Source organism: Butyrivibrio sp. (assembly GCF_015056685.1).
Taxonomy (GTDB): domain Bacteria; phylum Bacillota; class Clostridia; order Lachnospirales; family Lachnospiraceae; genus Butyrivibrio.
In genome coordinates this window covers 1-57,671 of record NZ_SVFW01000002.1, presented here as the reverse complement: position 1 = coordinate 57,671, position 57,671 = coordinate 1, and the positions used below count along the sequence as shown (strand labels likewise).

Here is a 57,671-nt window from a genome sequence, read left to right as displayed (position 1 = left end):
CGCAGCCATAAGCGTCAGGCCTTACCTTGATCTCTTCCCCGTATTCTGACAGCACTCTTCGGGCGGTCTTGGCATATATGTTAAAAGAAATCTCTTCTGCCTTCTCGGCCACTTTAAAACTGCTTACTTTTCTAATTGGCTGCTCTGATTTATTACCATAAAAATACTCATTTTCCCTATAGCTTACAAAATACCCGCTTTTTTCCCTGGTTATAATATAGCCCTCTTCAACCAGCAGCTCATAAGCATGCTCAACTGTGATCACGCTTACTCCATAGTTCTCCGCAGTTACACGTTTTGACGGAAGTTTTGTATTATAAGCATAAACACCTGATACTATTTTTTTCCTGACATCTTCATAGATTTCTATATATCTGGTCATATAATTTTCTCCATTTTTGGTAATTTTAATAGTACCACCTTAATGTTATATTACACAGTATGAAAAAACAACACGGAGGAGTAATATTATGAACAATCGTGAAAAGAATCAGACTTTACTCAAGATAACCTATTCAGGCCTCATGGCAGCCCTTTGCTATGTTGGTTATGCTATTTTCCCTGCAATCAACGCTGCCGGAACCAAGATTCATGTAGGAAATGCATTTGTAGTCCTCGGGGCACTTTTACTTGGTGGCCCTTATGGCGGAATCGCCGGTGCAATCGGACTATCACTTGCTGATATCCTCGGTGGATATGCCCAGTCAGCTCCCAGAACATTTATCTGCAAGCTTGTTATTGGTCTTATCGCAGGTCTCGTTGCTCATAAGATTGCTAACATTTCACATAATCATCCAAAGACATACATTGTAAAATGGTCAATTATTTCAGCTGTTGCTGCACTTGGATTTAACTGCATTTTTGAGCCTTCACTAAAATATGTATGGTTCACACTTTTAACTCCTGATGCAGAAAAAGCTGCTTCTGCCATCAAGGCCCTTGTAGCAGTAACAACTTACACAACTATCATAAATGCCGTAATAAACTCAGCAATCGCAGTAGTTGCCTACATTGCACTTCGCCCGGCACTCTACAAGCTTGGCCTCTTCGGAGAAGTTGAATCCACATCACTTCATGAAAAAAACGCTTAATAAAAGTTCAAATAAAAACTCTTCGGTTCTATCTTTAATTATGCAAGAAGGCTCAGGGTGTCACTCCCCTGAGCCTTCTTCATTTTAATCAGCCTTTGCTGCTTCATTATTATCTTCTGCTTTTTCTACCCTTTCAGCCTCATCAGGCTCCTTAACTTCTTCAACCTTATCACTGAGATCTTCAAGCACAATCTTCATCATATCTTCACTTGAAGGATTCTCCAGTGTTGCAACTCTTCTGGCCTGATTGGTTATTATCTCTTCGAAAAGATTTCTGACCTCTCTAGCATTAGCAAAATTGTCGATATTCTCGATCTTCTTTGCAGTAATAAGCGCCCTTATCTGATGCTTTGCATCCTCTTCCACAGTGTAATCGTATTTTTCACAATTCATGTAGAAGATTTTCTCAAGCTCATCTATGTTATAATCCGGGAATTCAATGTATTTATTGAATCTGGACTTAAGTCCAGGATTGCTGTCGATGAACTTCTTCATAGGCCCTGTATATCCGGCAACAATGACAACAAAATCATCTCTGTTATCTTCCATTGCCTTAAGTATTGTATCTATTGCCTCCTGGCCAAATGCATCATCTTTCTGAGCAAGGGAATACGCTTCATCAATAAAAAGAACTCCTCCCATTGCCTTTTTTATCTGCTCCTGAGTCTTTATGGCAGTCTGTCCAACATATCCGGCAACAAGGCCTGATCTGTCAACCTCAACAAGCTGGCCTTTTGAAAGAACTCCTATCTGTTTATAAATCCTTGCTATAATTCTTGCTACAGTAGTTTTACCTGTTCCGGGATTTCCGGTAAAAACAAGGTGAAGTGAAACCGGAACAGATTTAAGTCCCTGTTCCTTTCTGGCCTTTTGAACCTTAACGAAAGAAGTCAGCTCTTTTACATCGTCCTTTATTGTATCAAGGCCGATCAGCTTGTCTAAATCCTCCATTGGATCTGTTTCAGGCTCTGCTGGCTTTTCTTCCTCACTTTTCTCAACTGTAGGCCCGGACTTTACCAGCTCTTTTGCCTCATCTATGGCATCTCTTGCCTGTTTTACAGCATCTGCCTCGCTCTTAACCTCAGGCTTTTTTACATCAGTTGTTTTCGGAATACTGGTAAAAAAGTCGTTATACATACTCCCTAACAAATCTCTATCCATTATTTTACCCCTAACACGTTTTTTACAAAAAGAAAAGCGGCAGCCCGTTTGGTCTGCCGCAAAAAATCTGCTATTAGTCGTTTAAGAACCATCCATTTCTTGAAAGGAATGTTCTGTTAGTTACAAGTGCATCAACGTCCTGTCCAATGATCTGAGAAGCCTGAGCCTTGTATGTAGCAGCCTGTGCAGTACCAAGGTACTTGTAAAAATCATAAGACATTTTCTTGCTGCCATCAAGATTTTTTAATCCCTGAGCGATATGACTCTCGATCTCATGAGCGTTATCCGTCTCTCTGAAGAGGATAAAGCTTGAAATATAAGGATTATTCTCAGCCATTGTATATGCATAAGTAAGTGAAGCTGCCTGAGCATCCTCTCCAAAGCTTGATGTGAATCCAATCTCTGAAAGAGAAATATTACGTACATTGCCACTTGGTGCAAGGAATGAAGCCTGGCACATATAATCTGTAAGTATGTAAATATTCTCCATTGTTATATAAGGAGTATTAAGAGAAGGACTTACATACTGTGACTGCTGCTTCCAAGCATATGGGTCAAACAGTGGTGCATTGTAAGGGTGAACTGAAAGTGACCAGTCAACATTACCCTCACGGTTCATGTAATAGTTAAATCTATCAAGATACTCTTTTGACATGAAGCATCCGGGATTAGATTTTCTGCACCATTCCTGGTCAAAAGAAGTATACACTCTTGCGTTGGCATTAACTGCTTTGATCTCATTGTAGAAAATACGGAAAGCCTTAACATACTCACTTACATTGAGCTCAAGGTTTGTTGAGTTCATGTAATACCATTCTGTTCTGGCATTAACTTCATTACCAATTACCCAGTTATCAACTGTTCCGTAAGCTCCGCCTGAATATCTCTGAGCAAGGAAAGCTGCAATAGCTTTAATATGCTGAGTTCCTGCATCTTCCTTGGTATTCATGGCATAGCCGGGACAAACATGCTCATCTCTTGAAAGCGGATGGATAAGATCTGCTCCTGCTTCTGTCTTGTTGTTAAGGATTGTCATTGTAAGCTGGAAGTTATTGATTGAACACCAGCGAACAAATCCATCATACTGAGCAAGCGCTGCGCCATTAAACTGATAATCAGCACCATTGTAGCTAAAGTGAACAACGTTTGAACCATCGCCAGGGCCTACGATATCGCCCATGTAAAGGTTGTAGACCATCTGTGCGATTCCAAGGTCCTTGAAAGTAGCCTCATCAGCACTGTTAGGAAGGATGCCCTTCATACCGTGGTCATTACGAGCAACTGTCTTCGTTGCAATTGCTTCAGGGTTTGTGATGTAGTGCTCGTCACTTACCTGAACCATTGAGCCGCCGCTCTTTACAGCTACCAAAAACTTTTTACTTAAATTTGACTCTGCTGAATAGAAATTAAGTGGGAATGTAAAAGTAGCATTTCCAGCTCTCTCAGTTGTGGCAACTACTGTTCCTACTGTGCCATCCTGATATACTTCATCAGCATAAAGATAATACTTTCCATCATCTGAAGAAGGAAGTGTACCTGCTGAGACATTTACTACTACCTGATCACCGGAAATAGTACATGAATTAATACTTACTACTCTTCCTGCAGCCTGAGCTACAGCTCCCTCATTATTTGTAACAAGGCTATGGCTTGAAACAGCTGCAAAAACTGTTGCTGCTGTAAGCACTGCGCCAAGTACCTTCTTAAAAAAAGATCCTTTTCTCACAACATTCCTCCAAAGTAATTCTTAATTTTGTTAGACCATTAATAATATAATTACTATCTGTACTTATGTCAAAAAAATTTACGCTTTTGCAATACTATCAACGAAAGCATCTACCTGTCCCTGATCTGCACTATGAAGCGCGCTCTTTATTGTCAGTGTGTTTTCCAGAATAGTAACATTCTTAAGCGCGGAGAGCTTGTCTGTCATGAGCTTAACAGTCATCGGCGCCCAGGTTCCGTTCTGTCCAAGGGCAAATGTTCTGTTCTGGACTCCAAGGGCGATCATATCATTAAGAAATGCCTCCATTGGCGGATAAACGCCTCCGTTGTAGGTCGGGCAGATAAGTACTATCGTCTTGCATCTCCAGACTTCACCGATCAGGTATGAAACATCAGTGCCTGATACATCGTGCACTTTAACAACTTTTCCTTTTTCTCTGAGCCCTGAAGCAACTGCCTCTGCTGCACTCTTTGTATGGCCATAAAGGCTTCCATAAACAAGTGCTATTTCTTCTGTCTCAGGAGTATAAGTGCTCCACTTTTCATATTTTTCAAGCAGCCACTCTATATTCTTTCTCCAAACCGGGCCGTGAAGAGAAAGGATCATCTGAATATCAAGTCCTGCTGCCTTTTTCAGAGCAGCCTGTACCTGCATTCCGTATTTACCAACTATATTTGCATAATATCTTCTTGAGGAATCCAAAAAATCTTTTTCATAGTCATACTCATCGGCAAATATTCCCCCATCAAGCGCCCCAAAGGTGCCAAAAGCATCTGCAGAGAAAAGAGCTTTTGAAGCATCGTCATAGGCAAGCAGAACTTCAGGCCAGTGAACCATTGGCGCTGCAACAAAATGGAAAGTATGCTTACCTGTGGAAAGGGTGTCTCCCTCTTTTACTTCCAGCTTCTTAAAGCCTGCTGCCGAAGGGAAAAACTGCTCCATAAATGTAAATGTCTTTGAATTACCTACGACAGTAACGTCCGGATAATAAGCTGTAACTGTATCAATAAGCGAGCAGTGATCAGGCTCCATATGAAGAACAACGAGATAGTCAAGCTTCTTATCACCCAAAACTTCTTTCAGATTTTCTATATACTGATCAGATACAGAAATATCTGCTGTATCAAATACTACTGTTTTCTCATCATCAACAAAATAGCTGTTGTATGATACTCCCTCAGGAATCGGGAAAATATTCTCAAATCTCGACAGTCTCCTGTCACTTGCTCCAATCCAAAAAATATCTTCAGTAATCTTTTTTGTCCCTCTCACTGTCATTTCCTCCATTATGCTAGTTTTATATATATTGTCTCACACTTATGTGTCAAAAGACATTTAATTATTTCTTAAATTCTAAGATAGTTCTCTCCACAACCTTAATATCGATTGGCTTTGAAACATGTGCATTCATGCCGGCATCAAAGGCCTGCTGTACATCATCTGCATAGGCGTTGGCTGTCATGGCTATGATAGGTATCCTCTGCGCCCAGTCAGTTGGAATTGCCCTTATGGCTGCAGCTGCCTCATAACCATTCATAACAGGCATCTGAATATCCATAAGTATCATGTCATAGTCGCCCTCTTTTGCCTCTTTGAACATTTCCACAACTTCCTGACCGTTGACGCCCCTTGTTACAGTTGCGCCTTCCATGCTCATGAGTTCAGTAAGGATATCGGCGTTAATATCATTGTCCTCTGCTGCCAGGAACTTCATGCCCTCAAGAGGATTCTTTTCCTCCTCGGTCTCTTTTGCCGAAGCTCTGGATGTCATGTCCTCAACAATCTGCTTGAGAGTTGAGATAAAGACAGGCTTAGGAAGGATATCGTTGGCTCCTGCTTTCTTGAGCTCATCTTCTACATCCTCGTAGGAATCAGCCATAACAAGCACAAGGCTGTTATTTCTTCTGTCTTTTGACCTTACCATTTTCACGATTTCTGCGGCAGACATGGCTTCTACTTCATTGTCGATGATGATCAGATCTATCAGCTTCTCTGCGCTGTTACAGTTTTCAATAACGTGTATCGCCTCAAAGCCGGTCTTGGACTCAAGCATTTCTACCTTATCAGCCTCAAGGGCTGTTCTGATCTGCTCATAACTTTCAGGTTTTTCCGCAACAAGCATTACACAGCTGATTCCATGGGCTTTCCAGAAACCAACATCCTTTTCATCAACTGCTTTAAGCCTTAAGTTGACTATAAATGTACTTCCCTTACCTTCTTCGCTTTCAACACGGATTGTGCCACCCATAAGTTCAACAAGGCTCTTTGTAATAGCCATACCAAGGCCGGTTCCTTGGATTCCCTTGGTTGCTCCCTTGTCTTCTCTTGTGAAAGCGTCAAATATCTTGTCTTTATACTCAGGCTTCATACCTATACCATTATCTCTTATGGTGAATCTGACATTTTGGAAGCCTTCGGATGATGATGGTGACTCATTTATAAGGAACTCGATCTTTCCGCCCTCAGGCGTGTATTTTATAGCATTTCCCAAAATATTCATGAGGATTTCATTTATTCTCTGTTTATCACCCATGAATGTGTCATGTTCCATCTCCTCGATTCTTACTATGTACTCCTGATTCTTGGCCTTGGCCTGGAAGCTTATAACAGAATTGATTTCTTCCAAAAGAAGGCCTATAGCTACTTCCTTTATATCAAGAGTGGTCTTTCCGCTCTCGATCTTACTCATATCAAGAACGTCATTAAGAAGAGAAAGAAGATTCTGAGATGCCAGACTTATCTTATGCGTATATTCTTTTACCTTATCAGGTTCTTCTGCGTGTTTATCAATAAGCAGGTTAAAACCGGTGATGGCATTCATAGGTGTTCTGAAATCATGTGACATGTTGGCCAAAAAGCTCGTCTTTGCCTTATTGGCTGTTTCAGCAGCATTAAGAGCTTCCTGAAGCTGATGATTTCTTCTAATTTCCTGTGTTATATCATACAGGGCAATAGCCATTCTCTTTCCGCCGTCATCAATAGTACAGATAACAGCGCCACGGTAGTATAGATGCTCACCTGTCTTTACATTCTCAAATCTTATCTCATCAATGATCCTTGCAGCGCCTTTTTTATTGCAATCCTCGATAATGTCTTTTAATCTTTCCTCTTTGCCCTCTCTCTGCGCCTTTGTAAGGACTCTGATATCTTCCTTCATATCTTCCATAGATATTCCAAGAATTGATTCTGCATTAGACGTAAGGAAATTACATGAGAAATCTTCTTCGTTTACTACTGCAAGAATATCGTTGTTCTTTTCTACTACAAAATCAAAAAGCCATTCCCTGTAATGAATGTCGCTTTCCTTAACCAAAAGATCTTCCTGATTGCGAAGGTTGATCTCATCTACCATATATTTAAGCTTTGACGCCATATCTTCCATTGACTCTGCAAGTTCTGCTATTTCATCCCTTCCATCATCCTGTATGGCAATATCAAAATTTCCATTTCTTACAAGATTCGCAGCTTCATTTAATTTGCTTACACGCCTGCTTGTCCTGTTCGAAAAAGTTGTTGCTATAATAATTGCTATAATGAATATTATGGCTGCTATCAAAACGACTGAGGTAAGCAAGGATCTTACATCTGCAACGATTTCGGCTCTGTCAACATAGTAAAATAACCGCCAGCCATTAGCCATCTTAGCTGCTGCCATAAGGAAATATTCATTTGTTGTCAAAAACTGTTCCGTGTCATCCTTAAAAACCCCGCTAAAAATGGTAGCTTTTATTTCGTTATTTAGTTTTTCATTTTTTATCTTTTTTTCTGTGATAACAGCGCCTGATTCATCTGTTATTACAATACCATTATTCAGGTAGCTGGACTGATTGGTTATTGAAAAGAAAAATTCATTGTTAACTTTTAGTACCACAATTCCAATTACCTTGGAAGATGAACTAACATCCAATAGCGCTTTGATTATATAAATTCCACCCTCACCATCGGTAACCCATTGGGCACCGTACTCTTTTTCACATAACTGGTACCACTCTTCTATTTTTTCATCGGTTGGTCTGCTCAAAAATTCCCCGATATGGTCACTGCCAAGAAGTTTTGAATAAAATTTTATAGATTCAATACTCATGTCACTTCCCATGAAGTACCAGATTAGAGGCTCTATATTTTCAGTTAGTTCCTCTGTTATAGCAAACGGATCCTCCTGAGCATATTCAAGTTTGCTTCTAAAGTTTTCTTCATACGAAAAGAACTTTATAACGTCATTCTCCCTTTTGGCATTATTTTCAATACCATAGGTAATAACATCAGAGCTTCCTCTCATCGCAACTTCTGTCTGCTCAATAAGATTATTTTTTGACAGAAAATATGAGTATATGCCCAATACAGACACCGGCACTACAATAAGCACCACAAAGGTTATTATCAGTTGTGCCTTGAAACTGTAAATATTTACCTTTTTCTTTTTTTCGATCATCTTTTATCCTCATTTAAACATGTTTCTATCTGTTTTTCATGGCATTGATCTGTATATCAGTCTCCATTAGCGCCATATTTAGAGGTTTCTTTCCTATAATTACCTGCTGAAGTTCCTTTCCAAATATAGCATCCATGGTCGGACCATCATCGCCCCAATCAAGAACCGGTAAAAACACCTGATTTGTATTAAAGGCTTCCTCTATACCATCAAAAGCATCCGGATTATCAAAATGAGTTCTACGAAGATACGTCCTGCTCCCCACTCTATCCTTCCATATAGCAAATTGTCCTTCATTGTTTGCAAGAGCTGCTACTACTTCTTTAGCACCTTCTAAATTCATAGCATTTACATTTATGGCGAATCCCAGGTTACAACCTCCTATGATCAATGGACCATATCTCCCCCAGCCCATGGGTAATGTCCCAAGTTGCATTTGGGGATTTGCAACTCTGATCCTGTTATAATCCTCTGGTCCTGCAACTAACATAAAGCTTTCTTCTGATACGAACTCTTTTATAGCAGCCTGCTTATCCGTATTATACATGTCAGCAGTAATAATCCCGTGCTTTATCATTTGTTCCCAAGCTGTAAGTGGTTCAAAAAGGTCCTTATAGAAAATAGATCTGCCATAATTTAGTCTTTCTCCAAAACCACTGCCATACTCTGTTCCAAAATAATTAGCCTGGAGTACCGCCTGAGCACTTTTCGATACAGTCTGATAATCCTTAAACCCTGCGGAAAGAGCCTTCATCCTCTTTCCTCTAATTATAAAATCGCACATAGTAATAAATTCCTGTGTGCTTTGAGGCACCTTCAGACCATATTTATCAAACAGATCCTTATTGACATACATACATTCAAAACAGGTTGTGCCGGGAACAGCATAGGTATCCTTGTCGTACCAAAATGCGTCAAGGGCTTCTGTGCTGAAATCACTACAATAGGATGTTAAAGGAATAATATATCCATTTTTTGCATTTTTTTTGGCCATACTCTGGTCAACATAAATGATATCAGGCGCACCCTTATATGAAAGCTGCGCATCTATTATGGACTCATAGTGAGCCTTATCAATATAAACAAATTCAAACTTGTAATTTGGGAACCTGCGGGCAAGATACGCCCTTAGATTGGAAGTGTACGAGTTATCATACCACGTTGCTACTCTGATAGTCTCTGTCTCTTCCATATTTTTAGAATCTATAGTGTCTTCCACTATTTTATCAACTGTAACAGGCTGTGGACTATTATCTCCGCAGCCTAGAAAAACGCTTAATATAAGCGCAACATCTAAAACAATACTAACAAAGGTTTTTTTTAGCCTTTCGCCGTCCATATTTCCCTCATAAAATATGCATCTGCCGTTAGTTTTATCTCAGTAAAATATTTTTAACCTCTCCGATAAATAGAATGTGATAACTTCCTTCAGAATAAAACTTCTTTTTTATTTCATCATCAATTAATGCATCTTCATCAAATTCCCTTTGATAAAGAACTTTACACGTTATTATCTCTCTTGCTTCATCTATGAATGGTATTCCGTTGTCGTAGTTAATATTTAGTCTGGAATTGGCGATCTTGTCCTCATCTCTTCCAGATACCATCTGAAGGTATTTGAGCGTGCCACGGTATTTCTCCTGATTCATGAAGCTGATCGAATACTCTCCGGAAGCATTTATAAGCTCGCTTGTGTATCTGCCTTTCCTGGCAAACACGAAAGTAACTCTCTTATCCCAAATATAGCCAACTCCGCCCCATGTTGCACACATGGTGTTAACCTTGCTGCCATCAGCTGCAGTGATAAGAATCTTCTCTCCTACAAATTTGTACGGTCCTGTCTCGATTTCTTCTGGATTAACTGGTTGAAATACATGTAACTCGCCCATATGGTCCTCCTTTAAAAGTCCCTTATTCTATCCTCGTCTGTAAGTCCTGTATTTTCAATATTAATTATCGTTACGCCGTAACTATAATTGTCGTTCACTTTAATAGTAACATGGTCTCCTACCTTATGTCCAAGTAATTGTTTTCCAAGTGGAGACTCAACACTGATAAGTCCCTTTAGAGAATTCTGACGCATTGTTGTTACTATTTTATACGTTTCCTCGGAACCATCCTCATCAAGTTTCACTACTACAGTTTTGTTCATTCCAACTTGGTCATCTTTAGTATTATCGTCAATAACTGTCGCAGTCTTAATCATTCTTTCCAAAAATCTTATACGACTTTCATTTTGGTTCTTTGCTTTTTTTGCTGCATAATACTCAAAGTTCTCTGATAGATCGCCCTGAGCTCTCGCTTCCTTTACATGTTCAAGCAGTTCTTTTCTCACAACGACTTTGCGATGTTCGATTTCTGCCTCCATATCTTCTATATCTTTTTTGGTCAATTCGTTATGCATTTTAATATATCCCCCTGATCTGGTGATTTATTGTAAGAAAAAAGCGAAGCCAAAGGGCTTCGCTTTTTAATAGTACTATTATCAAGCCTTTCCAACTGATCCGAAGAGCTCCATCTTTTCCTTAACTGTAGCCTTGATAGCTTCAGCACCAGGAGCAAGAAGCTTACGAGGGTCAAATCCCTTACCTTCAAGATCCTTACCTGCTTCAATATACTTACGTGTTGCATCAGCAAATGAAAGCTGGCACTCTGTATTAACATTGATCTTAGATACACCAAGTGAAATAGCCTTCTTGATCATGTCTGCAGGAATTCCTGTACCACCATGAAGAACGAGAGGCATAACACCTGTCTTCTGCTGGATAGCATCAAGAACGTCGAATCTAAGTCCTGGCCATCCTTCTGGATATTTACCGTGAATGTTACCGATACCAGCTGCAAGCATATCTACGCCAAGATCAGCGATTCTCTTGCACTCATCTGGATCAGCGCACTCGCCCATTCCTACAACTCCGTCTTCTTCTCCACCGATTGAACCAACTTCAGCTTCGATAGAAAGACCAAGCTGATGAGCAACGTTTACAAGCTCTGAAGTCTTAGCAACGTTCTCTTCGATGTTATAGTGTGAGCCGTCGAACATGATTGATGTGAAGCCGGCTTTGATGCACTTATAGCATCCATCGTATGTACCATGATCAAGGTGAAGTGCTACTGGAACTGTGATTCCAAGGCTCTTATCCATAGCCTTAACCATAGCTGCAACTGTCTCAAAACCTGTCATGTATTTACCAGCACCCTCAGATACACCAAGGATTACAGGAGACTTGAGTTCTTCTGCTGTTAAAAGAATTGACTTTGTCCACTCCAGGTTGTTGATGTTAAACTGGCCAACTGCATAGTGACCTTCTTTTGCTTTTACAAGCATGTCTTTTGCGGATACTAACATTTTGTTTTTCTCCCTTTGTATATGTAGTTATTGATGGTTAATAACATTATATACTCGTTGATATAAAAAATAAAGTTAAATAGTTCACAATCACCCGAAATCAAGTGTGTTATCTGCCCAGAATTCCTCTGCACTGATAGGAGCGTGACTATCGTAGCGAAGCACCAGTCCCGATAATCTTGAAAGCGTAATTGTCAGGATATTATTTTTTACTCTCATTCCACCAATATCAGTTCTAAATCCGCTTCCATCACTTAAGATGAGCTGATTTAAAAATGCATCTTTTGGAATTCCAAGCGCACTTACATCGATATCCTTGGTAACTTCAAATTCATTGTTGTTGATAAACACTATTGTTGCTGCTTCTCTGTTAAAACGGGCAAAAGAAATAACATTATTATCAGCAAGCAGCTCCATTACAGAACCTGTTTTTAATTCACTGCATTCCTTATGGATCCTGATCATTTCCTTGTGGAAACGTATCATATCCATATCCTCTTTTCCCCAAGGATAAGTTCTTCTGTTATCAGGGTCAGTAAATCCGCAGACTCCCGCTTCGTCGCCATAATAAATTGTAGGTGCTCCCGGCCATGTCATCTGAACCATTACAGCCTCTCTCATAACAGACTTCTTTATACCTGTTTCTGCTGAAGCCGGCATAAGAGTGTCACATCTTCCGACCTTCTGACTTGTCCTTGTCAGAAATCTTGAATGATCGTGATTTGAGAGCTCATTCATGGCTGTATAAAGTGAAGGCATACTAAAGTTCTCTCCACCTTCATAGAGCATGGTATCAAAAAACTCTCTTGCGTTGCCGTATTTTAAGGGCTTAAACTCGTCGCTATGTTTCTCCATGCCGGTAAGGAACCATGTGAGCGGCTCCATAAAAGCATCATAGTTCATGACAGTATCCCACTCATCACCCTGTAACCAGTCCTTAGCCTTTCCATAGTGTTCAGCAAGAATAATAGCTTCAGGATTGGCCTTTTTTACTTCTTCCCTGAATCTCTTGAAGAAATAGTGGTTGTATTCGGGTGAATGACCGATATCTGCCGCCACATCAAGCCTCCAGCCATCTGCGTTATATGGCTCAGAAACCCATTTTCTGGCAATTCCCAGGATGTACTCCTCAAGTTCTTTTGAACCCTCGTAATTCAGCTTTGGAAGGGTGTTATATCCCCACCAGCCGTCATAGTTATTGTTGTAAGGCCATTTTCCTCCGTTAAAAGAAAAGTAGTCATGATAAGGACTGTTCTCTGAAATATACGCACCATAGTTGTATTCGCTGTTTTCTTCGTAGATTCTGTCCCTATCCATCCACTTGTTAAAAGAGCCGCAGTGGTTGAAAACACCATCCAAAATGACCCTGATACCTCTTTTATGCGCCTCGCTTACAAGCATAGCAAAGAGTTTATCGCTCTCTTCCAGGTTCTTTTTGCTGGTAACTCTCTTTATATACTTGCTCGCATGAATATTCTCATGCTCATTGTCATCAAGGAGCTTTCCGCCATCTTCCACAATCTTTCCAAAATGAGGATCGATATGATCATAATCCTGTGTATCATATTTGTGACATGAAGGAGAAACAAACAGGGGATTAAAATAAATAACCTCTATTCCCAAATCTTTCAGATAATCAAGCTTGTCCATTACTCCCTGCAGATCTCCGCCATAGAACTCAGCATAATCCATCTTCGGATCCGGGTACTTCTCCCAGTCTTTGACCTGAACTGATTTGCTTCCGTTGTAATAATACTCTCCGGAGAGAACGTCATTGCTGGCATCGCCGTTGCAAAATCTTTCCACAAAGATCTGGTACATAACTGCGCCTTTTGCCCATCCCGGCGTGGAAAAGCCAGGGAAGATCCTAAAGAGCATGCTGTCTTTTGGCTGGCTGACTACTCCTCTTTTGTCAAAAAAGCATTTTTCTCCGTCTTTTCCATCTATTTCAAAATAATAAGTGGCTGGTTTTTCTCCGACGTTGAAAGAAATATCGTAATAATCAAAATTCCCTTCTGACTCAGCACGCTTCATGGGGCGCTTCTCATTATTCCATATGATAAAGACTTCTGAAGCCTCGTCCTTACCACATCTGAATCTGAAGTCGGTTTTTCTATTTTTATCCGGCTCAGTTGGCCTTAAATAGTCCATGGTCATATCATGGAATAATAGTTTTTTGTTCATAAATAAGTCCTAACTTTGTTATTAATGCAAAAAAGACAGCGGGTAGCTGTCTTTTTTAGAGAAGGTATTTCTTTCTTATGGGGTATAGCAAAAAACTATATAATGTATTGGGGGGTTACGCATATTATACTAACACCCACACCCCTTAGCGTAAAGACCAATACTCCACAAATATACTAAAAACAGCTCTTGGTTTTTGTGCATTTTGTACAATTAGATTTCTATCTCTATGTCTTCAGGGAGTTTCTTGCCTTCAAATAAAGCCTCGAACTCTTCCCTTCCAATCTTTTCTTTCTCGATAAGAAGTGCTGAACTCTGATGCAAAACATCCTCATACTGAAGGATTATCTCTTTAGCCTTGGCGTAGCACTTATCGATTATAGCCTTTACTTCTTTATCAATTTCACCGGCAACAAGTTCACTGTGATTTTTCTTGTGAGAAATATCATATCCAATGAATACGTCTTCCTCGTTCTCATCATAGTTGATCACGCCGATATTGCTTGACATACCATACTTGGTAACCATGCTTCTTGCTTCCTGTGTTGCTTTTCTGATGTCGCTTGAAGCACCTGTCGTAATATCTCCAAAAATAATTTCCTCAGCAATTCGTCCGCCGAGAGAAACCATAATATCCTGAAGCATTTTCTTTTTGGAAAGGAACATATCATCATTTTCAGGAAGTGGCATAGTATAACCTGCTGCCCCAAGTCCTGTAGGAATGATCGAAATTGTATGAACAGGTCCCACATCAGGAAGTACATGGAAAAGAATCGCATGTCCTGTCTCGTGGTAAGCAGTAATCTTTTTCTCTTTTTCTGAGATTATCTTGCTGCGCTTTTCTGTTCCGATACCTACTTTAGTGAATGAAGCATTGATATCTTCCTGATTGATGAACTGTCTGTTCTCTGTAGCCGCTTTAATAGCAGACTCGTTTAAGAGATTTTCAAGATCAGCTCCTGTAAATCCAGCTGTTGTCTGGGCAACCTGCTTAAGATTTACATCATCTGAAAGAGGCTTGTTCTTGGCATGTACCTTAAGAATAGCTTCTCTCTCACCAATATCAGGTCTTGTAACAGTGATCTTTCTATCAAAACGACCTGGTCTCATGATAGCCGGATCAAGAATATCTACTCTGTTAGTTGCTGCCATAACGATGATTCCTTCATTTACACCAAAACCATCCATTTCAACAAGCATCTGGTTAAGTGTCTGCTCTCTTTCATCGTGGCCACCGCCCATACCTGTGCCTCGTCTTCTGGCAACAGCATCTATTTCATCGATAAAGATTATACATGGAGCATTCTTTTTGGCATCAGCAAAAAGATCTCTGACTCTGGAAGCACCAACACCTACGAACATCTCAACGAAATCAGAACCTGAAATTGTAAAGAATGGAACTCCGGCTTCACCGGCTACTGCTCTTGCAAGAAGAGTCTTACCTGTACCTGGTGCACCTTCAAGAAGTACACCCTTTGGAATTCTTGCTCCTACCTGTGTGAATTTTCCGGGATCTTTTAAGAATTCAATGATCTCTGTAAGCTGTTCTTTTTCCTCTTTAAGACCGGCAACATCATCAAGTTTTATCTTGTTGTCATCGGCGCTCTGGAGCTTTGCACGGCTCTTTCCAAAGTTCATCATTCTGTTATTTCCTGAACCGGAAGCCTGCATATTGGTAAACATTGAGAAAATAAAGACCATAAGAACCAGTCCTACAACAACCGGGATTATACCGGTTATAAGGACGTTTTCAGACGGCACATCTTTGACTTCATAGCTTATGCCGTTATCTGCAACCAGCGTTTCGATAGCTGTCACATCAGTAGAATAAAAGGTCACATCATCAAGCCCGCCATTAAAGCTAACACGGACGGCACCTGTCGGTGTCTCTGTGTTAGGCATAATGACTACCCTTCTTACTGTACCTTCCTGTATATCTGCCTCCAACTGTGTTCGTGAATATGCCCCGGTATCTGATGTCATAAATCCCTTAGCATACTCAACAAACACCACCATTATCAGTAAAATTACCACAATGGCAAAAATTGAATTATAACCCTTTGTGTGATTCAACTTCTGAATCCCCCCTTTTAGAAGTTAATTAAACTCAACCACTCCGATATATGGTAAGTTTCTGTATCTCTGATCATAGTCAAGGCCATAACCAACTACAAACTCATCAGGAATCTCAAATCCTGTGTAATCAACCTTAACATCTGTAACTCTGCGCTCAGGCTTATCAAGAAGTGTGCAAAGCTTAATGCTTGCAGGCTCTCTGTCTCCGAGCATCTTTATAAGGTAAGAAAGTGTTCTTCCTGAATCAACGATATCCTCAACAATAAGAACATGTCTGTCCTTAAGTGGTTCATCAAGGTCCTTAACGATCTTAACAACACCGCTTGATTTTGTTGAACTTCCATAACTTGAAGCTGACATAAAGTCCATTGTTACAGGAACTGTTATTCTCTTTGCGAGTTCACACATAAAGAATACACCGCCTTTTAAAACACAGACAAGATGTACTGTCTCTCCCTGATAATCTCTGCTGATTGCCTCTCCAAGCTCCTTAATACGCTTGTCTACCTCTTCTTCTGTAAGTAGTACACGAACTGACTCAGCCACTTTAATTACCTCCATTATCTATAGCTACAGCTAGTATTTTTTTAGTTTTGTCACTAATTTTATAGGAACAACTGATTCTATATCCGGGAACCCATAAACAATGGTTTCCATCTGCAAGAATCCACACGTTATCTCTTTCGCTCACAGGAATTTTTTCGTCTGTCATAAATTTGGATAGTTTCTTCTTTTTGACAGCGCCATTTTGCTCTATACAGATATAATCATCCGGCTTCCTGTGCCTAAAAATAACTTCTTGTATTCTATCACAATCAAACCATTTAGTATATGTATCTCTCGGAATAGATGTTTCTCCATTATACGACATTATGTCAATTGTTGCGACACCAAATCGGGGAATGTTCAGTTTGTATTTTTGGCCAATTTTAAGTTTCTTAATAACAAGCTGATCATCCAAATTTCCGCCGTCATTATTTTCAATATTTTCCAAAAAAGATAATTTATCGTAGCTTCTTACTGCCCTTATATTGTACGGCAAATCAAGGCTTGCTGATCCATCTGTTCCAGCAATCAGTGTAAGTACTGCATCCACGTGCCTCGCTGTTATATCCTTTCTGTTCGGAGTAAGCTCCTCAAAACATTTAAGAATAACGTACCTCTTTATTATCTCCGGCTCGACACCTAGTTTTTTTAGGTCAAGCTCTATTTTGCCATTGCCTTTTTCAGATACATTATTAAATGCTTTTTCTGCCTGGTCTCTGATATAGTCCTCAGCCATGGCAAAATCTTTTGTCGCCCTGTAAATGTGCTCAACAGCTGAGCTATTAATTTCTTTTTCTACATAAGGAATGACTTTATTTCTCAGCTTGTTTCTTGTGTGGATATTTTCAAGATTTGTGGCATCTGTGCAAAAAGAAATCTCTTTTTCCTTAAGGTAATCCTCGATTTCATCTCTTGTCACGCACAGCAGGGGCCTTATTATGTTATCTCTGACAGGCCTTATTCCACCGCCGCCGCGAAGTCCGCTCCCCCTGAAAATATTGTGGAGAAAGGTTTCAGCTACATCGTTTTGGTGATGAGCAATAGCGATCTTGGCTGCGCCTTCACTTCTCACTAATTGAGAAAAAAAGTCATAACGAACTATTCTTCCGGCTTCCTCCTCGGAAAGTCTGTTATCCTCTGCAATCTGCGGAACATCTTCTTCCAAAAGGTGATATCTGATTCCTCGCTCTTCGCAAAATCTTCGGGTAAAGTCCGCATCCTCTCCGGCTTCTTCTCTGATTCCGTGATTTACATGGGCTGCAATAAGCTCAATCCTTAGTATCTCTTTTAGTGAAAAAAGAACCGTTATAAGAGCGGTTGAATCCGCACCTCCGGAAAAGCCAACGATTACCTTATCGCCGGCCTTTACCATCTCATTGTCCCTTATGAAGTTTAGTACTTTGCTCTCAAAATTATTCATTCTTTTCTCAAATTAAAACGCAGACCCCTTACGAATCTACGTAACGATGTCTGCGCTGGTTTCAATAATTAATTATTTGCCTTCATTTCTAAAGATTATTTCTCCTGGATAAACAAGTCCAAGCTTGTCTTTAGCTGTATCTTCTATATATTTACGCGTCTGTGTATATCTCTCGAACTCCTGAATCTCTTCTGTTCTGGCATGCTCTGCATCGATCTGCGCCTGGAGCTCCATCTCCCTCGCCTGATACTCGCCAGCTTTCTGCATAAGTCCAATACTCTTGATAGAAACTACGGTCACAAGAATAAGGACTACAAAACTAGCCCAGAGAATACCAACTCTGTTCTGAGAACGACGCCTCTTATAGCGTGCTCTGGTTGCCATATCGTACCCCCACATAATGCGGAATCACATAAATTCTCTAAATACATTCTAATACACTATTAAATCGACTGTCAAATATATCGATACAGGTTTGTTACATCCTCTTTGTGGATTGTTTCCTGGACGTCGAGCACTTCTACGCTGACGTCCTTGTTTCCAAAGTTGATGGTTATCTTGTCGCCGACCTTTACATCTACTGATGCTTTGGCAGGCTTTCCGTTTATCTGAACTCTTCCCGCATCGCAGGCTTCATTTGCTACGGTGCGTCTTTTTATTAATCTTGTTACTTTTAAGTATTTATCTAGTCTCATTTAATTTTCTCCTGATGCCTCACTAGCTGCGTCGCTGGCTGTTTCTGAATCATTTGTTGTTTTACCTGTACTTGAGGAGTCGGTCTGTGAACTATCGATATCCTCTTTTGAGGTTTCTGTCGTATTTGTTGTTCCTTCAGTAGAAGTTTCTTTTGTGGTTTCTTCTGTCGCTGCGCTCTTACTCTCTGACCCCTTATCCGAAGTAGAACTTGTAGAAGCACTTGATGCTCCTGAAGAACCGCTCGAACCGGATGAACTTCCTGAAGAGCTACTAGAACTTGCATCCGAACTTGATGAACTGCTTGAGGATGAGCTTGAAGATGAACTACTTGATGAGCTGCTTGCAGAAGTAGCTGATGAGCTGCTGTCTTCACTCTTCTTTTTCACCATATCAGCAAATCCATAGGATACATTGTCTTCGCTCTTATCTATTTTGATCCTGTAGCTTATGGTCTCATATCCGCTTCTTTTTAGTATAACTTCATGATTGCCGGATACTTTCTGAACTCTTGTAGGAATCACGCCCACATAATATCCATCAAAATAAAGCTCTGCATCAACAGGTTTATCAAAGTAGATATAGTATCCGTTGATAACCTTGTTTGAAGAATCGCTTGAGCTGTTGCTGCTGACAGTTGAAGCCTTGGATGCCGCAGATTTCTTTGATATAAGTTCATTGGCATTTGCCTTCTTTACGGCCAGACTTGATTTGGCTGTGCTGTTATCCACAGTAGCATTGTTTATAGATAAAGAATTGGTTGATGCTTCCTCACTATCTGAATCTTTTTCAAGTTCTATGCTTACGATAGACTTGGCTGTACCAACTTTAAGGTATCTGTTCTGCGTGATATAGCCCTCAGCCATGATCTTGAGATTGTGGTAACCATACTGAATAGTCTGTGGCACACCTGTAAGTACCTTCTGCCCATCTACAAAAACCTCAGCTGTTTCCGGAACTATCTCGAAGGTTACAAGGCCCTCTTTTGGCTTATTTATGGTTATGTCACTGGTATCAACTACGGTTTCCTGATTTCTTGTAATGTTTACTTCAGACTGATAATTGGCACCATTTCCAAGTATCTGAAGATTATACTGCCCTTCAGGTGCACTAAGCAGCATGTTGGGGGATATCTTGTGTATCACCTCATTGTCCAGCTCTATCCATGCGCCCACAAGGCTCTGCTCTTCGACTACATCTGAGGAAAGGCTCACGTAACCATGTCCTCCGGTTACTACTACGCTGTATATTTCGCGGCCTATGCCAGATACTTTTATCTTATCGGTAGAAAGAATATTCTCAGCAATAGCAAGCTCTCCATCTGCAAGTACAAGAGCCTTGTTATCTATTCTGTAGACTTCATCTTTGACACGTGCTGTTCCGTCATTTCTGACAAGCTCATGATCTTTGGTGCTGTCCACTACCCATGCATCTTTTGACACATTGAGCGTTGTGATGTGCTTGGTGCTCTTCAAAAAAGTAACATCAACAATCTGACCTGCTTCCAGCATCTGCGCAGAAAGAACTGTTCCTCTGGCATCATACATCATGCTGGTGTTGTCATAATCAAGCGTATAGGTCTTCCCTGTTGCATGATTTCTAAAACGGATCTGTTTCTTTTCAGTGTCTATTGACCTTATGGCCGCAGTATCCGCAGAATCGTATTTACCAACCATTGATATGGTTACTTTATTTGTAGTCACAGCTAGTACGCTTGTTGATGATGACAGCATTACTGCCACTGCCATACATAAAGCTGTACCTATCCTGACTGCACATCCAAAGCTTCTCATGATCTACCCCTCATTTATTCTGATCCTTCAAGAAAACTTTTTAGGCGCTCCGGCTCTAACAAATAGTCCTTGCTGTTATGTTCCGGATTGTCGAGAACGTCCTCCAGCATTGCCTTGAGAACAGTCCCAATGGCCTTTCCCTGGGAAACACCTGCTCCCATAAGGTCTTTTCCATTAACAGCAAGATCCTTAATATATATTGGTTCCTTTTTTTCCAGTATTTCTTTATAAATACTATTTGTGTCGTCTATCAGTTTAAGCTTCTCTTCTCTATAAAACTCGCTCTGTGCAAGTGTGTCTGCATATCTGACTTCTATGAACCTCGGAAAATCATCTCCGATCCTGTTCATAGCCCTTCTTACATTTCGCGGCGTAGCAGGAAATCTGTCGTCGTGATATCTGATCAGATTGCAGGTCCTGTCCATTGTATCCCTGTCAAATTTCAGCCGTTTAAAAATCTCTTTTGCCATGGATACACCGACCTCGGCATGGCCCTTGAAATGTGATATTCCGTTACTATCTATACTCATTGTAACAGGTTTTCCCATATCATGCATCAGCATTGTAAGCCTCAAAATCCTGTCAGCGCGCACATTCTGCACTGACTTCATGATATGTTCTCCCACATTATACATGTGATGCGGGTTATTCTGGGGCGTTTCCATACACCTGTCAAATTCAGGAAGTATCACCTTTGTGATGCCAAGTTCATAGGCTGTCATCAGCCTCTCAGGATGATCAGATAAAAGAAGCTTCACAAGCTCCGTCTGTATTCGTTCTGCGCTGATGTTTTTTAGTGTATCAGCCAGCTCGGAGATCGCATTCTTTGTTTCATCCTCTATTGAATAGTTGAGCTGTGCTGCAAATCTTACAGCCCTCATGATCCTAAGAGCATCTTCAGAAAACCTTTCTTTTGGATTTCCAACGCATCGGATAAGACCTTTCTCTATATCCTCCATTCCTCCGAAGCGATCGATTATGCCTTCCTCATCATTGTAGGCCATGGCATTTATCGTGAAATCCCTTCTTTTCATATCTTCAGTGAGGTTTTTGGTAAAAGTAACTTCACTTGGATGTCTGGAATCCTCGTATTTCCCGTCTATTCTGTATGTAGTCACCTCATAGCCTTCTTTTCCAACCATGATAGTGACAGTGCCGTGCTCGATTCCTGTGTCTATAGTTCTTTTAAATAACTTTTTTGTATCCTGTGGAAGCGCATTGGTCGTTATATCCCAGTCACCGGGAACTCGTCCCAATATGCTGTCTCTTACGCATCCGCCAACTGCATAGGCCTCAAATCCTGCCTCATGAAGCCTGTCCAATATCATTTTTACATTATCCGGTAATTTGATCTTCATACCTTCATAATAGCTTAATAAACCGAAATTGTGAAGAATTCACTGGGATTTTTAGGCAGTTGGTTATATACTTGTCTTATAACTATGAGGACACAAAATGAAGTACAAATATGATCGTAAATTGTTCGTTGCCGCGGCTTTTGCCCTTCTATTTGCTTTGCTTATTCTCATGGGGTCCTTTTCAAATATTGAGACTCCATTTTTAAACACCATAATAGACCTTAATGATAACTGGCAGATTTCGTTAAACGGCAACGTTTTTGATTCACATAATCCGTCCAAGACAAATATTGGCGTTATAGACGAGGGTGATGTTGTTGAACTGACAACTACTTTACCCTCTATTTCAGATTACGCTGATCCTTGTCTTTCTTTTTATGCAATTCACTCGCTGATAGAGGTAAGTATAGATGATGAAGTCATCTATTCCTTCGGCCAGGAAGCCTATGAAGAGGGCAGAACTGTTCCCAAGACCCACACTGCTATTCCATTGAAAAGAGAATACAGCGGCAAAACCCTAAAAATATCCCTGACAGGCGCAAAGGCTTCTGCATTTTCAGGATTATCTTCATTTTTCATAGGTGAAAGAAAAGACACTTTTGTCGGTGGCATCATTGTGAGAAGGCTCAGCATCTTGTCGGGAATTTTCCTGATATCTCTTGGCTTTTTGCTTATTATTCTCTCCCCTTATCTTTTGTTTTATCACAATAACGACACCAGGCTTGTCTTTAGCGGCTTTATTTCTCTATTTCTGGGATTTTATATAATGTCCTATTACGGCCTTATAGACCTTCTTATCGGGAATCCAACTCTCAACACTATTTGTGAGTATGTCTCGCTTTATAATATCCCGACCTGCATATTGGGCTATTTGATGTCGGTCTTTTCCGGTAAAAAGAAACAGCTTTTCCGTTTTATGTTTATCACGAACTTAACTTTATTCTTTATCATAGTTATTCTCCACATCTCACAGGCTGTGCGTTTTACAGACTTTACAATGCCACTACACACTTTAGCCGCCGTGGAAAGTTTGATTGCTATGTACCTCATAGCCAAGAATCTTATCAATAAAAAGACATCTTCAGATAAAAAATTTCTTTTGTCTGATTCTATATTCCTGTTAGGGCTCTCGATCTTCATGATCGCATCCCTGATAGACATTGTGATCTACAACTATAACAAGTACTTCTCTGCTGCAGGTGAAGCTAATTCTGATATAACCATAACCACAATAGGCGCACTGATCTTTGTGTCCTGCCTCCTTATCAGTTACCTTTACTACAATATTTACAGCAGTAACTTTGAAACCATGCAGAGTCATATTGTCAATCTCGCTTACACCGATGCACTGACAGGACTTGCCAACAGAGCACGCTGCGAACAGGTAATGGCTATTCTTTCAGAAGACCGCAGCACATATATTATCGTGAGCCTTGACCTTAATAAGCTAAAGCAGGTAAATGATACTCTTGGCCACCATGAAGGCGATCGCCTTATCGTTGGTTTTGCGACTATTCTTTCCGAGTGTTTCTGGGATGCCAATCTTATAGGTAGAATGGGCGGTGACGAGTTCATTGTTGTAATGACTGATGAACACGCACTTAATTGTACAAAGAGAATACATGAACTTTACAATATAATCTCAGAGTGGAACAGCAAGGAACAGTCCTTCCAATACAGCGCTTCTTATGGCTATGCTTACAGCTACGAAGTGCCAAACGGACTCGCCAGTGAAGTGTACATGCTTGCTGACTCCAGAATGTATGAGATGAAAAAAGAACATAGAAATGACAACAGGAAGGAGGTAGAAAATGCGTAAACTTCTATCCTTCTTGGGACTTGCAATCGCAATATTAGTGCTAATAACAGTTTTCTCTCTCCAGTTTTTCAAGATCACTCCACAATCCAAAATGGAAACGCTTGAAAACGGGTGGGTTGTAATGTACCGAGGTCAGCGCTACATAAATACTAACCTTGAACGACTTAGCGAGCAGGTTGGCTACACCTTTTCAAGAGGCGACATAATAACTCTTAACATGAACAAGCCTCTTCAGGATCTTGAATGTGATTTTCCTTACCTGTTCTTCAAAACGCAGTTTTGCGCCTATGAAGTATTTCTCAACGACCAGCTGATCGAAGCCTCAGACCTTGATGCTCTGGACTCCAACAGATTCGTGGGTACAGGTTACAATATGGTTCCCCTCGGAGAAGACTATGTTGGAAAAAAACTAAGTATTAAACTCTACGTTACAGAAAACAGCACACGAGTTGATATGGTAAGTCCTGCTATAGGAAGCTTTGACGACCTGGCCAGACGACTTATCTATGGCGCTTTATTTCCTCTGTTCACCGGTGTTTTCCTGATTCTTTTTGGACAGGTATTTTTAGTTATTTCTCTTACATTTTACCTTAGGACTTCAGGTGTAAGGGTACAGATCATCAGCTCTATCATCAGTGTATTACTGGGATTTTGGATAATTACAGCCTTTGATGTGTCCGGTTTTATGATAAATAAATCCGCAGCAACGCTTATTTCCTACGGTTCCATTTATCTCATAATACCTTGCATTTATCTTTTGCTTAATGAACTGCACAAAAGGCAGGACAACACCATACTCAGGATAATGGGCTTTTCAACCCTTGGCTTTTCTGTGCTGTTTATTATTCTGCACATACTGGGCTTAGTACATATAAATCATTTTATTTATCCCTATTATCTGCTGTCCTTTGCAGGAATACTGATCTTTCTTTATTATGTTTGGACGGACATCCGCAGTCGCAAAAGAAATGCCTCTGTAAACATTATAATGCTGGGCTTATTCGTCCTTAGTATGTGCCTTGTTTTGTATGTTGGAATCGCCCTTTCCATGAAACTTGTTGATTACAGACAGAGCTTTTTAGCCACTATATCGATTCCTACAGGCGCCATATTTTTTGTGATTACTCAGCTCCTCAACTACTTTATTTTCATGACTCATTCTTTTGCTCAGAGAAAAGAATATGCTTCTCTTTCTCAGATTGCTTTTGAGGACACCCTCACAGGCCTCTTTAACAGAGTAAAAAGTGATGAGAAAATGGCTGAACTGGACAAGACTACAGATGATTTCTGTTTGATAAGTCTTGATCTAAATGGACTTAAAGAGGTAAATGACAACGCCGGACACCCCGCAGGAGACAGGCTCTTAAGGTCTTTTGCCAATGCTCTTTATACAACATTTAATTCTATAGGAACCTGCTACAGGATTGGCGGCGATGAATTTCTTGTTATTACAAGTACTACAGATAAGGCAACCATAGATTCACTTCTTCAGCAGCTTGATAAGAAACTGTTAGATCTCGATGAAAGCGATCCTGAGATCAACCACAGCGTCTCCTATGGCTATGCCTTCCGTTCAGAGACTTCAGAAAATGAAGCCCACGCGGCATTCATGCTGGCCGACAAGAAAATGTACGATTATAAAAGAAAGTATTATTCTCATATGATGAAAAGATAAAAATAAGCATACAAGATCAGCAAAACGCTAATCCTGTATGCTCATTTTTTGTTTATTACTTAAAGCTTTATTTAAACAGCTTTACTATCTGGTCTGCCTTATTCATAAGGTCTTTGTATTTTTCACTGTCTATGTCCTTTATCCAGCTATTTTTCTGGGATAAAGAGATCTCGCTGTCATCAGCAATTTCTCTGGAATTGTACTCTCCATAAGTTACTGTCGGCTCATCTTTAGTGATGCCACCCCAGCCTGAAAAACGCTCAGGAGCAACTGTCTTATCCATCTTGCAGTCAAGAAATACTGTCTTCGCCTCATCTCTCCAGGGTCTTCCAAGAAATACCGAAGCTTCTTCGCAGCCATCTTCACCTTTTACAGTGCAGTTCCTGAATACAAAGCCAAGATCATCCTTACTTCCACAGGCAGCTGTGATATAACCATTTATGAATCTTTCGCCATTGTCTTCACCATGAGGCTGAAGCTTTCTGTTATTGCACTGAATGAAGCAGTCATCAAATACTGCATCCGCTCCACCAAAGATAAAGTCCACATCACCGTAGATCTCACAGTTTTTGTAATACTGTTTTGTCTTTTTTCTGGGATTTAAAACTCTTGGTCCCATAAAGCCATTTTTTTGTCTCTCAGTAAGTGGAAGCGGCGCACAGAACAGTGTATCCTGGCAACCAGTCATCTTCACATTTTCAAAATAACACTCATCTGCATCGGCATAAACAGCAAGCGCCTGACCATGTTCAAAGCCGCCACCTACTGTATTTTTGATGGTCATATTCTTTACAACAACTCTTTTGCCTCCAAAAAAGGCTGTTGCTGTACGGAATGTACCACGCTTGGATCCATCTTCCATCTCTTCAAAGGCACCATCATCAAACTCAATGATTGTCTTATCAATGCCTTCTCCGATGAAAGTTATGTCTGACTTTTCGCAGAAAATCTTTTCCCTGAATGTTCCCTCTCCAATGTGTATTACATTCTTCTCTTCATATGTTGCTGCCTGTATAGCCTCTGTAATCGTGGAATAATCTCCACCCTGTTTTTTTACGTTAATCTCAAGCATTGTTTTTCCCCGGATTAATATGCTCTTCCCCAATAAACCATCTTTGTAGCAGGTTTTCCACAAACCACGCAGGTTTCTGAAAGTTTTTCCTGCTCAAATGGGATACAACGGCTGGTTACGTTATAATCTTCTTTGATCTTGTCTTCACACTCGCGGCACCCACACCACATAGCTTTTACAAAGCCCTTTGTCTCTTTGAAGGCTTCCTCAAACTCTTCTTTGTTGTGTGCTGCAAATGTGTGTGCCTCAAGGTGCTTTTTAGCTCTGTCGAACATATCCTTCTGGATCTGGTCAAGGAGCTCGCCTACCTTTGCAGGTACATCGCTTATAGCACATTCGATCTTTTCTCTTGTGTCACGACGAACAAGTACGCACTTTCCTGCTTCAAGGTCCTTTGGTCCGATCTCGATACGAACCGGGATACCTCTCATCTCCTGCTCTGAGAACTTGTAACCAGGTGTTCTGTCTGTATCGTCTGTCTTTACTCTGAATGCTGAAAGGCTCTTTGCAATATCGTAAGCTGCATCTAAAACGCCTTCCTTCTTCTGCTGGATAGGAATAACAACAACCTGGATTGGAGCGATCTTAGGAGGTACTACAAGTCCTGAGTTGTCTCCATGAACCATGATCATAGCTCCGATTGTACGTGTTGTAAGTCCCCATGATGTCTGGTTTACATAATGAAGCTTGTTATCTTTTCCTGCGTACTGGATTCCAAATGCCTTGGCAAATCCATCACCGAAGTTATGGCTTGTAGCACTCTGAAGTGCTCTTCCGTCATGCATAAGAGCTTCTACTGTATATGTAGCCTCAGCTCCTGCGAACTTCTCTTTGTCAGTCTTCTGTCCCTTGATAACAGGAATAGCCATATCGTTCTCAAGGAAATCAGCATATACGTTAAGCATCTGCTGTGTGCGCTCTTCAGCCTCTTCGAATGTTGCGTGAGCTGTGTGTCCTTCCTGCCAGAGGAACTCTCTGCTTCTAAGGAAAGGTCTTGTCTCTTTTTCCCAACGAACAACGCTGCACCACTGGTTTAATACCTGTGGAAGGTCTTTATATGAATGAATCTCTCCCTTGTAATAGTCACAGAAAAGAGTTTCTGATGTAGGTCTTACACAGTATCTCTCTGCAAGTGGCTCAAGTCCGCCATGTGTAACCCATGCTACTTCAGGAGCGAATCCTTCAACGTGATCTTTCTCCTTCTGAAGAAGTGACTCAGGAATGAACATTGGAAGGTATGCATTCTGAACTCCTGTCTCCTTAAATCTTGCATCAAGGTGCTTCTGAATAAGCTCCCAGATTGCGTATCCTGCAGGCTTAATTACCATACATCCCTTAATGTTAGAGTAGCTAACCAGGTCAGCCTTGATACATACGTCTGTGTACCATTGTGTGAAATCCTCATCCATAGATGTGATTTCAGCTACAAGTTTCTTGTTGTCTGCCATTTTTCTTTCTCCTTTTAATCTATGAAGTGGATACGAAAATTAATGTAAAAAAGCCTTCGCATCCCTATAAACAGGGACCGAAGGCTAGTCGGCGGTACCACCCTATTTAAATCTGCATTCAAAAGCAGATTTCACTTCATTGACACCCTTAACGCGGGAAACGCTGTGTTTACGCATCATCGCAAAAATGTTTTCACACAGGACTCCAAGGCAGGTTCACTTAGCTATCGTAAGAGCTCGCACCATCCGCTCTCTCTCTGAAACGCTTTGCTAAATTACTATTCCTCTTCAACGTCTATAAATATGTTTAAAAATGATTTTATTAACATTTAACTTTATTGTCAAGTTATCTGTTAAGCTCGCTGGTAGGCCCTACTGCTTTATGATTCTTAATAATACTATCAATTTCTCTAAGGTCACTTGCAGGAAGGTCTCCTGGAATTGTGTTCTTTACACTAGATGTAGCATTACCGTATTCAAGGGCTTTTTCTACATCATCATACTTAAGAAGTCCATAGAGAACACCTGAAACATAGGCATCACCTGAACCAATTCTGTCGATAACATCGATGTCCTTATAAGGCTGCTCTGTGTAGAACTTATCCTTAGTTGCGTCATATATTGTGGAAGTAAAGTTATGCTTCCTTGGGCTTATTACTTCCCTCTGAGTTGTGCATACTACCTTAACAGGATATTCTGTTGTGTAGCTCTTCATGATGTCTGCAAGATCGCCCTCTTTCTGCATCATGCGGCGTGATGTCTCCTCAGAAACAAAGAGAATATCTACATATGGCAATATGTGCTTAATGGCTGCTCTTGCCTCTTCTTCACTCCAGAGATTAGCTCTGTAATTGCAGTCAAAAGAAACCAAGGCTCCGCCCTTTTTAAATCTCTTAATAAGTTCTGTTGTGACCTCGCATGTATTCTTATTAAGTGCAAGTGTGATTCCACTTGTGTGGAACATTCTTGTTGATGTATAAACATCCTCAGGGATCTCTTCTAAAGAGATCTTTGTCATAGAAGAATTCTTTCTGTCATATACAATAGAAGGCTTACGTGGAGCTGCGCCGTTCTCATAATAGTAGATTCCAAGTCTGGCATCATCAGATTCATCGTAGATCAGATAGTCATCAGAAACGCCCTCAAATCTGATTCTGTTCTTAATGAATGTTCCCAACGCATTCTGGGGAAGCTTGGAAATTACGCCGGTACGAAGTCCCAAGAGAGCAACTCCGGACGCAACATTAAGCTCTGAGCCACCGGCTCTTTTATCAAAAACATCGCCTCTTGTCATTCTCTCATAATTAGGCGGTGACAATCTAAGCATTATCTCGCCAAGTGTTATCAGATCAAAATTTTTTTCTCCCATTTCAAAAGCCCTCCTTACTATATTTTAAATCATAAATCCTGAACTCCAAAAATGAAAGTGCTTACATCTTGAAAATCTTGCAAATACTGAATGTTTAGAGTCGTTCATTTTTTTCCACTTTTTGTATCATGTAAGCACTTACATAGTATACAATATTAATGTATCATAGCATCATCAGTTGAGAGCTGATACTTAATAAGCCGATTTACGTTCGCCATAACGTATTTCCTTTATAAAAACCTCTAACACGAAAAGAAGACTGTCCCCAACAGTCTTCTTTTACTTTATACAAAAATATTCTTTTTTGCGAGTGGCATTAAATCCATAAGTGCCCATACCTTTGGATAGATCTCGGAGTATTCGCAAAGACACAGTAAATATAAAATAATGCGCCTTGTTTTCTTTCATGATTATTCAAAACAGAAAACAAGGCTTTTATTTTATCTTAACTGTCTCTATTGCTCATACTAAATCGCTCTATCCAAAGGTATGGGCACTTATGGATTTATGGTTTACTACACATATAAAGACTAGTACTTTTGCAGGAGCAGCTTTTTTTACATTAAGCTTATTACCTTTCTTTCCTTGATTGCATTTATATCTTTTCTGTATTCGTCTGATACTTCTCTGATTGCTTTACCGCCCGACTTTATAAGCGTAACCACATTTTCAAATTTGGTTTCACCAGACATACCATAGTTTATCTCATTCCCTATCTGGATTATTCCATGCCCGAAGGCGTATGTAGTTGATACCCGCCTCAGATAGAGTTTTGAAAACATCCCTGTTCCTGTACGTCAAAGCCATAATCTATACTCCTTAAACCATCGTTCCATTATATCTTTTGCCTTATAAGCTGAAAACAATAATAAGCAAATAAGAATAATGAAACCAAAACGCCTGCAGGATAACCTACGTCAGATCCTAGCTTAAGCCCCTCATCAGCCATAAGGATGTAGGTTACGCTCACAGCTGACATGAAGGTTGCCGGCAATGCCGTATAAAGACTGACTATTTTTCTTTTTTTATGCTTCAAAAGATATGCTGTGCAGACCCAGAGTGAAATCATTGCAAATGTCTGATTGCTCCAGGATGTGTATCTCCACAGTACGTTAAAATCAAGCTGTGAAATAATCGCTCCTAAAGAAAGTAAAGGTATGGTAATTATCAGCCTGTTTTTTATGGGCTTTTGCTGTAGTCCTGTGATTTCTGCAAGGATCAGTCTGGCCGAGCGAAACGCAGTGTCTCCTGATGTTATAGGACAGACAATGACTCCGATTATTGCCAGCACGCCTCCTACCTGTCCCAAAAGGCCACTTGATATTTCATATACTGTACCTGCCTGACCATGTGCTGTTATGGCACTATTTAGCGCTCCTGTCACCCCATAAAAAGCAACTCCTCCTGCAGCCCAAACAAGGGCAATCACGGATTCCGACAGCATAGCACCATAAAACACTTTTCTTCCAAGCTTTTCAGAAGTAACGCATTTTGCCACCATCGGTGACTGAGTCGCATGAAAACCCGAAATAGCGCCGCAGGCAACAGTAACAAACATAAATGGCCATATCGGAAGCCCTTCCGGATGTAAATTGGTAAAAGATATTTCGGGAATTCTGTAGCCTCCTGAGATAATACCCACCAGAATTCCCAGTGCCATTGTTATAAGTGCTGCACCAAACACAGGATAGAGTTTTCCAATGATCTTATCGATGGGAAGCAACGTCGCGAGCACATAGTAGATAAGTATAATTATAGTCCAGAACCGGTTTCCGAATATCGCCGGGGTCAGCCTGGCAAGAAGTGCCGCAGGAGACGTAATAAAGATTGTTCCTATAAAAATCAACAATACAATTGAAAACACCCTGACAGCCCATTTTGCCAATTGTCCCAGGTATATCCCGCTAAGTTCAGCAATGGATGCTCCGTCATGCCTCTCAGAGATCATTCCGGTCATATAATCATGAACGCCACCTGCCAGTATTGCTCCAAAAACAATCCAGAGGAAAACAACCGGTCCAAAGCACGCTCCCATGATAGCGCCAAAGATCGGTCCGGTTCCCGCTATATTAAGCAGCTGCACCAAAAAAGCTTTCCAGGCCGGCATTGGAATAAAGTCCACACCATCATGTTTCGTGTAGGCAGGTGTATTACGCTCATCCGGGTCGAATGCTCTTTCAATTATCCTTCCATAGATGAGGTAACCAAATATTAACACAACAAACGAAATAATCAGCGAAATCATTTTCACCTCCGTACTCATATCCTTTGCTACATCGTGTAGCATAGTCTGGAATAAGTAAATTATTATTGCTCGTGATAAATGTACGCTCAAAAACCGTGCCTCGTGCTACTGCAGTAGAAAAAAATATCAGTCACTTTCATGTAAAATCATATACTTTGTAACAGCGGCACAATGGATAGCGGCCTCTTCCTCGAACTGTTCGTAGGACATTTCCTCCGAATCATCTGCCTTGTCTGAAATAGCTCTGATGATGACAAAAGGCGTATTATTCAGATAACATACCTGCGCTATAGCCCCGCCTTCCATCTCGCAGCATAGTCCTCCAAAAGTAGAAATAATATATTCTTTCTTCTCTTTTGAAGCTATAAACTGATCTCCGGTGCATATTCGCCCTTCAAAGACATTTATCTCGGGTGCAGCCTCTTTTACTGCATTCACTGCATCTTTTACCATTGATTCATCTGCCGGAAAGGCTACAATACCATCCACATCCGTTTCACCCGGGGCATACCCTAATGGAGTTAAATCAAAATCATGCTGCACTGCCTCTGATGATACGACAATATCGCCTATATCTATATCAGCATCCAAAGAGCCTGCGACACCGGTATTGATTACTTTATCTACGTCAAAGTTTTGTATAAGAAGTTGTGCGCAGATTCCGGCATTCACTTTTCCGACTCCGCACTTAACAATGATCACATTTTTTCCTTCAAGTTTGCCTTTGTAAAAGTCCATCCCTGCAATCGTGGTAACTATCTTATCTGTCAATTGATCTTGTAGGCTGGAAACCTCCTCATCCATCGCACCTATAATGCCTATCACCTCACGTTTCTCAGAATTCGATCCGCAGCCGCACATTATTAAAGCTACCATCAATACGCATGTCATGACCTTAAGTATCTTTTTATTCTGCATAGAGTGAATCCATCCTTCCTAATTTATTTGTGTCTTATTGCTCCAGAATGTGGCTCCTTCTCTCCTGTTCTATTTTGTTCTATTCTTTTTGATTCCAAGAACTGCCCATCTGAAGAATGGAATCTTAGATATCAGCTCAAATAGTATAAATGCAACGACAAATGCAGAAACTAAGCTTAATACATAAACCAGTGCTGGCGGAAGAATATGCCGCGCGCCTACTTCCACAGCAATGATTGATATTCCGAGATAGTGAAAGATATATAGTCCCCAGCTGTGTCTGCTCATCCACGATGTGAATGCATTGGTAAAATCAAGGAACCTTGCCCCTACCGAAAGAAATGCAATAGAAGCAAAATATCCAAAGAACGTATATAACGGATACCTGTTCACAGGTACATCTGCGTAGTTTTCCCCAAAGTAGCGAACCGAAAATGCAATCCCCAAAACAACCGCAGCTATTATAAAAGGCAGGCACCACTTCTTTATGATTTCAATTACCTCATCATGGGAAAAGACAAAGTATCCCAGCCAAAAAGCCATCCCATAATAACCGAATCTGTAAACACAGATGATAGGTGTATTAAGAATCTGCGCTGCTCCAAATACCGGAATAGAGAACAGAATGATTGCTATGATATTTGTTCGCGATCCCAGTTTCCAGAGCCTGTCTCTTTCAATCTTTCGAATCGCAATCAGTACAATTGAGAATACCCAGAGCAGTTGTATGTACCACAGAACTCCTATGCCGCTTAATACCATGATAAAAAATGCGACCGACGTGGGCACTGTCTTCATCATATTCATGGCATCTGTCGATCTGGTATTGAAGTATCCCTGAATAAACTGAAAGGCAAAAAGACCTATCGTTGAGGGAACAAGCAGCTTGGTAGTCCTGCTTCTTAAAAACTCCTTGTCCGAATGATTAGAAAGATAATATCTGGAGCTGATACCCGATACCATAAACAGAAGGAACATAAACCACGGATGCGTCAGATATTGGAAAACGTCATAATACTGCACCTCAAGTCCTGTAATATTTCCCACAACACCGGGGATGCCTTCCGCATTATACATATAGATAACATGGTAAACAACTACAATTACTACCGTGATCCACCTTATATTGTCGAGGTAATGTTTTCTCATATCCGCCACTTCTCATTCTTCAAAACCACGTAAGTTCTTTCAAGCATACTTATATTAAGTACCGCGAATATCAGCAGGTAAAATGGCATGATGCCAATTTCAATATGCATTTACGTGATTTTGGCTCATTGATTCTTAAACCAAATATACCATATTGCGTTTATATCTTTTGTTAAAAATGTATAAACACCCTAATTAGTCATGCACTTTACAGCATTATTAAATAATCACCTTTCCCTATATCCAAATGATATTTCAGGCTTTCATCACAAAAATTTTATAATCTGTTCGATTGAAACATTTGTTCGACAAGTGTATTATATGTAATACACAAACACTTGTTCGTAACGTATATTCGATATTTGTTATGAGGAAATGCTATGGAAACAGATTATAAGATTATTGCAGTGGACTTTGATGGAACGCTTTGCTATAGCAACTGGCCGGATCTGGGTGCACCCAATAAGACACTAATAGAATATCTGATTAAAGAAAAAGCTGCCGGAAATAAGCTCATCCTCTGGACCTGCCGTGCGGGGCAGGCGCTGATGGATGCCACAAGATGGTGTGAGGACCACGGTCTGTCTTTTGATGCGGTCAATGACAATCTGCCTGAGATAGTAGAGCTTTATGGAAACAACAGCAGGAAGATCACCTGTGACCTGTATATTGACGACAGAAGTGTCTATATCGATGCTATGGGAAATCTCCAAGGAGCTGCATTATGAATATCTTTATAAGTGTAGTAAACCATAAATCCAGAAGTGCCCATACCTTCGGATAGATCTCGGAGTATTCGCAAAGACACAGTAAATATAAAATAATGCGCCTTGTTTTCTTTCATGATTATTCAAAACAGAAAACAAGGCTTTTATTTTATATTAACTGTCTCTATTGCTCATACTAAATCGCTCTATCCAAAGTTATGGGCACTTCTGGATTTTATGCCACTCACTAGAAAGTATAGTTTAAGATGTCATGCTTTCCTTGACTCATCTCTATCATTGTACTTAGATAAGACTACACTTCCGGTCTTTAATGTCTCCTGAACATCAATTACCCTCTGATTGGATGATCCCCTAAATCTAAGCATAAGATCTTTTTTATCAAGAATAAACTCACCGTCAACAAGTATATCTATATTTTTTAGTATATCATTAGTATCTGAACTATGGCATCTCTTATTAGATTCATCATTTAGTTCTTCCCAAGTATAACCGCTGTATATCCAAATTGTTTTTTGGGGAAGCTCTTCTTTTATCCTATTTATAAATGGACATAGCACTTTCTGATTAACAACTTCCATTGGTTCCCCACCAAGAATAGTTATTCCATTAATATAGGCAGGTTTCAATGACTCAATTATTTCATCTTCCACTTCTTTCGTGAACAGCTCACCATAATTAAAGTCCCAGGTCATCTCATTAAAGCATCCCTTACAGTGATGCGTACAACCAGATACAAATAATGAGGTCCTGCACCCAATACCATTTGCAACATCTGTATATATAATCTGCCCGTAATTCATAATATACCTCTCTGATAAGCGATAAGCCGGGATTTCTCCCGGCTCTTCACTTTTTTATATAATAAACTTTTTCATACTCGTATTAACTGCATTTTGGGTTTGACATATGAAGAACTCGCTCTTTGATTTCCTGAGTTCTGCCCTGGTTCCAGAACTGTGTTCCGATATAACCACATGTACGTCTTGCAACGTTCATCTTGTTCTGGTCACGGTTTCCGCAGTTAGGGCACTCCCAAATAAGCTTTCCGTCTGTATCTGTAACGATCTTGATCTCTCCGTCGTAACCACAGCACTGGCAGTAATCTGACTTTGTGTTGAGCTCAGCATACATGATGTTTTCATAGATGTACTTCATAACTGAGATAACTGCCTCAATGTTGTTGTTCATGTCAGGAACTTCAACATAGCTGATAGCTCCGCCAGGTGAAAGGGCCTGGAACTCAGATTCGAATTTAAGCTTTGTGAAAGCATCGATCTGCTCTGTTACATGAACATGATAGCTGTTTGTAATATAGTTCTTATCTGTTACTTCAGGAATGATACCAAATCTCTTCTGAAGGCACTTAGCAAACTTATATGTTGTTGACTCAAGTGGTGTTCCATAAAGTGAGAAAGAAATATTTGTTTCAGCTCTCCACTTTGCACACTTGTCATTAAGGAACTGCATTACCTTAAGTGCAAAGTCTTTTCCTCTAGGATCTGTGTGAGATACACCCTTCATATATTTTGTACATTCGCAAAGACCTGCATATCCAAGAGAAATTGTTGAATAGTTGCCAAAGAGCAGAGGATCAATTTTCTCTCCCTTAGCAAGTCTTGCCAAAGCTCCGTTCTGCCAGAGGATTGGTGCTACATCTGAAGGAGTTCCAAGAAGTCTGTTATGTCTGCACATAAGTGCTCGTTTGCAGAGCTCTGTTCTCTCTTCCATAAGCTGCCAGAACTTCTCTTCATCCTTGTTGGATGAGCATGCAACGTCTACAAGATTTAAAGTAACAACGCCCTGGTTGAAACGACCATAATACTTGTGATCGCCTTCTTTGTAATTCAAAGCATGTGCCTTATTATCTTTGTTGCAAAGACCTTCTGCTACATTCTCGTTATCAGGTGTAAGGAAGCTTCTGCATCCCATGCAAGGATATACATCGCCGCCCTTTAATTCTTTCATCTTCTTAGCTGAAATGTAGTCAGGAACAAGTCTCTTGGCTGTACACTTAGCAGCAAGCTCTGTCAGATACCAGTACTTTGAATCCTCGTGGATATTGTCCTCATCAAGAACGTAGATAAGCTTAGGGAATGCTGGTGTAATAAGCTGTCCCTTCTCGTTCTTAACACCAAGGATACGCTGCTTGAGCATCTCTTCGATTACCATAGCAAGGTCATCTCTTTCCTGACCTTCCGGTACTTCGTCAAGATACATGTAAACTGTAATAAATGGAGCCTGTCCATTTGTTGTCATAAGAGTGATGACCTGATACTGAATTACCTGGCATCCTCTTTCAATCTCTTTCTTTACTCGCATCTCTGCGATCTCGTTTACCTGCTTCTTGTTGATCTTCATTCCGGCAGTTTCAAACTCAAGAGCAACTTCTTTTCTGAATTTCTGTCTTGAAACATCAACGAATGGAACAAGATGTGAAAGAGTAATACTCTGTCCGCCGTACTGTGAACTTGCAATCTGAGCTATTGCCTGTGTTGCAATATTGCAGGCAGTTGAAAAGCTCTTTGGTCTCTCGATCATTGTTTCAGAAATAACTGTTCCGTTCTGAAGCATATCCTCGAGGTTTACAAGACAACAGTTGTGCATATGCTGTGCAAAGTAATCTGAATCATGGAAGTGGATAATTCCCTCTTCATGTGCCTTTACAACGTCTTCAGGAAGAAGGAATCTTCTTGTGATATCCTTAGATACCTCACCTGCCATGTAATCTCTCTGCACGCTGTTAACAGTAGGGTTCTTGTTTGAGTTCTCCTGCTTAACTTCCTCATTGCTGCACTCAATAAGAGACATGATCTGCTCATCAGTAGTGTTGGATTTTCTGACAAGAGCATGCTTATAGCGGTATGTGATGTATTTTCTGGCAACCTCAAGTTTACCTGATCTCATGAGGCCATCCTCGACCATATCCTGGATTTCCTCAACGCTTGCTGCACGTGTAAGTGATGCGCACTGACTCTCTACAGTTCTCTCAATATCGCTTATCTGTCCAGCTGTAAGCTTTTTTTCGTCGGTAACTTCGTTGTTTGCCTTCTCAATAGCAGCTATGATCTTATCGCCATTGAAGATCACTTCTTTACCGCTTCTCTTAATTATTTTCATAAGAACCCCCTTCTAAAGTTTAAAAATTCTTGGTTTTTTCCCATAAATTAGACATGTCTATCATCTAGCAATAAACATGTCGGTCTTTTAAAAAAAATCACTATATGTTGTGGTCGTAACTATATAATAATACATTATATAGATTAATTCAAGGTCTGTTTTTGATCGATTTTTCGTACCTCTTCAAGCCTATTATGCAGTCTTTTCAAGTGTTCCAGCGTTTTTTCATCATTAATTTCTCTTCCAGAAAAATAATATTTTGTATCACACAATATATTGTGGTACTCATCAAAATATACTACCCTATCTGGATCATCTGAAAGCTGAATTCCTGCAACATCAGCTAAATGCCTGATAGTTCCAAGGTTTCCGTCTATGAGCAGAGTGTCATCACCAAAGTATTCCTTATACAAAGGCTTGAAATAGTTAAAATGTGTACACCCAAGCACCAATGCAGAATAGTCATCTTTGTCATACTCTGAGAACTGGCTGTTTATATACTCTCTGACTTGTTCTGACTCAAACTCTTCTCTCTCTGCAAACTCCACAAGTCTTGGCATTGGAAGAAGATCTACTCTATGGTCCTCATCTACCCTGTGAAGCAGATTTTTTAGTTTATCTTCCCTGATCGTAACAGGCGTAGCGATAACCATTATACGCTTTTTATCTGTTCCTTCAACGGCAGGTTTTACAGCTGGCTCCATCCCCAGTATTGGCAGGCTATAACGCTTTCTAAGTTCCTTTACAGCCACACTGGTAGCGGTGTTGCAGGCTATGACTATAACGTCAACGCCCTGTTTTATGAGAAACTCTGTTATCTCTATTGCGTAGCCAAGTATCTGTTCCTTAGTTTTTAATCCATAAGGAACATGCTCCGTATCTGCGTAAAAAATATATTCTTGTCCCGGCAACTGGTGGTAAGCTTCATGAAGAACAGACAAACCTCCTATGCCAGAATCAAAAATGCCAATCTTCATTATTTTTTCCTCTTTTGTTATACTAAATATATGAGCGAAAAAAAATTTGACGAACTTCAAAAACTATATGATAGCACAAAGATAGGATCTCTTGTACAAGAGATCTGTGAGTATTACTCTACTCAGGATGGTTATGAGGATAACTCATATCAGGACGAGATTGAGCCTACTGAGATTGTTGAATCTATCTATGTTCTGTTCTGCCTTCAGAGCAGGGAACAGATATTGGATGAAATGGCTTTGGTTCAAAAGAAATACCCAACCATTTATTCATCAATTAAATCTCTACATAATACTCTTTTGGTGAACATGGACTATCAGTCTTTAGAGGCAAGCTGCGCTGAAAAAATAGCAGCTTACGCCAAAGACACTTCCAGTAACGAAGTACTGTCTCATGCGGATATGTTCTCACGCTCAAGCAATAATCTCGCTGAAGCTGAGGACAAGTTTTACTCATGGCTTCACTCAAGGAGTAGATAAGTACTTCATAGAAGCGTAAAGCTGCATGTTTTCATACTCTACCAAAGCCCAATAGCCATCACCACTTACAGCAATTCTCTTCAGTGTTGTTCCTTTTTGAGCTATTGCTTTGATAGTGCTCGAATCTTCAGAGCTTGGCACAGACCTAAGGTTAAGATCTGCCGTCAGCGTAACTGTGTCATTTGTCAGTGTATATCCCTCAGGAATCGCGGTCACAACTGTCTCCTGAGTGTCCGGATCATTCAAATATCTATCAAATATTTTCACTTTGGCAAAAAAGACAAGCAAAGCAAGAATAAATACGCCGGTTATAACTGAGGCTACTCTTACGAGAAGCTCCGGTGTTATGCCTCTATGTGACTCTTCGTCTTCATCGTCGTCATCATAGTCATCTTCATCGTAATCTTCATCCTCATCCTCGTCTTCATCATAATCATCTTCTTCACGATCATCCTGGTAATCGCGCTCCCTGCGAGGCCTTGGGCTTGGACCCTGCTTTTCTTCCTTTTCCTCAGGTTCCTCTTCCGGCTTGGATGATTGATTTTTAGCCTGCTCACGAAGGAACTCTTCGCGCTCTTCTGCCGTAAAAAATGAATAAGGATCTTCTATTTCAATATTGTTGATCTCTGTAGTGGCAAATAAATCCTTGGGCTCTTCTGCCTTGATATCCTTGATATCTTTGTTATCCTTGCCACCCTCAACTTCTCTTTTTTTGTAATCAGAAAAATTAGTAATCTTATCTCCCAAAACGTTTCTCCCAAATAATCAGATCTTTTACCTGATCTTAAACCTTGGTCCCCTAACAGAAAGTGCTGACCCTTAGGCCAGCACCTTATCTATGATACCCTGAAGTTTTGTCTTATTTAATGCTCCAACTGCTGTCTCGATAACCTCTCCATCCTTAAAGAATGCAAACATTGGAATCGACATAACGTTATATTTCTGAGCAATGTCAGGTGACTGATCTACATTTATCTTTCCTACTTTAAGCTCCCCTTCGTACTCATCAGCAAATTCATCGATAAGTGGCGCCATCATTTTGCAAGGACCGCACCAGTCTGCAGAGAAATCAACAAGAACCGGTAATTTGCTTTTCAATACTTCTTCATCAAAGTTCTGGCTGTTTAAATTATAGTCCATTATTTAATCCCCTTTCTGCTTACAATATATTTGTAAATTGGATTACCTAGTGATGAGAACTTCTCCTCATACTCTGTCATCACGTTGCCCTCATTCATAACTGGGTCATGATGAAGATCGTATGTCACTGCATCTAAATTCCAGCCTGCAGGTTCCACCTCATCAAGTGCGAACTGAAAAAGATCCTTATTATCAGTCTTGAACTCTACAACGCCATCTGGTTTTAAGATTTGGTCGTATCTTCCAAGGAACTGCCTTGATGGAAGACGCCTTTTAGCGTGTCTGTCCTTAGGCCAAGGATCTGAGAAGTTAAGATAAATCTTATCTACCTCCGCTGGAGCAAATACTTCGGTTATATCTTCTGCATCCATTCGGATGAACTTAACATTTGGTAAAAGAAGCTGTTCCTGTTTCTGGATCGCTCTGAGAAGTACACTTGAATACTTTTCTATACCTACATAATTGATATTGGGATTCAGTGTAGCCAGGTCCATGAGGAATCTGCCCTTTCCCATTCCAATCTCAATATGAAGTTCATTGTCATTGCCAAAAATTTCTTTTTTCCAAAGACCTTTTAGTTTCTCCGGATCCTTAACAGTAAAATTGCTATCAGCGATCACCTCACGTGATCCTGCGATGTTTCTTAAGCGCATTCCTTACCCTACCTGTAATTCTTATAAGAGAATTTTACAACATTTGAGGAAAGTTGAAAAGTTAGCTATTTGAGATTTTAATATTTCTTCAAATATTGTATTATTTACATACTATGGATAATTCATTTAATAGGAAAAGAAACAATTTCATATATAAGAGTTTTCTTTGCGCGGTAGCTTTTTTGCTGACTTTTACATCTCTTTCTATAAGTGCTCACGCAGAAACAGTTGATTATGCCGCCCTTGCCCAGGAAAGAAAAGCACTTCCAATTCAGAGTAATGACATTGCAAACTGGCCTGAGGGACCTGAAGTTTCTGCTGAGTCTGCAATTGTTATGGAAGCCGAGACGGGTACGATTCTTTACGCAAAAAACATCCACGAAGAGCTTTATCCTGCAAGTACCACCAAGATAATGACGTGTCTTTTGGCTGCTGAGAATGCAAGTCTGAGCGATAATATTACCTTCTCAAACGATGCTGTGTTCAGCGTTCCAAACGATGGTTCAAGTATAGGAATGGATGTTGGTCAGTCCATCACTTTGGAGCAGGCGCTCTACGGAATAATGGTCGGTAGTGCCAATGAAGTTGCCAACGCTGTTGCAGAGCATGTAAGCGGCAGCATAGATGATTTTGTAAAGCTCATGAATGATACGGCAAAGAGCCTTGGCTGCACCAACACTCATTTTGCCAACACTAACGGCCTTCAGGACGATAACCACTACACCAGCGTTTATGACCTGGCCCTTATTTCAAAAGAGTTTTTCAACAATGAACTTTTATGTAAAGTTGGAAATACACCAAGATATCATTTCGAGCCTACAGCTACTCAGCCTGATGACTTTTATCTGAATAACAAGCACAAACTTATTACAGGTGAGATAGCCTACGATGGCATTGTAGGCGGTAAGACCGGATATACGGATCAGGCCCGCGAGACTCTTGTGACCTGCGCAGAAAAAAATGGAATGAAGCTTATCTGCGTTGTATTCATGGAGGAGTCCCCGACACAGTTTACAGATACGGTTACTCTTTTTGATTATGCGTTTAATAACTTCCATCTGGTTAATGTTGCAGATGAAGAAACCCGCTATATGCCGGATGACTCACTTTTCTTTGAATCTGACCACGATGTTTTTGGTAAATCAGGAACCATCCTAAAACTTGATGACAGCAGCGTTATTGTACTTCCCAAAACATCTCAGATTACTGAAGCCGACTACGAAGTTACCTACGACTTAAGCGATGAGGAAAAGGCTGAATATCCAACGGGAATTGCAAAGGTGGATTACACCTACCACGACGTAGCTATTGGAAATGCTATGATCTGCTACTCCGAAAGCGCTGCTGCAAAGAGTGATGAAACAAATACTCCAACCATAAAGCCTATTTATATAAATGTAAAAATACTCTTTATTATTGCTGCAGTCTTCGTCCTGATCATGACTATAATAGGAACCTCTTCCTCAAAAACTGTTCGCAACCGCAAGGGAATCAGTAAGAGTGACAGAATCCGCTACAATAGAAGAAAACGAGAATTTAACAAAAGTAATAAGAAAATCAAATTTTAATTAATAAGAAAAGCTGTGAAGAATGATTGTATCCTTCACAGCTTTTTATGTATTATATGAGTTTCTCTACGCAAGCAGCAACATTTTCCATTTTCTCTGTAGGCTCAAAACGAGCAACAACATTTCCATCTCTATCAATTACGAACTTTGTGAAGTTCCACTTGATATCAGGATTATTTTTGTAATCCTTGTCGATTTTCTTAAGCATTACACCCATAGCAAGAGCTGCAGGTCCTTTTCCAAATCCTTCGAAACCTTTCTGCTCCTTGAGAAACTTATAAAGTGGAAGCTGGTTCTCACCATTGACATCTGACTTTGTCATCTGTGGGAACTTTGTGTTGTAATGAAGCTGGCAGAACTCGTGAATCTCTTCATCTGTTCCTGGAGTCTGACCTGCAAACTGATTGCAAGGGATATCAAGAACTTCAAATCCCTGGTCATGGAACTTTTCATACATCTCTTCGATGTCTTTATAGTGAGGTGTGAAGCCACATCCTGTAGCTGTGTTAACTACAAGTACTACCTTGCCCTTAAACTGATCAAGCTTAACTTCGTTGCCCTGGTTGTCTGTTACTGAATAATCGTAGAATCCCATGTTCATACCTCCAATTTTTCGATTATATAAAATTTAATTGCGTTCATGTTTGATAAGATTATATTGCGCACAATCTAAAATGTCAATACCTATTGCAAATATTTTTTCTTCATTTTATAGTTTATAGGAAAGAGCTTAGTATTGGGGGTATTTTTAGATGATTTATAAAGAATTTAGAATTTCTGAAGAGGGTTCTTTGGATTATGCAAAACTCAATGTTTATATCCAGGAACCATCCGAATCATTAAGCATAAGCAAAAGGCCACTTATCCTTTTATGTCCCGGTGGCGCTTATTCATATACATCAGACAGAGAGGCTGAACCACTTGCTTTTGCATTTATGGCAAAAGGCTTAAACGTAGCTATACTCAGGTATTCATGTGCACCTGCAGTCTTTCCTACTTCTCTTTTAGAGCTTGGAAGATCAATCCTCACAATCAGAGAAAATGCTAAAGAATGGGAAGTAGATGAGAATGCGATCATAATCGAAGGCTGCTCAGCCGGTGGACATCTTGCCGCAAGCTATGCTTGTATGTGGAAAAGAGATTTCGTATCAAAAGCTCTTCTTGGTGATACTAAAGACCCTTCAAAAGAAAAGCTTCGTCCAAACGGACTTATGCTCTGCTATCCTGTAATTACTTCAGGCAAATTCGCTCACAGAGGTTCTATTGAGAATCTTCTTGGTGACCGATATGAATATATGAAGGAAGACATGTCACTTGAGAATCAGGTAAACAGTGATGTTCCAAAGACATTTATCTGGCACACCTTCACTGATGGCAGCGTTCCTGTTGAAAACTCTCTTTTATTTGCTACTGCACTTAAAGAGAAGAATATCAACACTGAACTTCACATTTTCCCTGAAGGTGGACATGGACTCTCACTGGCAAACAAGCTCACTCTCAGCAATGGAGGCAATGAAGACGTTCCTTCAGCAGCTCCATGGATCGACCTTGCCACAACATGGCTTGACAGATTCTTTTGAAAAAAACTGAAAGAGACTTTTTATGAGTAATTATATTGTTTTTGACCTTGAATGGAATCAAGGTGAAGCTCCGGCCGTCTCAAATGGTAAGACTTTAAATTTTGAGATTGTAGAGATCGGTGCCATAAAACTAAATGAAAAAAGACAGAAGATCGGTGAGTTCTCACGACTTATAAAGCCTCAGGTTCACACGCAGATGCACAAGATAACAGGAAAGCTCATCCATCTTTCTATGGAAGATCTTGAACAAGGCGCCCTTTTTCAGGATGCTGCGAGAGATTTCTTGGAATGGTGCGGTGAAGATCCAAAATTCTGTAGCTGGGGTCCACTTGATCTTAGGGAGTTCCAGTGCAATCTGGATTTCTTTGGACTTCCTCTTCTCTCTGACAGACCGCTCGCATTTTATGATGTTCAAAAGCTTTATAGTCTGTCTTTTGACGATGGTAAATCCCGTGTTTCCCTTTCTACCGCAGCAGAGGAAAAAGGCATAAATCTGGATTATCCATTCCACAGGGCTTTGGCTGATGCGGCTTATACTGCGGAGATTTTCAAGCTTCTTAGTGAAAGGATATTACAAAGAATTTCTTTTGACACCTATGTCACTCCAAAGACCAGGAAGCAGGAAATCAAGATTGTTTTCGACAACTACGAGAAATATATCTCCAGAGAGTTTGATACCAAGGAAGATATCCTTGAAAACATGGAGATCATGAGCACCAAGTGCTATATATGTCATAAAAATATCCGCAGAAAGATAAAGTGGTTCACACCAAACGGCAAACACTACTACGCTGTGGCAACCTGCGATAAACATGGCTATATGAAAGCTAAGGTGCGTATCAAAAAAGCTGAAAATGGGCGGCTCTTTGTCGTTAAAACCAGCAGATTTATTTCTCCGGATGAGCTCGAGGACATGAAAGCCAAACAGAAAAAGGCAAAAAAGAGACCAACACCATAATATAATGATTTAAAACAAAGGCTTTGAAAGTGATATATCTTTCAAAGCCTTTTCTATCATATGAACTTATTTACTGAAATAAATAGTCTGCCTTTTCTTGTGGTGTTCTGCATTCCTAAATATATGAATTTGCCATGTCCTCTGACAGAGACCCTTGAACCTTCTTTTAGGTCATATCCGCCGCTGTATGCGGTTCGGCCGTCTATAAATACTGATTCACTTTCTATCAGCTTTTGGGCCTCTGACCTTGAAAGGTGATAAACAAAAGCCAGTATCGCATCGATTCTCTCTGATGCTACACTTCCTGTTACTTCCTCGAATTTAGGTCTTATATTGCATTCATTTGATGTGACTATCTCACACTTTACAGATGTATGCTTTATCCTTATCAGTTCATTGCAGATCATCTGGGCAATATCCATTGTTGCAAATACGTATGCCACATCATCTCCGGTTAAGATATCGCCGAGCTGATCTCTTTCTATCCCAAGATTCATAAGTGATCCCAGGTAATCTCTATGGTTTAATTCATCAGCAAACTTCTTATTTACCGGCCGTATCCTTACGCAGCTGCAGACAGATGATTCCCTTTTTTCCATCATTAGAAATGTTTCTTCATCCATGTAATCAGGCAAAAAACATATCATTGCCCTTTCAGCTTCATCAAATCCGCCGTATATAACGTACTTAGCGCCACAGTATTCATGGACATTGGACGATACGCCCTCAGCTGAGAGTATCTGATGAAACATGGCAATTTCAGATACTGACAAAAAATCTGTGTGGGTGACGAAGTTGTTCATATATGCCCTTGTGGCAAGATCTCTTACGCGCCCTGCAAGAAAATCTTTTGTTTTTTCTTCCATATTACTATCCGTTCTTTAGTACTTTATTGTTGGTGAATAGTAGGTCTGCCCGAAAATATCAGTGAAGCAGTATGTTTCAAGAACATCGCCTTCGCCAACAGGGAGATTCATAATGACCATATCGGACATAGGCCCTGTCACAGTCATCTCTTCTCCGAGCAGATATGCACCGTTAAATGTCTTATCATATGAGTAAAAATCACAAACAAAGTCTATCTTATCACCTTCTACCAGTTCTGTGGCATTTTTAGCGATAGTTTCAGTTTCTCCGTTCTGATAATCGCTGCAAGCACCTGCTACATAGCCATCTTCATTTTCTGAATCAAATACGATGATAAGGTTTGTTCTCTCTCCATTGAGGTAACAGGGAACGCGGCCGGTGATCGCATAGTTATCTTCTGTTCCCTGAACATCAATAACATAATATGCCACGATCTGGTCATCAATGGAAAGCCATGTCTTATCTGACTGCGCAAGAAGGCATCCGTTGTCATCGATCTCTATAGCGTTGTCGCAGCCAAGCTCCACATATCCCTCTCCATCATCATAGAAGGTTTTATATGTAACATCTTTTACCTGTTGCCACTGATCTTTTGAGAGCTTGATCGCGTCTTCGCCAGTTGAAGCTTTGGTCCATACAAGCTTCGATGCATCAAATTGATTAGATGCGATGTAGTTCGCTGCCTGCTCAACATCAAGGCCTTTTCCAAGGAAAGATGTATTGCCGGAAGTAAGTCCATCTATGCTGCTGAAATCACTTGATAAAAATGTTGTAAGAAGCTGCGTTATCATCTCAGCTGATGCACTTCCGCTTCCCTGTGATGACAGTTCGCCAAAAAGTGACGGAACAGGACTTGATGTACCGCCGGATGCGACCTGACCTGCTACTTCCATTGATGCGAAGTTCTGAATACATTTTGCATAATCATCATCCATTCCTATCGCGTCATAAGTACTAACCATGGAGTCGACTTTAGATGTCTTTTTATAAGGGAAGTAGATTGACAAGCCATAAGCATTTGTCATATTTGTGCTTGTTCTGTTGTACTTGATGGCACTCTTTAAAGTCTCCGCAAGTTCTTTTGACTCATCTGTTCCCATTCGGATTGCAAAGTCCACAAGGTCTATCTGATCTATCTTGGATGATGCTGCAAATTCTCTTGAACTGCTGCGGGCTGTGGAAACTTCTCTGTATTCATTGCCCTTTATCTTCTCTGTTGTGTCTTTTGAAAAATCAGCAAGCTCTTTTGGCACTGTCTGTGAGAGCTCAGCAAGATCTATGATAGAAAGAGTTGTCTTCTGACCGGGACAGTTCTGGGCACAGGCATTTGTAAAATCATCGATTATGTTCTTTCCTATGCTAAGGGTGTCCATTGATGTGTTCTGTGACAGCTTCGTGAGCCAGTTTGTGTAATACCAGCCAATGCCAGGCTCTGTCTCTTCAGATGCAACGAGGTAATCAGCATAGTTAGAGACCACAAGGGCATTCTCAACAGTCGCCATGAGGCATGTATCAAATCCCACAAAATCAAAAGTTACTCCGCCATCTTTAAGGGCTGTATTTATCCCTGAAAGAGACATGGAACCTGCTGAAGCAAACTTCTCATCATAGCCGTATCCACCTGTTGATCCGCCGCCATGATTCCAGAAAATGAGATCATATCTGTTTGCAGGGAAATTGCCGGCTGCCCACTTAATAAAGCTTGAGAGTGTTGACGGCTTTGTCATAGGAAGGTTTCCTATATTATCCTGCAAAAGAGACAGCTTCCCATTTTTTACCTGATAGATCTGATTGGTTGAGCTTGAGATCACATTGTTCTGCCACTGCCTTGCTCCACCGGTATAGATGATGAGATTTATATTTTCTCCAAGGCTCGCTGCCATCATCTCCTGGATGTCCTTTGTTGCCATAGCGCTTCTGGATTCAAGATCTGCTCCGCACATGTAAACCATGATAGTAATGACGTCTTCGCCATCTCCAAGGATTGTTGTGCGTTTAGGGCGTGCATTTTCATCCACTGCTGTGTTTAATTTTCCTGTATTTGCAGGCTCGCTCCAGGCTGCTGAAGATGAGCTTCCACCTGAATATGCACTGTATCCTCCAAAGAGCTGACTAAGGGTAGACAAAGCTGATCCTGTTGAACTTGTTGAAGATACGCCGCTTCCTGTTGTAGTCTGGCTTGTTGTATTGCTAAACTCAGGCTGTGCAGTTTCCTCCGTTGTATAGCCGTCACCACCTCCAAGGAATGAAGTCAGCCCACCTCCTCCTCCAAGCACAAGGATCAAAATGACAATTATCATAAACAGCGGGCTTCTGCCACCTGATCTCTGAGGCGTACCGACTCCCGGAGTCTTATTTGAAGATGAGTATCCATCAGGATTTCCAACCGGTCCTGTTCCTAAAGCTTCGCCTCTTCTATGAACGCCAGAACCGCCCGTTCCTACATTTTTCTTTCTTCCAATTGGTTTATCTGCCATATTTCCCTCCCAGATGTTACATACCATTTTCTTTTTCAATTAAGTATAGTATACACTTTTTCAATTATTTTTTTACAGAGTTTCCTTTTTAGGTTCGTTTTAGGTAAGGGTTTTATTCTAGATTCTGACTTACTATATACAAAACTAAGGAGGAAAAAGAGTTGATCATTGTCGATCATTTGACTAAAAGCTACGGTTCTACCCTGGCTGTAGACGATTTGTCTTTTACCATTGAAGACGGACATATCTACGGATTTCTCGGCCCTAACGGCGCCGGTAAATCAACTACCCTGAATATTCTTACAGGTTGCCTTGCTGCAACAGAAGGAACCGTCAAGATTGGGGACTATGACATATTTGAAGACAGCAAAGAAGCCAAAAAACTGATTGGATATCTGCCTGAGATTCCACCCCTCTATGTTGATCAGACACCAAGAGAATATCTGGATTTCGTTGCAGAGGCCAAGAGAGTTTCCAAAAAAGACAGACCCGCAGAGATTGAGCGTGTTGCAAAGGAAACCAATATCGATCATGTCCTGGATAAGCCCATCAAATTCCTTTCAAAGGGCTACCGCCAGAGAGTTGGTATTTCTCAGGCACTTTTGGGCAATCCACAGATAATCATTCTTGATGAGCCAACTGTTGGTCTTGATCCCATGCAGATCCTGGAAATCAGGGAACTTATCCACAATTTGGGACAAAAACACACAGTTATCCTCAGTTCTCACATTCTTTCTGAGGTTCAGGCCATCTGCGACAAGGTTCTTATCATCTATAAAGGAAAGCTTGTGGCCTTCGACACCCCTGATAATCTGGGAAAAGACTCATCATCAGGCAGTGTTATAGAAATTGGTGCGGACGTTTCCACTGATGAGGCAAAAGAAATTCTTAAGGACATCCAGAATATAACCAGGTTTGAAGTCTGTGAAAGCGATGATGATCACACGCTAAAGCTCCATGTGGAAAACTGCGACGTTACAGATATAAGCAAGGCTATATTCCGCGCCTTTGCAGCTAAGGATATTCCTTTGTTTAAGCTGAACCCTGTAAAGACAAACCTTGAAGATATCTTTATGGAGCTCACTTCAGAATCAGATGAAAACAACATTATAACTTTGGAGGAAAAAGAAATTGATAGCAGTATTACGGCATGAGCTTTCGCTATTCTACCACAGCATGACAGGTTATATCTTTGGTGCTTTTCTGCTCCTTTTCACAGGAATCGGAGCTCTTTTATACAACATCAATGCATCCGTTGCGAATTTCGAATATGTACTGGATTTTATCTCGATCATATTTATCGTTTTAGTCCCAATTCTCACCATGAGAATTATTTCTGAGGAAAAGAAACAGAAAACAGATCAGCTTCTGTACTCTCTCCCTATAACTTCTACTGACATTATTGTCGGAAAGTTTTTATCTCTGTTTGTAGTTTTCCTCATTCCAATAATAATTATTTGTATTTATCCACTTATCTTTGCGCAGTTTGGGGATGTGTATCTGCCTACTTCATACGGCTCAATGATCGCATTTATATTTATGGGCATGGCACTTATAAGCATGGGAATGTATATTTCAGCGCTCACCGATTCACAGGGAATTGCCGCAGGAATATGCGTTGCTTTCATGCTCTTTAATTATTTTTGCGCAAGCCTCTCTGACTATGTTTCAGCAACAGCAGTTGGCGCTCTTATATCTCTCATTGTTATCGCAGCCCTTCTTGCTCTTGTTATCAGATACATGACCAGATCAAACATCATGGCACTGCTGCTCTTCGTAGTTTGCGGCGTAGCTTCAGTCGTTGTTTACTTTGTTAATTCAGAGCTTTTAAACAACCTCCTTCCAAATATTATGAAAAAGATATCCCTCTTTGAGAGATTTTCTGTTTTCGTAAACGGAATCTTCGACCTTACAGGAATTGTTTATTACATCAGTGTAATCGTATTTTTCCTGTTTTTATGTGTTCAGGCCCTTGAAAAGAGGAGGTACAACGGATGATCAGCATAAAGAATTCTCTTAATAATGCGCTAAATAAAAACAAGCAGGCTCTCACCAGTAAGACTGCAAAGATTGGAAGCTACAACTTCCTCATCACAGTTATTGTCCTTCTGATACTTATTGGTGTAAACGTGCTTTTTAGCGCTCTTCCATCAACTATCACTCAGTTTGACATATCTGCAGCGCAGCTTTACTCCCTGACTTCCTCAACCAAGGTAGTTGTAAACAATCTGGAAAAAGATGTGACTATCTACTGGATCGTTCAGTCAGGCCAGGAGGATTCAGTAATTGAAAAGCTTCTTGATGTATACGACGATATGTCAGAACACATCACTGTCGTAAAAAAGAACCCTGATGTGTATCCTACTTTTGCACAGCAGTACACTGAGGACTATGTTTCCAACAACTCACTGGTGGTTGAATGCGGCGATAAATACAGGTTCATCAGCTACAATGACATCTATGAAGTCGATTCCTCAAGTTATTACATGACAGGCTCTGCCTCTTCAAGTTTTGATGGTGAAAGTGAAATAACTACAGCTATCGATTATGTGGTTTCCGAAGATCTCCCTAAGGTTTATGTCCTTACAGGACACGGAGAAAGTGAGCTGTCTTCAACTTTCACTGACAGCCTTGAAAAAGCAAATATTGAAACTGAGGAGTTTTCTCTTTTAAATGTTGATGAAATACCTGAGGATGCGGATATGATCCTCATAAATTCACCAACTAGTGATCTTTCTTCTGAAGAAGTAACAATGCTTGAAGACTATATAGAAAACGAAGGGCATCTTCTTGTTCTATCCGGTCCTCTTCAGGATGATACCGATCTTTCTAACCTTCGTGGCATTATCGAAAGCCTTGGCGTATCTATAAATGATGGTGTTGTAGTAGAAGGAAACAGGGATTACTATGCTTTCTCCCAGCCGTATATTCTTTTACCTGAAATAGAGTCCTCTGACATTACAGATGCGCTTATCAATGAAAAGAGCAATGTTATTGTACCTATCGCTTCAGGCCTGACAGTAGACAGTTCATCAAGTTCTTACACTGTCACTTCTCTTTTGACTACATCTGCTGATTCATTCTCAAAGATTGCAGGCTATTCACTTGAGACCTATGAAAAAGAGGATGGCGATATCGACGGACCATTTTCACTGGCTGTATCTGTAGCAAGTGAGTTAACTGATGGAAAGCTTGTCTGGGTTGCATCTGATGTAATGCTGGATGATGGATATAACTCCTACTCTTCAGGCGCCAATGTGGACTTTATCATGAACTCAATTTCATGGATGATCGGCGAAGAGGAGACAATCTCAATCAGATCAAAGTCTCTTGACTACAACTATCTGACCATCAGCGAGACCGCAGCAAAGCGTATTAAGATCATAATGATCTTCATCCTTCCTATTGGCTATCTGGTTTACGGAATAGATGAGGTATTCAGAAGAAGGAAGGAGGGAAAAGCAGTTGAAGCGTAAAAAGACTCTTATTATATTATGTGCACTGCTGGTGCTTATTATCGGCGGAATAGTCATTGTAAATGCCGTCGAAAAGCATGTTGAAAGTATTTCAACTATAGATGAAGTTGTTTATGCCGCAGACGCTGAAAGTCTGACAGAGATAAAATGGACTTTTGAAGATAAGACACTGGACTTCGTAAAAACTGATGATGTCTGGACTTATTCAGGTGATGATTCTTTTCCTGTAGATCAGGAAGAGATTTCTTACCTGATAGAAAATTTTGCAGAAGTGCATGCGAGTTTCATTATTGAGGATGTTGAAGATTACAGCCAGTACGGTCTTGATGATCCTGAGGCAGAGATCACATTTGTGACTTCGGATGGAGAAACTACTCTCTCCTGCGGAACTTTTTCAACTATGGACTCCAAAAGATATATCTCCATAAACGGCGGAACTGTATATCTTATCGACGATGACATTGAAGAGTATCTTTCTTCTGAAAAGGATGACTATCTTGATAACGATGAGATTCCTTATTACCAGCAGATCGAGTCCGTTGAACTTACAGGAGATAGTAACCTTTCGCTGATATATGAGGAAGATGCTACATATGACTATACTACAAGCTATAACTATTATTTAAAGGATGGCGATACTTACCTTCCTCTTTCTGACTCTTTTGTCACAAGCTTTTTGGGATATTTCACTCATATAACATTTTCTGATTACGTCACATACTGTGTCACTGACGAAGAGCTCTCTAACTGGGGATTTGATGCACCTTCTCTGACCATACATGTAAAGGGATATGGCTACGACACTGACTTTACAGACGACAATGACCTTGGTGAAGAGGAAGATCACTATCTGTACTTTAAGAAGATTGATGATGAGACTATTTATCTAAGAGTTGATGAATCACAGATCATTTACTCATATACTGCTGAGGATTACGAAACTCTGACAGGCTATGATTATGAATCACTTCGCCCGACAGCAGTTGTTGATATCTCTGCATCACAGGTTCAGACCATCACAGCAAGTATAGATTCTGATCAGTACATTATTGATGCTGAAACAATCGATGACATCGTTACCTATACAGTTAATGGTTATGAAATCGAGGGAAGTACAATCGTAAGCGACATCACCTCTCTCAGCGTAAAAGAATTTGATTCTACTAAGGCTCTAGGCACTGAAGAGTTCTCTGTCACTATTGTTCTTAACGATGAAGCTAATACTTCTCTGGCAATTTCTCTTTATAGAGTTGACGGCGACAGCTGCCTTGTAACTCTTAACGGAGAGACTCTTGGTCTCGTTGACAGAAGCCAAATGTCCACCCTAAAAGAGGATTTCATCACCACAATGCTTAATTTAGGAAAAGAAAGTACTGACGAAGCCAATCAGGAAATTTCAGATTAAAATGTAAGAAAAAAGAACTCCTTACCATACATTGGAAGGAGTTCTTTAATTTATAACTTATTTAGATTATTTTTCAAATTCTGATGCAACTTTTTTAAGAAGATTTCTGATCTCTAAATGCTGTGGACATACATTTTCGCAGCCGCCACATTCTATACAATCGCTTGCCTTACCTGCACCATCTGTTGTTAAAAGATCATAGTACATTTTCTGGTTCCAATCATTGAAAACATTTTTTGTATTAAGACAAGCAAATAATTCAGGGATCTTAATGTTCATCGGACAATGATTTTCCTCTACGCAATAATGACATGCTGTACAAGGAATCATATCAAGTCCTTTGTAGATAGCTGTTACTTTGGCAACTGCTCCCATCTCTTCCTCTGAAAGAGGTTTGAAATCCTTCATGAAAGATACGTTGTCTTTCATCTGCGCCATATCGCTCATACCTGAAAGTACAACTCGGATTCCCTCCTGGCTTGCAGCAAATCTGATAGCATAGCTTGCATTTGAAAGCTTAGCTGGCATTTCATCAAAAACTTTCTGTGCCTCGTCAGGAAGCTTTATAAGGCTTCCGCCCTTTACAGGCTCCATAACGATACCAGGCTTGCCGTGCTTTCTGCACACTTCAAGGCACTTACGGCTCTGAACAGAAGCATCATCATAATCAACATAGTTTAACTGAATCTGAACGATCTCAACGTCAGGATATGTAGTAAGTATTTTATCAAGAACCTCAGGCTTATCATGGAATGAAAGACCTACATGCTTGATCTTTCCTTCTTTTTTAAGATCAAATGCTGTCTCATAAGCTCTGCATTTTTTGAAGTGCTCAAAATTTGTAGCATTCTGAGCATGCATAAGATAGAAGTCAAAATACTCAACGCCACATGCATCAAGCTGACTCTGGAAAAATGGTCTTATATCTTCTTCCTTATGAAAATATGGTTCTGTGAGTTTATCTGTTAAAAGATATTTATCTCTTGGATATCTGCTAGTAAGAGCCTCCTTTATTGCCAGCTCTGACTTTCCATCAATATATCCATGTGCTGTATCAAAATAGTTGAATCCATTATCGATAAAATAATCAGTCATTTCTTTGAACTGCTCAATATCAACTTCTGAGCCGTTCATAGGAAGTCTCATGCATCCAAAACCAAAAAAGGTCTTTATCTGTGGAAAAGAATTGTCCATCGCTTGCCCTCCGAACATTATAAAAAAATATGAAATTATTAGCCTACCCTATTAAATTTTATCATAGACAAATATTCAATTAGTATCCTTTTTTGTCATATTAAAGAGATTATTTATTAAGATGTAATAATCTCTTTAGAATTGCGCTCCTTTACCATGCTAAAATTAATCTGAACTACTATTGTAGGTAATTCTCCAGATAAAAATAAGAAGACTATGGAACATATTAGTGAATCTGATTTACTAAATAACTTGATGACTCTGATTCCTGCCGGTATCTTCTGGAAGGACACAGACAGACGATTTCTTGGCGCCAACCAGATGTTTTTGGATTATTATAATCTAAAATCAGTCGATGAAATAATCGGTAAAACTGATGAAGACATGGGTTGGCATATTGATCCTGTGCCATTTAGAAATGTTGAGCTCAGGGTTATAGGTAACGGAGAATCTGTACTTAACGTCCCCGGACAATGCATAGTTCAGGGAAGAGTTCGCAATATAAAAGCTTCCAAGTGCCCTCTTTTTTCTGACGGAAAGATTGTAGGGCTTATTGGTTATTTTTTGGATGTTACCGACGCTGTTCAGGAACAGACAAGGCTCTCTGCTCTCTCGCAGACAGATGAGCTCACAGGTGTTTTGAACCGCAGAGCTTACACTGAAATTGCGCTCCAGTATGAAGAACAGTACAAACAGAATCATACTGATTTTGTTTTATACATGATAGATCTGGATGATTTTAAAACTGTAAATGACGACTACGGTCATGAATATGGCAATCTTGTTTTGCAGTCGATCTGTAAAAGCCTTACTGTTGCTGCATCTGATAACTGTGTGCTATTTAGATACGGGGGCGATGAATTTGTTATACTTCATCAGCTTCAGTCAGAAGATGAGATAGAATTACTTCAAAAGCGCTTCATCAGAGCAGTTGATAGCCCTAGAAATCTGGATGGCGCCAAATTTTCAGTAAAGGCTTCCATTGGACATGCACTTTACTCCGAAACCACCTCTCTTCTATCTCTTATAGAACTTGCAGACAAAAGAATGTACGAAATGAAAAAACAACATAAAGCATCAAGATAAGACCTCCCGCGCCGTGCGAGAGGTCTTTTGATATTACGTTAGTCACACACTTGAATAACAAATATCTTTATGTTAATATTATTTGTGCATGTTTCCGTAGCTCAGCAGGATAGAGCGTCCGCCTCCTAAGCGGAAGGTCGTGCGTTCGAATCGCATCGGGAACATTCGTGAAGGCTACAAGCCATGCAAAAAAAGATACATAAAAGCTCAATGGGAGTTTACTCACTAAAGAGCTTTTATGTATCTTTTTTTATAGGGCGCCAGCCCGCGACGAAGGAAGCTTTGCTTCCGAGTTCATGCATGGCTTATAGCCCACGGTATCTTGCACTAAAAAGCAATACGCTGCGGACGTTGTAAATAATTTTTATTGACATTCTAGATTGATTTTTCTATAATGCATTTCTGTGGTTCTAAACAATTCTAATGTTTCTTCTTGAACAAATCGTTTAATTATCCACTTGCTTTATTATTTTTATATTTTTTGGAGGAATAATGAATATTGAGGAAAAAATTATATTTAAGGGCCTAGATTATTCTGTATCTGGGAAAAAAGCATTTATAAGGAAAATTTTATCTATTCCGGAAACCAGAGACATTTTCCTAAGTCACATTGTGAAGTCAGAGGCGATTGAAAAACTTGAATTGCGTAATAAGTTTATCTCTTTTGATTCCAAATTCCGAAGCGTTTCTCTTAATGAGGAAGATCTTGTAAAGCTATTTGATTTAACAACTTCGTATAACATAGAAAGTTTTCTTAATGATAGTAGACTTTCAGACACCAAAAGGACTTTTTATTCCATGTATCTCGCTCCGTTGCAGAATTCTGACTATTCTAAATCATTTAAGGTTGATTACTTTTTGATTTATGGAATTGTAAACCAGGAAAGATGCCATATAAGGCTTAAAGAAATATGGCTTGAACATCCAGAGTACTATTTGTTTTACTTAAAAAAAATGAAAGTAAATACTGCATTTGAAAGCACCTTAAGAGCTCACCTTATCCCATATTCTCGTATGCTTAATGCAATGCTTGAAATAATGCGTATTGAAAAGTCAGAGGATATTTACAAATCATTTATTGAGCTTGTTGATATTGGCTTCCCAAATATAAAAAAGATTCTTAAAAAATCTGATAACATAAATTCTGATGTTCTACGTAATATTGTCAATAAAGATTTAGACAATGACTCTATACCATTCCTAAACAATATGTGCACCGTTGCAATATCGTTAATTCTTGCTGATCATACTGGATTACCTCTTATCTTTGATTATGACATGATAATTATGCTAGATTCAATGATTGGACATAATGATGAGTTTTGCTGGGTAGATCAATCTAATACTCAAGAAACTCATTCAACTAACAATGTGAATATTCAATATTACAAAGATTTCCTGGAAAAATTCAAGAAAGAATATGGAACACTATCATCAACTACACAAATATATATGCCAACGACAACGTCAGATGTTACACCTGCTCCACAAAGTGATATGGTTAGACAGTTGATGATTAGGTATGGTATAAGCCCAAGAAAGCTGGCTCATTACAACCTTAATGACACCGAAATCAATGAATTATTAGGACTGATGCCAACTTGGAATAAACGAAATTATTGGTATGCTTTACATATTTCATCACTGTGTAAGTATATCGCAGAGCTAGAAAGACATATTAACGATCTTTTTGAGAGTATATCTCCTCTTGAACAGTATTCTTATGAAAAAGAAAAAGAATCACTATCTTTAGAGAAAAAACATCTGAGCAAAGAAAAAATTTTCCTCCAAAACACTCTTCATGATTTTGAAGAACAGGTCACTTCATTAACTCAAGAAATTACCCGACTTCGAGCAGAAAAAGAAACAATTATAAAGAAACATGAAAATGAATCAAAGGATTTAATAGCATTAAGAAATTATGTATATCTGATTAGCAAAGGAGATTCAAATAAATCTTATATAAAAAAATCAGATATAGATTATGTCAGCAGACTAGGCAGAAAAGTATTAGTGATAGGAGGTCACGATAATTGGCAAAGTAAATTGAAAATAGAATTTCCGGATTGGACATACTTAAACTCGGAAAACAAGACATTTTCTGCTGCTTCAGTAAAAGATAAAGACTATATCATATGTAACACAGAAGTTCTTTCACATGCAGCCTATTACAAACTTATGTCTATAAAAGAAAAAGACCAAAAACTACTGTATGTAAGAAGTAATAATATAGATTTGGTTATGGAAGAACTAGCACTTCAGCTTAATGCTTCATAATTATAAAATAAGGACTTTGTTTATGATATACTTTAGATGATAGGAGTTATATGTCAGAAATACTTGGTACGGTTATGGGTAAAGCTCATTTAACTTAGTCAGAATGGATGGTGAAAAGATGCATTTTACTGACGCAAAGAGTATTCTGTCCGGAAAAAATGGAT

The 57,671-nt window shown here is 40.0% G+C and carries 49 protein-coding genes, 1 tRNA gene and 1 other annotated feature (1 of these 51 running past the window's edge); of the genes, 15 read left to right on the top strand and 35 right to left on the bottom strand.

All coding sequences use genetic code 11. The features are described 5' to 3' along the window. Positions 1-382, bottom strand: the 5' portion of a protein-coding gene (gene pdxR / locus E7303_RS01110) for a MocR-like pyridoxine biosynthesis transcription factor PdxR (protein ID WP_292143453.1). Its footprint begins 686 nt before the window's first position; 382 of the gene's 1,068 nt are visible here — the first part of the coding sequence; it begins with the start codon at positions 380-382; its stop codon lies off the left edge, out of view. An 88-nt stretch (positions 383-470) separates the two neighbouring features. On the opposite strand from pdxR, the gene E7303_RS01105 reads away from it, so the two are divergent. Beyond that, positions 471-1,091, top strand: a complete 621-nt coding sequence (locus tag E7303_RS01105) for an ECF transporter S component (RefSeq protein ID WP_292143452.1) — start codon at positions 471-473, stop codon at positions 1,089-1,091. 84 nt (positions 1,092-1,175) lie between these two features. Here E7303_RS01105 and E7303_RS01100 read toward each other — a convergent pair whose 3' ends face one another. The 16 genes from E7303_RS01100 to E7303_RS01025 form a co-directional block, all read right to left on the bottom strand. Continuing rightward, complete coding sequence (locus tag E7303_RS01100) at positions 1,176-2,252, bottom strand: AAA family ATPase (RefSeq protein ID WP_292143451.1); 1,077 nt, start codon at positions 2,250-2,252, stop codon at positions 1,176-1,178. Between the two features lie 73 nt (positions 2,253-2,325). Further along, positions 2,326-3,978 (bottom strand): DUF5722 domain-containing protein, encoded by a 1,653-nt coding sequence (locus tag E7303_RS01095; RefSeq protein WP_292143450.1) that lies wholly within the window; start codon positions 3,976-3,978, stop codon positions 2,326-2,328. A 78-nt stretch (positions 3,979-4,056) separates the two neighbouring features. After that, positions 4,057-5,250, bottom strand: coding sequence for an FprA family A-type flavoprotein (locus E7303_RS01090; protein WP_292143449.1), 1,194 nt, complete (start codon positions 5,248-5,250; stop codon positions 4,057-4,059). A 67-nt stretch (positions 5,251-5,317) separates the two neighbouring features. Next, on the bottom strand, positions 5,318-8,410 hold the full coding sequence (locus tag E7303_RS01085) for a response regulator (RefSeq protein ID WP_292143448.1): 3,093 nt from the start codon (positions 8,408-8,410) through the stop codon (positions 5,318-5,320). Between the two features lie 25 nt (positions 8,411-8,435). After that, on the bottom strand, positions 8,436-9,749 hold the full coding sequence (locus E7303_RS01080; RefSeq protein ID WP_292143447.1) for an ABC transporter substrate-binding protein: 1,314 nt from the start codon (positions 9,747-9,749) through the stop codon (positions 8,436-8,438). A gap of 34 nt (positions 9,750-9,783) precedes the next feature. Further along, complete coding sequence (locus tag E7303_RS01075) at positions 9,784-10,299, bottom strand: flavin reductase family protein (protein WP_292143446.1); 516 nt, start codon at positions 10,297-10,299, stop codon at positions 9,784-9,786. 11 nt (positions 10,300-10,310) lie between these two features. Continuing rightward, positions 10,311-10,814, bottom strand: coding sequence for a transcription elongation factor GreA (gene greA / locus E7303_RS01070; RefSeq protein WP_292143445.1), 504 nt, complete (start codon positions 10,812-10,814; stop codon positions 10,311-10,313). Positions 10,815-10,895: 81 nt separating this feature from the next. Continuing rightward, positions 10,896-11,759, bottom strand: coding sequence for a class II fructose-1,6-bisphosphate aldolase (gene fba / locus E7303_RS01065; RefSeq protein ID WP_292143444.1), 864 nt, complete (start codon positions 11,757-11,759; stop codon positions 10,896-10,898). 90 nt (positions 11,760-11,849) lie between these two features. After that, a complete protein-coding gene (locus E7303_RS01060; protein WP_292143443.1) occupies positions 11,850-13,943 on the bottom strand; it encodes an alpha-glycosidase in 2,094 nt (697 codons plus the stop codon). Positions 13,944-14,156: 213 nt separating this feature from the next. After that, entirely contained in the window at positions 14,157-16,016 is a 1,860-nt protein-coding gene (ftsH, locus tag E7303_RS01055; protein ID WP_292143442.1) for an ATP-dependent zinc metalloprotease FtsH, read from the bottom strand. A 24-nt stretch (positions 16,017-16,040) separates the two neighbouring features. Continuing rightward, positions 16,041-16,565 (bottom strand): hypoxanthine phosphoribosyltransferase, encoded by a 525-nt coding sequence (gene hpt, locus E7303_RS01050; protein ID WP_022772261.1) that lies wholly within the window; start codon positions 16,563-16,565, stop codon positions 16,041-16,043. 1 nt (position 16,566) lies between these two features. Further along, entirely contained in the window at positions 16,567-17,985 is a 1,419-nt protein-coding gene (gene tilS, locus E7303_RS01045; RefSeq protein ID WP_292143441.1) for a tRNA lysidine(34) synthetase TilS, read from the bottom strand. A gap of 72 nt (positions 17,986-18,057) precedes the next feature. Then, positions 18,058-18,369 carry an FtsB family cell division protein gene (locus E7303_RS01040; RefSeq protein WP_292143440.1) on the bottom strand — a complete coding sequence of 104 codons (312 nt, stop codon included), beginning with the start codon at positions 18,367-18,369 and terminating at the stop codon, positions 18,058-18,060. 71 nt (positions 18,370-18,440) lie between these two features. Then, the gene (locus E7303_RS01035) at positions 18,441-18,680 is read right to left on the bottom strand and encodes an RNA-binding S4 domain-containing protein (protein ID WP_022772257.1); all 240 of its coding nucleotides are present in this window, start codon (positions 18,678-18,680) and stop codon (positions 18,441-18,443) included. After that, positions 18,681-20,471, bottom strand: coding sequence for a PEGA domain-containing protein (locus E7303_RS01030; protein WP_292143439.1), 1,791 nt, complete (start codon positions 20,469-20,471; stop codon positions 18,681-18,683). 14 nt (positions 20,472-20,485) lie between these two features. Continuing rightward, positions 20,486-21,829: a CCA tRNA nucleotidyltransferase gene (locus E7303_RS01025; protein ID WP_292143438.1), complete on the bottom strand. Its 1,344-nt coding sequence runs from the start codon at positions 21,827-21,829 to the stop codon at positions 20,486-20,488. Between the two features lie 97 nt (positions 21,830-21,926). Between E7303_RS01025 and E7303_RS01020 the strand changes: the two genes are divergently transcribed. Continuing rightward, positions 21,927-23,648 (top strand): diguanylate cyclase domain-containing protein, encoded by a 1,722-nt coding sequence (locus E7303_RS01020; protein WP_292143437.1) that lies wholly within the window; start codon positions 21,927-21,929, stop codon positions 23,646-23,648. Continuing rightward, the gene (locus E7303_RS01015; RefSeq protein ID WP_292143436.1) at positions 23,641-25,323 is read left to right on the top strand and encodes a GGDEF domain-containing protein; all 1,683 of its coding nucleotides are present in this window, start codon (positions 23,641-23,643) and stop codon (positions 25,321-25,323) included. Before E7303_RS01020 ends, E7303_RS01015 begins: the two co-directional genes overlap by 8 nt. 67 nt (positions 25,324-25,390) lie before the next feature. Here E7303_RS01015 and E7303_RS01010 read toward each other — a convergent pair whose 3' ends face one another. The 8 genes from E7303_RS01010 to E7303_RS00980 all read right to left on the bottom strand — a co-directional run bounded on the left by E7303_RS01010 (position 25,391) and on the right by E7303_RS00980 (position 33,524). After that, positions 25,391-26,395: a pectinesterase family protein gene (locus E7303_RS01010; protein WP_292143435.1), complete on the bottom strand. Its 1,005-nt coding sequence runs from the start codon at positions 26,393-26,395 to the stop codon at positions 25,391-25,393. Between the two features lie 14 nt (positions 26,396-26,409). Next, positions 26,410-27,843, bottom strand: a complete 1,434-nt coding sequence (gene proS / locus E7303_RS01005; protein ID WP_292143434.1) for a proline--tRNA ligase — start codon at positions 27,841-27,843, stop codon at positions 26,410-26,412. Between the two features lie 69 nt (positions 27,844-27,912). Next, positions 27,913-28,144, bottom strand: a binding site (T-box leader). A gap of 45 nt (positions 28,145-28,189) precedes the next feature. Continuing rightward, complete coding sequence (locus E7303_RS01000; RefSeq protein WP_292143433.1) at positions 28,190-29,212, bottom strand: sugar kinase; 1,023 nt, start codon at positions 29,210-29,212, stop codon at positions 28,190-28,192. Positions 29,213-29,769: 557 nt separating this feature from the next. After that, entirely contained in the window at positions 29,770-29,928 is a 159-nt protein-coding gene (locus E7303_RS00995; protein WP_442861641.1) for a hypothetical protein, read from the bottom strand. After that, complete coding sequence (locus tag E7303_RS18145; RefSeq protein WP_442861640.1) at positions 29,918-30,019, bottom strand: glycosyl hydrolase 53 family protein; 102 nt, start codon at positions 30,017-30,019, stop codon at positions 29,918-29,920. Before E7303_RS18145 ends, E7303_RS00995 begins: the two co-directional genes overlap by 11 nt. 28 nt (positions 30,020-30,047) lie before the next feature. Further along, on the bottom strand, positions 30,048-31,457 hold the full coding sequence (locus tag E7303_RS00990; RefSeq protein ID WP_292143431.1) for a carbon starvation CstA family protein: 1,410 nt from the start codon (positions 31,455-31,457) through the stop codon (positions 30,048-30,050). A 126-nt stretch (positions 31,458-31,583) separates the two neighbouring features. Beyond that, a complete protein-coding gene (locus E7303_RS00985; protein ID WP_292143530.1) occupies positions 31,584-32,282 on the bottom strand; it encodes a 5'-methylthioadenosine/adenosylhomocysteine nucleosidase in 699 nt (232 codons plus the stop codon). A 162-nt stretch (positions 32,283-32,444) separates the two neighbouring features. After that, positions 32,445-33,524, bottom strand: a complete 1,080-nt coding sequence (locus tag E7303_RS00980; protein WP_292143430.1) for an acyltransferase family protein — start codon at positions 33,522-33,524, stop codon at positions 32,445-32,447. A gap of 380 nt (positions 33,525-33,904) precedes the next feature. On the opposite strand from E7303_RS00980, the gene E7303_RS00975 reads away from it, so the two are divergent. Further along, complete coding sequence (locus E7303_RS00975; protein WP_022772237.1) at positions 33,905-34,252, top strand: hypothetical protein; 348 nt, start codon at positions 33,905-33,907, stop codon at positions 34,250-34,252. Positions 34,253-34,500: 248 nt separating this feature from the next. On the opposite strand, the gene nrdG is transcribed toward E7303_RS00975, so the two are convergent. From nrdG to murI, 3 genes are all read right to left on the bottom strand, one after another. Next, entirely contained in the window at positions 34,501-35,052 is a 552-nt protein-coding gene (nrdG, locus tag E7303_RS00970) for an anaerobic ribonucleoside-triphosphate reductase activating protein (protein WP_292143429.1), read from the bottom strand. 82 nt (positions 35,053-35,134) lie between these two features. After that, a complete protein-coding gene (gene nrdD, locus E7303_RS00965) occupies positions 35,135-37,369 on the bottom strand; it encodes an anaerobic ribonucleoside-triphosphate reductase (protein ID WP_292143428.1) in 2,235 nt (744 codons plus the stop codon). 143 nt (positions 37,370-37,512) lie between these two features. Next, the gene (murI, locus tag E7303_RS00960) at positions 37,513-38,346 is read right to left on the bottom strand and encodes a glutamate racemase (RefSeq protein WP_292143427.1); all 834 of its coding nucleotides are present in this window, start codon (positions 38,344-38,346) and stop codon (positions 37,513-37,515) included. Positions 38,347-38,376: 30 nt separating this feature from the next. On the opposite strand from murI, the gene E7303_RS00955 reads away from it, so the two are divergent. Next, a complete protein-coding gene (locus tag E7303_RS00955; RefSeq protein ID WP_292143426.1) occupies positions 38,377-38,826 on the top strand; it encodes a hypothetical protein in 450 nt (149 codons plus the stop codon). Here E7303_RS00955 and E7303_RS00950 read toward each other — a convergent pair. The 3 genes from E7303_RS00950 to trmB form a co-directional block, all read right to left on the bottom strand. Further along, complete coding sequence (locus E7303_RS00950) at positions 38,812-39,573, bottom strand: hypothetical protein (RefSeq protein ID WP_292143425.1); 762 nt, start codon at positions 39,571-39,573, stop codon at positions 38,812-38,814. The two genes, E7303_RS00955 and E7303_RS00950, sit on opposite strands and share 15 nt — an antisense overlap. A gap of 72 nt (positions 39,574-39,645) precedes the next feature. Beyond that, positions 39,646-39,966 (bottom strand): thioredoxin, encoded by a 321-nt coding sequence (trxA, locus tag E7303_RS00945; protein ID WP_022772230.1) that lies wholly within the window; start codon positions 39,964-39,966, stop codon positions 39,646-39,648. Then, positions 39,966-40,619: a tRNA (guanosine(46)-N7)-methyltransferase TrmB gene (trmB, locus tag E7303_RS00940; protein ID WP_292143424.1), complete on the bottom strand. Its 654-nt coding sequence runs from the start codon at positions 40,617-40,619 to the stop codon at positions 39,966-39,968. The genes trxA and trmB overlap by 1 nt, the downstream gene beginning before the upstream one ends. Positions 40,620-40,801: 182 nt before the next feature. Between trmB and E7303_RS00935 the strand changes: the two genes are divergently transcribed. Next, complete coding sequence (locus E7303_RS00935; RefSeq protein ID WP_292143423.1) at positions 40,802-42,187, top strand: D-alanyl-D-alanine carboxypeptidase family protein; 1,386 nt, start codon at positions 40,802-40,804, stop codon at positions 42,185-42,187. Positions 42,188-42,239: 52 nt separating this feature from the next. Here E7303_RS00935 and E7303_RS00930 read toward each other — a convergent pair whose 3' ends face one another. After that, the gene (locus E7303_RS00930) at positions 42,240-42,782 is read right to left on the bottom strand and encodes a glutathione peroxidase (RefSeq protein ID WP_292143422.1); all 543 of its coding nucleotides are present in this window, start codon (positions 42,780-42,782) and stop codon (positions 42,240-42,242) included. Between the two features lie 157 nt (positions 42,783-42,939). Here E7303_RS00930 and E7303_RS00925 point away from each other — a divergent pair, with 157 nt between their 5' ends. Both E7303_RS00925 and E7303_RS00920 read left to right on the top strand, forming a co-directional pair. Next, entirely contained in the window at positions 42,940-43,767 is an 828-nt protein-coding gene (locus tag E7303_RS00925; RefSeq protein ID WP_292143421.1) for an alpha/beta hydrolase, read from the top strand. Between the two features lie 22 nt (positions 43,768-43,789). Continuing rightward, positions 43,790-44,725 (top strand): 3'-5' exonuclease, encoded by a 936-nt coding sequence (locus E7303_RS00920; RefSeq protein WP_292143420.1) that lies wholly within the window; start codon positions 43,790-43,792, stop codon positions 44,723-44,725. Between the two features lie 56 nt (positions 44,726-44,781). On the opposite strand, the gene E7303_RS00915 is transcribed toward E7303_RS00920, so the two are convergent. Then, positions 44,782-45,591 carry a YlmH/Sll1252 family protein gene (locus E7303_RS00915; RefSeq protein WP_292143419.1) on the bottom strand — a complete coding sequence of 270 codons (810 nt, stop codon included), beginning with the start codon at positions 45,589-45,591 and terminating at the stop codon, positions 44,782-44,784. A gap of 15 nt (positions 45,592-45,606) precedes the next feature. Next, entirely contained in the window at positions 45,607-48,069 is a 2,463-nt protein-coding gene (locus E7303_RS00910) for a clostripain-related cysteine peptidase (RefSeq protein WP_292143418.1), read from the bottom strand. A gap of 161 nt (positions 48,070-48,230) precedes the next feature. On the opposite strand from E7303_RS00910, the gene E7303_RS00905 reads away from it, so the two are divergent. Genes E7303_RS00905 through E7303_RS00890 form a run of 4 tightly spaced genes read left to right on the top strand, consistent with a single transcriptional unit; the run spans position 48,231 to position 52,950 of the window. Continuing rightward, complete coding sequence (locus tag E7303_RS00905) at positions 48,231-49,223, top strand: ABC transporter ATP-binding protein (protein WP_292143417.1); 993 nt, start codon at positions 48,231-48,233, stop codon at positions 49,221-49,223. Next, positions 49,201-50,067: an ABC transporter permease gene (locus E7303_RS00900; protein WP_292143416.1), complete on the top strand. Its 867-nt coding sequence runs from the start codon at positions 49,201-49,203 to the stop codon at positions 50,065-50,067. The genes E7303_RS00905 and E7303_RS00900 overlap by 23 nt, the downstream gene beginning before the upstream one ends. After that, positions 50,064-51,545, top strand: coding sequence for a GldG family protein (locus E7303_RS00895; protein WP_292143415.1), 1,482 nt, complete (start codon positions 50,064-50,066; stop codon positions 51,543-51,545). Before E7303_RS00900 ends, E7303_RS00895 begins: the two co-directional genes overlap by 4 nt. After that, positions 51,535-52,950: a DUF4340 domain-containing protein gene (locus E7303_RS00890; RefSeq protein WP_292143414.1), complete on the top strand. Its 1,416-nt coding sequence runs from the start codon at positions 51,535-51,537 to the stop codon at positions 52,948-52,950. The genes E7303_RS00895 and E7303_RS00890 overlap by 11 nt, the downstream gene beginning before the upstream one ends. A gap of 66 nt (positions 52,951-53,016) precedes the next feature. Here E7303_RS00890 and E7303_RS00885 read toward each other — a convergent pair whose 3' ends face one another. Next, positions 53,017-54,144 (bottom strand): aldo/keto reductase, encoded by a 1,128-nt coding sequence (locus E7303_RS00885; protein ID WP_292143413.1) that lies wholly within the window; start codon positions 54,142-54,144, stop codon positions 53,017-53,019. 216 nt (positions 54,145-54,360) lie between these two features. On the opposite strand from E7303_RS00885, the gene E7303_RS00880 reads away from it, so the two are divergent. From E7303_RS00880 to E7303_RS00870, 3 genes are all read left to right on the top strand, one after another. Then, positions 54,361-55,230 carry a sensor domain-containing diguanylate cyclase gene (locus E7303_RS00880; protein WP_292143412.1) on the top strand — a complete coding sequence of 290 codons (870 nt, stop codon included), beginning with the start codon at positions 54,361-54,363 and terminating at the stop codon, positions 55,228-55,230. Positions 55,231-55,320: 90 nt separating this feature from the next. Continuing rightward, a tRNA-Arg gene (locus E7303_RS00875) sits at positions 55,321-55,394 on the top strand. Between the two features lie 328 nt (positions 55,395-55,722). Beyond that, positions 55,723-57,507: a hypothetical protein gene (locus tag E7303_RS00870; protein ID WP_292143411.1), complete on the top strand. Its 1,785-nt coding sequence runs from the start codon at positions 55,723-55,725 to the stop codon at positions 57,505-57,507. The last annotated feature ends 164 nt before the right edge of the window (positions 57,508-57,671 follow it).

Coding starts and splice junctions, on each gene's coding strand:
- E7303_RS01080 (WP_292143447.1), bottom strand. CDS start 9,749: ATGGACGGCGAAAGGCTAAAAAAAACCTTTGTTAGTATTGTTTTAGAT.
- trmB (WP_292143424.1), bottom strand. CDS start 40,619: ATGCGCTTAAGAAACATCGCAGGATCACGTGAGGTGATCGCTGATAGC.
- trxA (WP_022772230.1), bottom strand. CDS start 39,966: ATGGACTATAATTTAAACAGCCAGAACTTTGATGAAGAAGTATTGAAA.
- E7303_RS01015 (WP_292143436.1), top strand. CDS start 23,641: ATGCGTAAACTTCTATCCTTCTTGGGACTTGCAATCGCAATATTAGTG.
- proS (WP_292143434.1), bottom strand. CDS start 27,843: ATGGCAGACAACAAGAAACTTGTAGCTGAAATCACATCTATGGATGAG.
- E7303_RS00925 (WP_292143421.1), top strand. CDS start 42,940: ATGATTTATAAAGAATTTAGAATTTCTGAAGAGGGTTCTTTGGATTAT.
- E7303_RS01105 (WP_292143452.1), top strand. CDS start 471: ATGAACAATCGTGAAAAGAATCAGACTTTACTCAAGATAACCTATTCA.
- E7303_RS01075 (WP_292143446.1), bottom strand. CDS start 10,299: ATGGGCGAGTTACATGTATTTCAACCAGTTAATCCAGAAGAAATCGAG.
- E7303_RS01000 (WP_292143433.1), bottom strand. CDS start 29,212: ATGGGAGAAAAAAATTTTGATCTGATAACACTTGGCGAGATAATGCTT.
- E7303_RS00895 (WP_292143415.1), top strand. CDS start 50,064: ATGATCAGCATAAAGAATTCTCTTAATAATGCGCTAAATAAAAACAAG.
- E7303_RS00975 (WP_022772237.1), top strand. CDS start 33,905: ATGGAAACAGATTATAAGATTATTGCAGTGGACTTTGATGGAACGCTT.
- E7303_RS00915 (WP_292143419.1), bottom strand. CDS start 45,591: ATGGAAGAAAAAACAAAAGATTTTCTTGCAGGGCGCGTAAGAGATCTT.
- E7303_RS00990 (WP_292143431.1), bottom strand. CDS start 31,457: ATGATTTCGCTGATTATTTCGTTTGTTGTGTTAATATTTGGTTACCTC.
- E7303_RS01060 (WP_292143443.1), bottom strand. CDS start 13,943: ATGAACAAAAAACTATTATTCCATGATATGACCATGGACTATTTAAGG.
- E7303_RS01085 (WP_292143448.1), bottom strand. CDS start 8,410: ATGATCGAAAAAAAGAAAAAGGTAAATATTTACAGTTTCAAGGCACAA.
- E7303_RS00955 (WP_292143426.1), top strand. CDS start 38,377: ATGAGCGAAAAAAAATTTGACGAACTTCAAAAACTATATGATAGCACA.
- E7303_RS01020 (WP_292143437.1), top strand. CDS start 21,927: ATGAAGTACAAATATGATCGTAAATTGTTCGTTGCCGCGGCTTTTGCC.
- E7303_RS01025 (WP_292143438.1), bottom strand. CDS start 21,829: ATGAAGATCAAATTACCGGATAATGTAAAAATGATATTGGACAGGCTT.
- E7303_RS00930 (WP_292143422.1), bottom strand. CDS start 42,782: ATGGGATTCTACGATTATTCAGTAACAGACAACCAGGGCAACGAAGTT.
- E7303_RS00980 (WP_292143430.1), bottom strand. CDS start 33,524: ATGAGAAAACATTACCTCGACAATATAAGGTGGATCACGGTAGTAATT.
- murI (WP_292143427.1), bottom strand. CDS start 38,346: ATGAAGATTGGCATTTTTGATTCTGGCATAGGAGGTTTGTCTGTTCTT.
- E7303_RS01035 (WP_022772257.1), bottom strand. CDS start 18,680: ATGAGACTAGATAAATACTTAAAAGTAACAAGATTAATAAAAAGACGC.
- E7303_RS00910 (WP_292143418.1), bottom strand. CDS start 48,069: ATGGCAGATAAACCAATTGGAAGAAAGAAAAATGTAGGAACGGGCGGT.
- E7303_RS01030 (WP_292143439.1), bottom strand. CDS start 20,471: ATGAGAAGCTTTGGATGTGCAGTCAGGATAGGTACAGCTTTATGTATG.
- fba (WP_292143444.1), bottom strand. CDS start 11,759: ATGTTAGTATCCGCAAAAGACATGCTTGTAAAAGCAAAAGAAGGTCAC.
- E7303_RS00885 (WP_292143413.1), bottom strand. CDS start 54,144: ATGGACAATTCTTTTCCACAGATAAAGACCTTTTTTGGTTTTGGATGC.
- E7303_RS01100 (WP_292143451.1), bottom strand. CDS start 2,252: ATGGATAGAGATTTGTTAGGGAGTATGTATAACGACTTTTTTACCAGT.
- E7303_RS01010 (WP_292143435.1), bottom strand. CDS start 26,395: ATGCTTGAGATTAACGTAAAAAAACAGGGTGGAGATTATTCCACGATT.
- tilS (WP_292143441.1), bottom strand. CDS start 17,985: ATGAATAATTTTGAGAGCAAAGTACTAAACTTCATAAGGGACAATGAG.
- E7303_RS00870 (WP_292143411.1), top strand. CDS start 55,723: ATGAATATTGAGGAAAAAATTATATTTAAGGGCCTAGATTATTCTGTA.
- E7303_RS00880 (WP_292143412.1), top strand. CDS start 54,361: ATGGAACATATTAGTGAATCTGATTTACTAAATAACTTGATGACTCTG.
- nrdG (WP_292143429.1), bottom strand. CDS start 35,052: ATGAATTACGGGCAGATTATATATACAGATGTTGCAAATGGTATTGGG.
- greA (WP_292143445.1), bottom strand. CDS start 10,814: ATGCATAACGAATTGACCAAAAAAGATATAGAAGATATGGAGGCAGAA.
- E7303_RS00920 (WP_292143420.1), top strand. CDS start 43,790: ATGAGTAATTATATTGTTTTTGACCTTGAATGGAATCAAGGTGAAGCT.
- nrdD (WP_292143428.1), bottom strand. CDS start 37,369: ATGAAAATAATTAAGAGAAGCGGTAAAGAAGTGATCTTCAATGGCGAT.
- E7303_RS01040 (WP_292143440.1), bottom strand. CDS start 18,369: ATGGCAACCAGAGCACGCTATAAGAGGCGTCGTTCTCAGAACAGAGTT.
- E7303_RS18145 (WP_442861640.1), bottom strand. CDS start 30,019: ATGGCTTTGACGTACAGGAACAGGGATGTTTTCAAAACTCTATCTGAG.